This window comes from Kitasatospora sp. NPDC091276 (assembly GCF_040684355.1).
Lineage (GTDB): Bacteria > Actinomycetota > Actinomycetes > Streptomycetales > Streptomycetaceae > Kitasatospora.
Window position 1 is genome coordinate 281404 of sequence record NZ_JBFBFU010000006.1, and the last position, 54029, is coordinate 335432.

Annotated in this window: 54 protein-coding genes and 2 pseudogenes; 26 read left to right on the top strand and 30 right to left on the bottom strand. The window is 73.2% G+C overall.

The window, feature by feature from the left end:
• Positions 1 to 37: 37 nt before the first annotated feature.
• Entirely contained in the window at positions 38 to 2566 is a 2529-nt protein-coding gene (locus tag AB0O19_RS10520) for a glycosyltransferase family 39 protein (RefSeq protein WP_363619019.1), read from the bottom strand.
• A 134-nt stretch (positions 2567 to 2700) separates the two neighbouring features.
• On the bottom strand, positions 2701 to 3819 hold the full coding sequence (locus AB0O19_RS10525) for an alpha/beta hydrolase-fold protein (protein ID WP_363619020.1): 1119 nt from the start codon (positions 3817 to 3819) through the stop codon (positions 2701 to 2703).
• 156 nt (positions 3820 to 3975) lie between these two features.
• Between AB0O19_RS10525 and AB0O19_RS10530 the strand changes: the two genes are divergently transcribed.
• Positions 3976 to 4926 (top strand): hypothetical protein, encoded by a 951-nt coding sequence (locus tag AB0O19_RS10530; RefSeq protein ID WP_363619021.1) that lies wholly within the window; start codon positions 3976 to 3978, stop codon positions 4924 to 4926.
• A 256-nt stretch (positions 4927 to 5182) separates the two neighbouring features.
• Complete coding sequence (locus AB0O19_RS10535) at positions 5183 to 6733, top strand: putative Ig domain-containing protein (protein WP_363619022.1); 1551 nt, start codon at positions 5183 to 5185, stop codon at positions 6731 to 6733.
• Between the two features lie 78 nt (positions 6734 to 6811).
• On the opposite strand, the gene AB0O19_RS10540 is transcribed toward AB0O19_RS10535, so the two are convergent.
• Positions 6812 to 8068 carry an alpha/beta hydrolase gene (locus AB0O19_RS10540; protein WP_363619023.1) on the bottom strand — a complete coding sequence of 419 codons (1257 nt, stop codon included), beginning with the start codon at positions 8066 to 8068 and terminating at the stop codon, positions 6812 to 6814.
• Between the two features lie 130 nt (positions 8069 to 8198).
• Between AB0O19_RS10540 and AB0O19_RS10545 the strand changes: the two genes are divergently transcribed.
• On the top strand, positions 8199 to 8657 hold the full coding sequence (locus AB0O19_RS10545) for a MarR family transcriptional regulator (RefSeq protein ID WP_363619025.1): 459 nt from the start codon (positions 8199 to 8201) through the stop codon (positions 8655 to 8657).
• 67 nt (positions 8658 to 8724) lie between these two features.
• On the top strand, positions 8725 to 9123 hold the full coding sequence (locus tag AB0O19_RS10550; protein WP_363619026.1) for a type II toxin-antitoxin system VapC family toxin: 399 nt from the start codon (positions 8725 to 8727) through the stop codon (positions 9121 to 9123).
• A 49-nt stretch (positions 9124 to 9172) separates the two neighbouring features.
• Here the strand turns inward: AB0O19_RS10550 and AB0O19_RS10555 are convergent, their stop codons facing one another.
• Both AB0O19_RS10555 and AB0O19_RS10560 read right to left on the bottom strand, forming a co-directional pair.
• Positions 9173 to 9865 carry an aspartate/glutamate racemase family protein gene (locus tag AB0O19_RS10555; RefSeq protein ID WP_363619027.1) on the bottom strand — a complete coding sequence of 231 codons (693 nt, stop codon included), beginning with the start codon at positions 9863 to 9865 and terminating at the stop codon, positions 9173 to 9175.
• A 48-nt stretch (positions 9866 to 9913) separates the two neighbouring features.
• Complete coding sequence (locus AB0O19_RS10560; RefSeq protein ID WP_363619028.1) at positions 9914 to 11782, bottom strand: CocE/NonD family hydrolase; 1869 nt, start codon at positions 11780 to 11782, stop codon at positions 9914 to 9916.
• A gap of 325 nt (positions 11783 to 12107) precedes the next feature.
• On the opposite strand from AB0O19_RS10560, the gene AB0O19_RS10565 reads away from it, so the two are divergent.
• Complete coding sequence (locus tag AB0O19_RS10565) at positions 12108 to 13229, top strand: HoxN/HupN/NixA family nickel/cobalt transporter (RefSeq protein ID WP_350886390.1); 1122 nt, start codon at positions 12108 to 12110, stop codon at positions 13227 to 13229.
• 60 nt (positions 13230 to 13289) lie between these two features.
• On the opposite strand, the gene AB0O19_RS10570 is transcribed toward AB0O19_RS10565, so the two are convergent.
• Complete coding sequence (locus tag AB0O19_RS10570; RefSeq protein WP_363619029.1) at positions 13290 to 14228, bottom strand: SGNH/GDSL hydrolase family protein; 939 nt, start codon at positions 14226 to 14228, stop codon at positions 13290 to 13292.
• A gap of 311 nt (positions 14229 to 14539) precedes the next feature.
• Here AB0O19_RS10570 and AB0O19_RS10575 point away from each other — a divergent pair, with 311 nt between their 5' ends.
• Positions 14540 to 16195 (top strand): FAD-binding dehydrogenase, encoded by a 1656-nt coding sequence (locus AB0O19_RS10575; protein ID WP_363619030.1) that lies wholly within the window; start codon positions 14540 to 14542, stop codon positions 16193 to 16195.
• A gap of 21 nt (positions 16196 to 16216) precedes the next feature.
• Here AB0O19_RS10575 and AB0O19_RS10580 read toward each other — a convergent pair whose 3' ends face one another.
• Positions 16217 to 16567 carry a metalloregulator ArsR/SmtB family transcription factor gene (locus AB0O19_RS10580; protein ID WP_063347062.1) on the bottom strand — a complete coding sequence of 117 codons (351 nt, stop codon included), beginning with the start codon at positions 16565 to 16567 and terminating at the stop codon, positions 16217 to 16219.
• Positions 16568 to 16685: 118 nt separating this feature from the next.
• Here AB0O19_RS10580 and AB0O19_RS10585 point away from each other — a divergent pair, with 118 nt between their 5' ends.
• From AB0O19_RS10585 to AB0O19_RS10595, 3 genes are all read left to right on the top strand, one after another.
• Positions 16686 to 17090, top strand: a complete 405-nt coding sequence (locus AB0O19_RS10585; protein ID WP_350886398.1) for a (2Fe-2S) ferredoxin domain-containing protein — start codon at positions 16686 to 16688, stop codon at positions 17088 to 17090.
• 150 nt (positions 17091 to 17240) lie between these two features.
• Positions 17241 to 17495 carry a hypothetical protein gene (locus AB0O19_RS10590; protein ID WP_063347060.1) on the top strand — a complete coding sequence of 85 codons (255 nt, stop codon included), beginning with the start codon at positions 17241 to 17243 and terminating at the stop codon, positions 17493 to 17495.
• A gap of 195 nt (positions 17496 to 17690) precedes the next feature.
• Complete coding sequence (locus tag AB0O19_RS10595) at positions 17691 to 19358, top strand: metallophosphoesterase family protein (RefSeq protein WP_350886400.1); 1668 nt, start codon at positions 17691 to 17693, stop codon at positions 19356 to 19358.
• A gap of 99 nt (positions 19359 to 19457) precedes the next feature.
• Here AB0O19_RS10595 and AB0O19_RS10600 read toward each other — a convergent pair whose 3' ends face one another.
• Together AB0O19_RS10600 and AB0O19_RS10605 are read right to left on the bottom strand one after the other, a co-directional pair.
• On the bottom strand, positions 19458 to 19790 hold the full coding sequence (locus AB0O19_RS10600; RefSeq protein ID WP_063347058.1) for a YnfA family protein: 333 nt from the start codon (positions 19788 to 19790) through the stop codon (positions 19458 to 19460).
• A gap of 18 nt (positions 19791 to 19808) precedes the next feature.
• Positions 19809 to 21023 (bottom strand): pyridoxal phosphate-dependent aminotransferase, encoded by a 1215-nt coding sequence (locus AB0O19_RS10605; protein WP_363619031.1) that lies wholly within the window; start codon positions 21021 to 21023, stop codon positions 19809 to 19811.
• A 96-nt stretch (positions 21024 to 21119) separates the two neighbouring features.
• Here AB0O19_RS10605 and AB0O19_RS10610 point away from each other — a divergent pair.
• Both AB0O19_RS10610 and AB0O19_RS10615 read left to right on the top strand, forming a co-directional pair.
• A pseudogene (locus tag AB0O19_RS10610) lies at positions 21120 to 21473 on the top strand (helix-turn-helix domain-containing protein); the annotation flags it as partial.
• Positions 21474 to 21618: 145 nt separating this feature from the next.
• Complete coding sequence (locus AB0O19_RS10615) at positions 21619 to 22473, top strand: SGNH/GDSL hydrolase family protein (protein ID WP_363619032.1); 855 nt, start codon at positions 21619 to 21621, stop codon at positions 22471 to 22473.
• On the opposite strand, the gene AB0O19_RS10620 is transcribed toward AB0O19_RS10615, so the two are convergent.
• Positions 22398 to 23099, bottom strand: a complete 702-nt coding sequence (locus AB0O19_RS10620; RefSeq protein WP_363619033.1) for a GNAT family N-acetyltransferase — start codon at positions 23097 to 23099, stop codon at positions 22398 to 22400. The genes AB0O19_RS10615 and AB0O19_RS10620 overlap by 76 nt on opposite strands.
• Before the next feature lie 160 nt (positions 23100 to 23259).
• On the opposite strand from AB0O19_RS10620, the gene AB0O19_RS10625 reads away from it, so the two are divergent.
• On the top strand, positions 23260 to 24189 hold the full coding sequence (locus AB0O19_RS10625) for a pentapeptide repeat-containing protein (RefSeq protein WP_363619034.1): 930 nt from the start codon (positions 23260 to 23262) through the stop codon (positions 24187 to 24189).
• A 74-nt stretch (positions 24190 to 24263) separates the two neighbouring features.
• Here AB0O19_RS10625 and AB0O19_RS10630 read toward each other — a convergent pair whose 3' ends face one another.
• From AB0O19_RS10630 to AB0O19_RS10660, 7 genes are all read right to left on the bottom strand, one after another.
• Positions 24264 to 24524, bottom strand: coding sequence for a hypothetical protein (locus tag AB0O19_RS10630; RefSeq protein ID WP_363619035.1), 261 nt, complete (start codon positions 24522 to 24524; stop codon positions 24264 to 24266).
• 149 nt (positions 24525 to 24673) lie between these two features.
• A complete protein-coding gene (locus AB0O19_RS10635; RefSeq protein WP_363619036.1) occupies positions 24674 to 25408 on the bottom strand; it encodes a tyrosine-protein phosphatase in 735 nt (244 codons plus the stop codon).
• A gap of 61 nt (positions 25409 to 25469) precedes the next feature.
• The gene (locus AB0O19_RS10640) at positions 25470 to 26126 is read right to left on the bottom strand and encodes a TetR/AcrR family transcriptional regulator (RefSeq protein ID WP_363619037.1); all 657 of its coding nucleotides are present in this window, start codon (positions 26124 to 26126) and stop codon (positions 25470 to 25472) included.
• Positions 26127 to 26232: 106 nt separating this feature from the next.
• Complete coding sequence (locus tag AB0O19_RS10645) at positions 26233 to 26556, bottom strand: hypothetical protein (RefSeq protein WP_363619038.1); 324 nt, start codon at positions 26554 to 26556, stop codon at positions 26233 to 26235.
• Positions 26553 to 27053 carry a DUF6232 family protein gene (locus AB0O19_RS10650; protein WP_363619039.1) on the bottom strand — a complete coding sequence of 167 codons (501 nt, stop codon included), beginning with the start codon at positions 27051 to 27053 and terminating at the stop codon, positions 26553 to 26555. The genes AB0O19_RS10645 and AB0O19_RS10650 overlap by 4 nt, the downstream gene beginning before the upstream one ends.
• A gap of 148 nt (positions 27054 to 27201) precedes the next feature.
• Entirely contained in the window at positions 27202 to 28101 is a 900-nt protein-coding gene (locus AB0O19_RS10655; RefSeq protein ID WP_363619040.1) for an aminoglycoside phosphotransferase family protein, read from the bottom strand.
• A 64-nt stretch (positions 28102 to 28165) separates the two neighbouring features.
• On the bottom strand, positions 28166 to 28585 hold the full coding sequence (locus AB0O19_RS10660; RefSeq protein WP_363584025.1) for a PPOX class F420-dependent oxidoreductase: 420 nt from the start codon (positions 28583 to 28585) through the stop codon (positions 28166 to 28168).
• A gap of 167 nt (positions 28586 to 28752) precedes the next feature.
• Here AB0O19_RS10660 and AB0O19_RS10665 point away from each other — a divergent pair, with 167 nt between their 5' ends.
• Positions 28753 to 31251 (top strand): Tex family protein, encoded by a 2499-nt coding sequence (locus AB0O19_RS10665; protein ID WP_363619041.1) that lies wholly within the window; start codon positions 28753 to 28755, stop codon positions 31249 to 31251.
• A 122-nt stretch (positions 31252 to 31373) separates the two neighbouring features.
• Here AB0O19_RS10665 and AB0O19_RS10670 read toward each other — a convergent pair whose 3' ends face one another.
• From AB0O19_RS10670 to AB0O19_RS10695, 6 genes are all read right to left on the bottom strand, one after another.
• Positions 31374 to 31796, bottom strand: coding sequence for an SHOCT domain-containing protein (locus tag AB0O19_RS10670; RefSeq protein WP_079135502.1), 423 nt, complete (start codon positions 31794 to 31796; stop codon positions 31374 to 31376).
• Positions 31797 to 31907: 111 nt separating this feature from the next.
• The gene (locus tag AB0O19_RS10675; protein ID WP_363619042.1) at positions 31908 to 32492 is read right to left on the bottom strand and encodes an NUDIX hydrolase; all 585 of its coding nucleotides are present in this window, start codon (positions 32490 to 32492) and stop codon (positions 31908 to 31910) included.
• The gene (locus AB0O19_RS10680; protein ID WP_363619043.1) at positions 32489 to 33646 is read right to left on the bottom strand and encodes a type III polyketide synthase; all 1158 of its coding nucleotides are present in this window, start codon (positions 33644 to 33646) and stop codon (positions 32489 to 32491) included. Before AB0O19_RS10680 ends, AB0O19_RS10675 begins: the two co-directional genes overlap by 4 nt.
• A gap of 126 nt (positions 33647 to 33772) precedes the next feature.
• Positions 33773 to 34978: a cytochrome P450 gene (locus AB0O19_RS10685; RefSeq protein WP_363619044.1), complete on the bottom strand. Its 1206-nt coding sequence runs from the start codon at positions 34976 to 34978 to the stop codon at positions 33773 to 33775.
• 168 nt (positions 34979 to 35146) lie between these two features.
• The gene (locus AB0O19_RS10690) at positions 35147 to 35881 is read right to left on the bottom strand and encodes a response regulator transcription factor (RefSeq protein WP_363619045.1); all 735 of its coding nucleotides are present in this window, start codon (positions 35879 to 35881) and stop codon (positions 35147 to 35149) included.
• Positions 35878 to 36753, bottom strand: coding sequence for a histidine kinase (locus tag AB0O19_RS10695; protein WP_363619046.1), 876 nt, complete (start codon positions 36751 to 36753; stop codon positions 35878 to 35880). The genes AB0O19_RS10690 and AB0O19_RS10695 overlap by 4 nt, the downstream gene beginning before the upstream one ends.
• Before the next feature lie 138 nt (positions 36754 to 36891).
• On the opposite strand from AB0O19_RS10695, the gene AB0O19_RS10700 reads away from it, so the two are divergent.
• The 3 genes from AB0O19_RS10700 to hemC all read left to right on the top strand — a co-directional run bounded on the left by AB0O19_RS10700 (position 36892) and on the right by hemC (position 41006).
• Positions 36892 to 37617 carry an ABC transporter ATP-binding protein gene (locus AB0O19_RS10700; protein WP_363619047.1) on the top strand — a complete coding sequence of 242 codons (726 nt, stop codon included), beginning with the start codon at positions 36892 to 36894 and terminating at the stop codon, positions 37615 to 37617.
• Complete coding sequence (locus tag AB0O19_RS10705) at positions 37614 to 39923, top strand: FtsX-like permease family protein (protein ID WP_363619048.1); 2310 nt, start codon at positions 37614 to 37616, stop codon at positions 39921 to 39923. The genes AB0O19_RS10700 and AB0O19_RS10705 overlap by 4 nt, the downstream gene beginning before the upstream one ends.
• A 147-nt stretch (positions 39924 to 40070) precedes the next feature.
• Positions 40071 to 41006: a hydroxymethylbilane synthase gene (gene hemC, locus AB0O19_RS10710; RefSeq protein ID WP_363619049.1), complete on the top strand. Its 936-nt coding sequence runs from the start codon at positions 40071 to 40073 to the stop codon at positions 41004 to 41006.
• 58 nt (positions 41007 to 41064) lie between these two features.
• Here hemC and AB0O19_RS10715 read toward each other — a convergent pair whose 3' ends face one another.
• The gene (locus AB0O19_RS10715) at positions 41065 to 41976 is read right to left on the bottom strand and encodes an LLM class flavin-dependent oxidoreductase (RefSeq protein WP_363619050.1); all 912 of its coding nucleotides are present in this window, start codon (positions 41974 to 41976) and stop codon (positions 41065 to 41067) included.
• Between the two features lie 282 nt (positions 41977 to 42258).
• Between AB0O19_RS10715 and AB0O19_RS10720 the strand changes: the two genes are divergently transcribed.
• The gene (locus tag AB0O19_RS10720) at positions 42259 to 43065 is read left to right on the top strand and encodes a nucleotidyltransferase domain-containing protein (RefSeq protein ID WP_363619051.1); all 807 of its coding nucleotides are present in this window, start codon (positions 42259 to 42261) and stop codon (positions 43063 to 43065) included.
• An 18-nt stretch (positions 43066 to 43083) separates the two neighbouring features.
• Here the strand turns inward: AB0O19_RS10720 and AB0O19_RS10725 are convergent, their stop codons facing one another.
• Positions 43084 to 43875 (bottom strand): AAC(3) family N-acetyltransferase, encoded by a 792-nt coding sequence (locus AB0O19_RS10725; protein ID WP_363619052.1) that lies wholly within the window; start codon positions 43873 to 43875, stop codon positions 43084 to 43086.
• Positions 43876 to 44095: 220 nt separating this feature from the next.
• Between AB0O19_RS10725 and AB0O19_RS10730 the strand changes: the two genes are divergently transcribed.
• Positions 44096 to 44338: a hypothetical protein gene (locus tag AB0O19_RS10730; protein ID WP_363584000.1), complete on the top strand. Its 243-nt coding sequence runs from the start codon at positions 44096 to 44098 to the stop codon at positions 44336 to 44338.
• A gap of 174 nt (positions 44339 to 44512) precedes the next feature.
• Here the strand turns inward: AB0O19_RS10730 and AB0O19_RS10735 are convergent, their stop codons facing one another.
• Positions 44513 to 45073, bottom strand: coding sequence for a helix-turn-helix domain-containing protein (locus AB0O19_RS10735; protein WP_363619053.1), 561 nt, complete (start codon positions 45071 to 45073; stop codon positions 44513 to 44515).
• A gap of 83 nt (positions 45074 to 45156) precedes the next feature.
• Between AB0O19_RS10735 and def the strand changes: the two genes are divergently transcribed.
• The 4 genes from def to AB0O19_RS10755 all read left to right on the top strand — a co-directional run bounded on the left by def (position 45157) and on the right by AB0O19_RS10755 (position 50011).
• Entirely contained in the window at positions 45157 to 45762 is a 606-nt protein-coding gene (gene def / locus AB0O19_RS10740; protein WP_363619054.1) for a peptide deformylase, read from the top strand.
• Between the two features lie 151 nt (positions 45763 to 45913).
• A complete protein-coding gene (locus AB0O19_RS10745; protein WP_363619055.1) occupies positions 45914 to 46162 on the top strand; it encodes a hypothetical protein in 249 nt (82 codons plus the stop codon).
• 28 nt (positions 46163 to 46190) lie between these two features.
• Positions 46191 to 48617 carry an SAM-dependent methyltransferase gene (locus tag AB0O19_RS10750; protein ID WP_363619056.1) on the top strand — a complete coding sequence of 809 codons (2427 nt, stop codon included), beginning with the start codon at positions 46191 to 46193 and terminating at the stop codon, positions 48615 to 48617.
• Between the two features lie 257 nt (positions 48618 to 48874).
• Complete coding sequence (locus AB0O19_RS10755) at positions 48875 to 50011, top strand: alpha/beta hydrolase (protein WP_363619086.1); 1137 nt, start codon at positions 48875 to 48877, stop codon at positions 50009 to 50011.
• A 283-nt stretch (positions 50012 to 50294) separates the two neighbouring features.
• On the opposite strand, the gene AB0O19_RS10760 is transcribed toward AB0O19_RS10755, so the two are convergent.
• Both AB0O19_RS10760 and AB0O19_RS10765 read right to left on the bottom strand, forming a co-directional pair.
• Positions 50295 to 50483 (bottom strand): DUF397 domain-containing protein, encoded by a 189-nt coding sequence (locus tag AB0O19_RS10760; RefSeq protein WP_363583983.1) that lies wholly within the window; start codon positions 50481 to 50483, stop codon positions 50295 to 50297.
• Positions 50480 to 51370 carry a helix-turn-helix transcriptional regulator gene (locus tag AB0O19_RS10765; protein ID WP_363583981.1) on the bottom strand — a complete coding sequence of 297 codons (891 nt, stop codon included), beginning with the start codon at positions 51368 to 51370 and terminating at the stop codon, positions 50480 to 50482. Before AB0O19_RS10765 ends, AB0O19_RS10760 begins: the two co-directional genes overlap by 4 nt.
• A 110-nt stretch (positions 51371 to 51480) precedes the next feature.
• On the opposite strand from AB0O19_RS10765, the gene AB0O19_RS10770 reads away from it, so the two are divergent.
• Together AB0O19_RS10770 and AB0O19_RS10775 are read left to right on the top strand one after the other, a co-directional pair.
• Positions 51481 to 51942, top strand: coding sequence for an ATP-binding protein (locus AB0O19_RS10770; RefSeq protein WP_363619057.1), 462 nt, complete (start codon positions 51481 to 51483; stop codon positions 51940 to 51942).
• Positions 51932 to 52093 (top strand): hypothetical protein, encoded by a 162-nt coding sequence (locus AB0O19_RS10775; protein WP_363619058.1) that lies wholly within the window; start codon positions 51932 to 51934, stop codon positions 52091 to 52093. Before AB0O19_RS10770 ends, AB0O19_RS10775 begins: the two co-directional genes overlap by 11 nt.
• A gap of 54 nt (positions 52094 to 52147) precedes the next feature.
• Here the strand turns inward: AB0O19_RS10775 and AB0O19_RS10780 are convergent, their stop codons facing one another.
• Entirely contained in the window at positions 52148 to 52354 is a 207-nt protein-coding gene (locus AB0O19_RS10780; RefSeq protein WP_363619059.1) for a hypothetical protein, read from the bottom strand.
• A gap of 15 nt (positions 52355 to 52369) precedes the next feature.
• Here AB0O19_RS10780 and AB0O19_RS10785 point away from each other — a divergent pair.
• Positions 52370 to 52735 (top strand): annotated as a pseudogene (locus AB0O19_RS10785) (transposase); the annotation flags it as partial.
• A 45-nt stretch (positions 52736 to 52780) separates the two neighbouring features.
• On the top strand, positions 52781 to 53359 hold the full coding sequence (locus AB0O19_RS10790; RefSeq protein WP_363619060.1) for a maleylpyruvate isomerase N-terminal domain-containing protein: 579 nt from the start codon (positions 52781 to 52783) through the stop codon (positions 53357 to 53359).
• 63 nt (positions 53360 to 53422) lie between these two features.
• Here the strand turns inward: AB0O19_RS10790 and AB0O19_RS10795 are convergent, their stop codons facing one another.
• On the bottom strand, positions 53423 to 53917 hold the full coding sequence (locus AB0O19_RS10795) for a hypothetical protein (RefSeq protein WP_363619061.1): 495 nt from the start codon (positions 53915 to 53917) through the stop codon (positions 53423 to 53425).
• Positions 53918 to 54029: the final 112 nt, after the last annotated feature.

Sequence of the window (54029 nt, forward strand, 5' to 3'; positions counted from 1 at the left end):
GACGGTCAGGAGGTCGGACGGTCAGGAGGTCGGACGGTCAGGACGTCGGGGCCGTCAGGTCGTAGAAGGTGGTGGAGCCGACCGTCTTCGCGGTGAAGTGGCTCGTCACCCAGCTCTCGATCTGGGAGGTCTCCGACTCCTTCTCCCCGGTGTCGCCCCGTCCGCTCTCGGCCCCGCCGAAGCCGCGGTGGGAGCCGCCGGCGATGAACCAGTGCACCTTGCCCTCCTGGACGTACTTCTGGAAGCCGGCCAGGCTGAGTGAGGGGTCGGTGCCGTTGAAGCCGCCGAGGGCCATCACCGGCTTCCCGGTGGCGAGTTGGTAGCTGGCGGCGTTCTGCGAGCCGCTGGTGGCGGCCGCCCAGGTGTACTGGTCGGCGTTCTCCTTGAGCAGGGCGGAGGCCTCCTCGCTCACCTTGGTGCCGCCGAGCAGGCCGCCCATGCCGCCCGCGCCGCCCATGCCGCCCGCTCCGGGGCCGCCCGCGCCGCCCGGGCCGAAGGCGCCGGGATCCTCGCCGCTGCCGGGGTTGCCGGTGCCCGGGTTGCCGGTGTCGGGGTTGGCGGTGTCGGGGTTGGCGCCCGTGCCGCGCTCGCGGTGACCGTTGCCGCCGCCCGGGCCCTTGCCCGAACCGCCGCCCGGCCAGCCGCCGTTGCCGCCGTTGAAGCCGCCCTGGCCGCCGTTGCCCCCGCCGTTGAACCCGTTGCCCCCGCCCTGGGCGCCCGGCCGGCCGCCGTTCTGCCCGCCGCCCCCGCCGGGGAAGCCGGGTGCGCCGCCGTTCTGCCAGCCGCCGTTCTGCCCGCCGCCGTTCTGGCCGGGCTGGAACGCCCGCCCGTTGCCCGGGAAGCCCTGCCCGCCGTGCCGGCCGCCGCCCGGGCCGGAGGCGCCCTGGACGGCCGGCCCGGCCGTCACGATGGAGCCGCTGTGCGCCGTGCCGACGGTGTCCACCGCGTACGCGGCCGGCCCGCCGAGCGCCGCCGCCAGGCCGACCAGGCCGGCGACCGAGGCGATCCGGGCCCCGAGCCGCCCGTCGGCCCGCCCGGCCAGCTGTCCGGCGACCAGCGCGGCCGCCGCCACCAGCCCGCCGACCAGCACCGCCCAGCGCAGCCAGGGCAGGAACTCCGCGCTCCGCCCGAGCAGGACGAACGCCCACACCGCCGTCACCGCGAGGGTGCCGGCCAGCACCAGCGCCCACGGAAGCCGGTGCCGGGCCCGCCACAGGCCGTCCACGCCCATGCCGACCAGCGCCGCGACGGCCGGGGCGAGCGCCACCGTGTAGTACTGGTGGAAGATCCCGGACATGAAGCTGAACACCAGCGCGGTGGACAGCATCGCGCCGCCCCAGACCAGGAACGCCGCGCGGGCGGTGTCGGTGCGGGCGTAGCGGCGGGTCGCCCACAGGGCGGCGACCAGCAGGATCAGCGCGGCCGGCAGCAGCCAGGCGATCTGCCCGCCGATGTCGCTCCCGAACAGCCGGGTGAGGCCGCTCTGGCCCCAGCCGCGGCCGCCGCGCATCGCCCCGGCCGGCAGGTCGAGCCCGGCCGGGAGCCGCCCGCCGCCGCCGACGCTGCCGGTCTCGTCGCCGTTGATCCGGCCGAGGCCGTTGTAGCCGAAGGTGAGGGAGAGGAAGCTGTCGTCCTGCGAGCCGCCGACGTACGGGCGGGCCGAGGCCGGCAGCAGCTCGACCACCGCGACCCACCAGCCGCCCGCGACCACCATGGCCGCGCCCGCGAGCAGCAGCTGCCGCACCCGCCGCCACAGGCCGGTGGGCGCGACGACCAGGTAGACCAGCGCGAAGGCGGGCAGCACGAGGAAGGCTTGCAGGGTCTTGGTGAGGAAGGCCAGGCCGAACATCGCCCCGGTGAACACCAGCCACCGGGTGCCCGCCGCCTCGATGGCCCGTACCAGCCCGTACGCGGCCAGGGTGAGCAGCAGGGCCAGCAGCGCGTCGGGGTTGTTGAAGCGGAACATCAGCGCCGCGACCGGGGTGAGCGCCAGGGCGGCCCCGGCGAGCAGGCCGCCGAGCGGGGAGAAGCGCCGGCGCACCGTCGCGTACACGACGCCGACGGTGGCGGCGCCCATCAGGGCCTGCGGGGCGAGCACGGACCAGGAGGACAGGCCGAAGACCCGCACCGAGAGGGCCATCGGCCACAGCGACATCGGGGGCTTGTCGACGGTGATGAAGTTCCCGGCGTCGGAGGAGCCGAAGAAGAAGGCCTTCCAGCTCTGGCTGCCGGCCTGGACGGCGGCCGAGTAGAAGGCGTTGGCCCAGCCGGAGGCGCTCAGGCCCCAGAGGTAGAGGACGACGGTCGCGGCCAGCAGTGCCAGCAGGGCCGGGCGCACCCAGCGCGGGTCGTCCGCGCGGCCGCGCCAGGCGCGGGCGGGGAGGGTGCGCAGCCGGCCGGACCAGGAGGCGGGGCCCTTGGGGCCGGTGGGCGGCAGGGGCTGCTCGGGGAAGAGCGGCGCCGGGTCCGGCCGGTCGGGGTCCGGCCGCGGCACCTCCGGCGGCGGGAAGTCCGCGGCCTCGGGCCACGGTTCGCCGGCCGGAGTGGAGTAGCTGGTCGTGGTCATGCGCCATACCGTGCGTGGTGTGGCTGAGAGGAGCGTGAGACGACGCTGTGAGACGGGTGTGATCTGCGGGGCGTTCGGGTGATCGGGTGATCGGGCGGGCCGCCGGGGGATCGGTCAGGCGGCCTTCGGCGTGGTCAGGCGGCCTTCGGCATGGTGAGGTGCTGGCCGAGCCACTCCAGGGCCGGGGGGATCTCCCGGGTCCAGGTGTGGAAGTTGTGGCCGCCGGTGTCCAGGGTGATGGTGGACAGCTTGGTGGGGGCCTTGAAGGCGCCGACCATGGCCTGGGTGTCGGCGTAGTTGTTCTCGTCGTAGCTGGTGGTGAGCAGCAGGGAGACGGGGGCGGCCGGCTGGTTCTTCAGCCGCCACAGCAGGTCGTTCTGCTGCTTCAGCTGGTCGTTGCCGCCGAAGAGGTCGCCGGTGGTCTCGTCGTGCGCCGCGCTGTAGTAGCCGGAGAGCGCGACCGCCGCGCGGTAGGAGTCGGGCTTGCGCATCGCGAACTTGAGCGCGCAGTAGCCGCCGGTCGAGTTGCCGATCACGGCGCGGCTCGCCGGGTCGGTGCCGAGCCGGTAGGTGGTGGCGAGCGCCTTGGGCAGGTCGGTGGTGAAGAAGGTCTCCGCCTGGGGGCCGCCCGGCACGTCGACGCACTCGGTGTCCCGGTTTCCGACGACCGTGGGGCGCATCATCACCAGGACGGTCGGCGGCAGCTTCTTCTGCTCGATCGCGGTGAGGGTGGAGGCCGGGTACTGCATCAGCGAGATCAGCTTCTCCGGGGTGCCCGGGTAGCCGGTGAGCACCAGGGCCATCGGGAACCGCTGCTGCGCGTAGTCCGGCTGGAAGTACTGCGGGGGCAGGTAGACGAACGCCTCGGTGCTCAGGCCGGTCGAGGCTCCTTTGACGGCGACCTGCTGGATCAGCCCGGAGCGCTCCCGGTCGGAGCCCTGGGCCGAGTAGAACTTCTGCTCGCCGGTGACGGCCACGGAGGCGTTCGGCGTGTGGTCGACGACCGTGCCCGGCTTGCCGTCGGTGCCGAGCAGGTCGCTCCAGGAGCTGTAGAAGCCGAAGTAGCCGTTGGCGATCAGGCCCATGGCGACCAGCACGGCGATCTGGGTGGCGAGGAAGGCGCCGAGCCGGCCCGTCCAGGACTTCCAGCCCTTCCCGCCGAAGCGCGGCCAGAGCCACATGGTGGCGCCGAAGACGAGGATCGCGACGACCGAGGCGACGATCTGGAGGGGGAGTCCGGTGAGGCTGAGCACGCCCCGATCGTAGTTGACCTCGATCAGCGCCCCCGGGCGCCCCCTGCACGCCCTCCGCACGCCCTCGGAATCCGGTTGACCGCGCCGGGCGGGCCCGCCAGCATGGCGGCGGACACGTGCACGTTGTGTGCGCGGGGCGTCACGGGGGCGGGGTTCATGAAGTCCATCACCAAGGCCGGTCTGGCCGTCGGCACCGTACTGCTGCTCGCGGCCTGCTCCAGCGGCACCGGGGGCGGCGGGGGGAGCGCCGCGGGCGGGCCGTCCACCGGCGCGGCCCCGGCCCCGCCCGCTCCGACGCGGACCCCGACCCCCACCCCGACGCCGCCGCCGTACGGCCCGGTGCTCGGTACGAACATCGACCCGGTGAACGCCGCGCTCGGCCAGGTGGCCGGGGCCAAGACCCTGGGGGACCTCGACGGCGTGCTCGGCGGCATCGCCACCAGCGCGCGGACGGCCGGGCGGAGCCTGGGCCTGGCGGACGAACCGGCCGCGGTCACCACGGCGCGGACCGAGCTGGTGGCGGCGCTGACCTCGCTGGCCGCCGACGCGACGAAGGTCCGCGGCGACATCAAGAGCAGGGGCGTCTGCGCGGTGGGTTCCGCGCAGGCCGAGCTGGGCGCCTCGGAGGGCCTGGCGGCGGTGTCGGCGGCCCTGGCCAAGATGGCGGCGGCCGGCTACCCGACGACCTTCGCCGTCCCGCAGACCCCGAAGCAGCAGTCCCGTTCGCTGGACAACGGCACCCTGGTGCGCGAGGGGCGGCTGCGCGGCCAGGGCGTGTTCAAGGTCGACAACGGCGGCAGGGGGGACGCGGTCGTCTCGCTCGCGCTGAACGGCAAGTCGGTGCACTCGGTGTACGTGGCCAAGGGGCAGAAGGCCAGTATCGAGGGCGTCGAGGACGGCACGTACGAGGTGTACTTCGCGGGCGGGGTGGACTGGGACTCCGACGCGAAGGCGTTCACGCAGAGCTGCCGGTTCACCAAGTTCCAGGACACGCTGGCGTTCGAGACCGGGCGCACCGCGACGTCCTGGTCGATCACCCTCCAGCCGACGGTCGGCGGCAACGCCAAGACCGACGAGGTGGAAGCGGACTCCTTCCCGCAGCCCTAGCCGTAGCCGGAGCGGGCGGGCCGACGGGTGGACATGGCGCTCCGGCGGGCGGGCACGGCCGGTGCCGTGGGGTGCCATCGCGCCCGCCCTTAACGGGCATACCGGGGCGGATGGTTGCCGCCCCGGGCCGCAACGGCCGATTGCCGTCGGCGAGTTCGGCCAATACGGTTGACCACTTGAAGTGACCATGGCACTTTCGTGCGGCGCGGGCCTCGGCGACCAGTCGTACACCCCGCGATCCCCCACAAGGAGAGCCATGTTCAAGAGACTTGCCGCGATGGCCGGCGTCGGCGCCGTCGTCGCGGGCGGGCTGACCCTCGCCGCCGTCCCCGCGCACGCCGTCCAGGCCAGCGACCTGACCTCCACCATCGCGCTGAGCAACTGCTCGGCCTCGCTGGTGCGTTACCCCACCTCGGTGGCCGGCGACCGGGCCCTGATGCTCACCAACGGCCACTGCCTGCCGACCATGCCCACGGCCGGCCAGGTCATCCAGAACGCGAGCGCGAGCCGCAGCGGCACCCTGCTGGACGGCGCCGGCAACAGCCTCGGCACCGTCCAGGCCGACAAGGTCGTCTACGCGACCATGACCGGCACCGATGTCGCGCTCTACCAACTCACCGACACCTACGGCTCGATCAGTTCCAAGTACGGCGCCACCGCGCTGACCGTCAACGACACGCACCCGACCGACGGCGCCGCGATGTACATACCCTCCTCGTACTGGAAGCAGGTGTGGAACTGCTCCGTCAACGGGTTCGTGCCCACCCTGCGCGAGGACCAGTGGACCTGGCACGACTCGCTGCGCTACAGCTCCGGCTGCAACACCACGCACGGCACCTCCGGTTCGCCGATCATCGACTCCGCCAGCGGGCGGATCATCGGCATCAACAACACCGGCAACGACAACGGCGAGATGTGCACCCTGGACAACCCGTGCGAGGTCGCCGCGGACGGCACCACCACGGCCACCAAGGGCCAGAGCTACGGTGAGGAGACCTACTGGTTCACCACCTGCCTCGGCAACGGCCGGGTCATCGACCTCAACGTGGCGGGCTGCCTGCTCACCAAGCCGGCCGGCAGCGGCACGGTCTCCGTCAGCAGCCCCGGTGACCAGTCGACCGCGGTCGGCGGTGCGGTGAACCTCCAGATCAACGCTTCCGGTGGTGCCGCGCCGCTGTCGTACAGCGCCACGGGCCTGCCGGCCGGGCTGGCGATCAACGCCTCCACGGGTGCGATCACCGGTACCGCCACCACGGCGGGTTCGTCGAACGTGACGGTGACGGTGAAGGACTCGGCGGGCAAGTCGGGTACGGCGAGCTTCACGTGGACGGTGACCGGTGGCGGTGGCGGCACCTGCACGCCGGCGCAGCTGCTGGGCAACGCGGGCTTCGAGACGGGCTCGGCGGCGCCGTGGACGACCAGCTCCGGCGTGGTGGACAACAGTTCCTCGCAGGCGGCGCACGGTGGTTCGTGGAAGGCGTGGCTGAACGGCTACGGTTCCTCGCACACCGACACGCTGGCGCAGACGGTGACGATCCCGGCGGGCTGCAAGGCGACGCTGAGCTTCTGGCTGCACATCGACACGGCTGAGTCGGGCAGCACCGCGTACGACAAGTTGGCCGTGTCGGTGAACGGGACCACGCTGAAGACGTACTCCAACGCGGACGCCGCGGCGGGCTACCAGCAGCGGACCTTCGACCTCTCGTCCTACGCGGGCCAGAGCGTCACCCTGAAGTTCACCGGCACCGAGGACGCCTCGCTGCAGACGAGCTTCGTGATCGACGACACCTCCATCCAGACCGGCTGACGCACCACCAGCACACCGTCCGGCCCCGGGGCTCCCGCACCCCGGGGCCGGACCGTGCGCGCCGGAGGCCGCCCGGTGTCACGCCCGGCGGGCGTCGGCGATCACGGCCGGGGTGGTGCCGAGCCACCAGGTGGGGTTGGCGGTGCCGTCGGTGGTGCGGCCGTCGCTGTGGACGTAGTGCCGGACGTCGCGGCCGGGCTCGGCGAGCTCGCCGTTCAGGGCGCGTTCGACCCATTCGGCGCCGAAGCGGAAGACCTCGGCGGCGGTGCCGCCCAGCGGGTGGAACTCGTTCTCGTAGACGCGCATCTCCTTGGGCGCGCGGATGCGCTCGTAGTTGGCCAGGGCCTGCTCCAGCACGGTGAGTTCGTCGAACTCGCCGATGCCGTAGACGACCGGGCAGGCGATCTCCCGGACCAGGTCGCCCAGCGGCATCCGGGCGACCAGCTCGGTGTCGAAGGCGTCCTCGTCGGTGTAGCCGGCCATGTACATGTAGTTGTTCTTGAAGGTCGGCTGGGCGCGCTCGAAGATGGTGGTGAAGTCGCCGGTGACGGCCTCGAAGGCGGCCAGCGCGGCGAGGCGGCGGTCGGTGGCGGCGGCGCGCGAGCCCCAGTAGCCGCTCATCGAGATGCCGAACATGCCGATGCGGGCCGCGTCGACCTCGGGCAGCGAGGCCAGGTGGTCGATGTAGCGGCTGATCGCGCGCTCGTAGTTGGTGAGGTCGACGGTCAGCCCGTTGGCCCGGCTCTCGCCCTGGCCCGGACCCTCGATGGACAGGGCCACGATGCCGCGCGAGGTGTAGTACCGCTCCGCCGCGTGGATGTAGTCCTCCTTGATCATGTCCATTCCCGGGCCGAGGATCACCGCGGGGGCGTTGCGGACCTCGCCGGCCGGCAGGTGCAGCAGGGCGAAGATCTGCTTGCCCTCGAAGTCGAGGACGACGCGGCGCACCCGGTTGTCACGCAGCGCGCCCAGGCGCTCCACGCAGTGGTTGGCGTGCTCGCGGAAGGCGAGCTTGCGCGGGTCGGCGGCGTCGAAGATCGAGTACTGCGCGCGGCCCCACATCACCGAGGCGCGCACGTAGAGGTCGGCGGCGGTCTGGGCGAAGCCGCCGCGCTCGTGGTGGGCGGCGCGCTCCTCGGCCTGCCCGGCGATGGTGGCCCAGGCCTTGGGCAGCATCACGCCGCTCTGCACCAGCGCGAAGACCTTGTCGAAGTCGGTGTGGTCGTGGCCGAGCTGCTCCAGGGTGCCCTTGGCCTGGGGGTGCAGGGCGTCGAAGCCGCCCTGGGCGAGGGCGATGTCCAGGGCCCAGTTCTGTCCGGTCGAACGAACGGTCATGACGGGTGTCCTCCGTGTCGATAGGGGGCTCGGTGGCTGTGCCGCCGAGTCGCTAAGTACTTATCTATTAAGTACTTAGGATATTCTGTTGTCAACCCGACCGTCGATACGAGCCACGGAGGCCGCCCCCATGTCGCAGCCCCAACCCACCCCCGCCCGCGAGCAGGCCCTCGACCGGCTCGCCCGCGCCGCCTACAGCCTCAGCGCCGCCGACTCCCGACTGCGCGGACGCGCCACCCGCACCCCCGGCGCGCTCTCCCTCACCCACGCCCGGGCCCTGCGCGTCCTGGCCGAGACGGGCCCGCTGTCGATCGGCCAGCTCGCCGCCGCCACCGAGACCACCAGCGCCGCCACCACCCAGCTGGTCAACAACCTCGCCACGGCCGGCTACGTCACCCGGGAGCGCCCCCCGGGCGACAAGCGGTCCGTCCTGGTCGCCCTCACCGACGCGGGCCGGCGCCGCCACGACGAACGCCAGGCCACCCTGGCGCGGGCGCTCGACACCGCACTGGCGCACCACGACGCCCCCGCCCTGGACGCCGCGACCGACGTGCTCCGGCAGTTGGCCGCCATCTACGACCGGCTCTGACCGGGAGGGCCTACCCTGCGGAAGGCGCGGCAAGGTCGCGCGAGGCCCTTCCCGGAGGTGAGCGCCCGTGACCAAGTACGTGATCGCGCCGGCCGTGGCGCTGCGCCTGGCCGGCGAGCGGGCCGTCATCCCGCAGGAGCACCGGCTGCTGGCCCCGACGCTGCTCCGCTCGCAGGTGCTGTCGCTCCTCTACCAGGCCGTCCGCCAGGGCGGGCTGACCAGGGCGGAGGCCGACCGCCGGCTGGACTACCTGCGCGCGTTGAGGATCCGGCTCCTCGGGGACCGCGTCCTGCAGTCCACCGCCTGGGGGATCGCCGAGCGCCTCGGCTGGCCCGACACCCTCGACGCCGAGTACATCGCGCTGACCCGGCTTCAGGCCGACGCGTTCATCACGCTCGACCTGGAGGTCGCCCGCGCCGCCGAGGAGCTGGTGGCCGTCGCCCCCGTCGAGGCCCTGACCGCCTAGGGCGATGCCGCCGCCGACCCGGCGCGAGGGCCCCCGACCCGCCGGGCCGTCACGGGGCCAGGGCGGCGGTGACGGCGGCTTCGGCGTGCAGGCGGGTGGTGGGGAAGGTGGGGACGGCACTGTCCTCGGGGCGTACGAGCAGTTCGATCTCGGTGCAGCCGAGGATGATCCCCTGGGCGCCGGCGGCCACCAGTTCGTCGATCACCCGGCGGTACGCCGCGCGGGACTCCTCGCGGACCAGGCCGAGGCACAGCTCCTGGTAGATCACCCGGTGGACCAGGGCGCGGCTGCCGGGGCCGGGGACGAGGACGTCGAGGCCGTGGGCGGCCAACCGGCCGCGGTAGAAGTCCTGTTCCATGGTGAAGGCCGTGCCGAGCAGCCCGATCCGGTGCAGTCCGGCGGCCCGGACGGCGTCCGCGGTGGCGTCGGCGAGGTGCAGCAGCGGGACGGGGGTCGCGGCCGCGACCTGGTCGGCGACCTTGTGCATGGTGTTGGTGCAGATCAGCAGCAGTTCGGCGCCGGCCGCCTCCAGGGACCGTGCCGCGCCGGCCAGGACCTCGCCGGCCTCGGTCCAGCGGCCGTCGGCCTGGAGCCGTTCGATGGCGGCGAAGTCGACCGAGTACAGCACGAGCGGCGCGGAGTGCAGGCCGCCGAGGCGGTCGCGGGTGAGCTCGTTGAGGAGGCGGTAGTACTCGGCGGTGGATTCCCAGCTCATGCCGCCGATCAGGCCGAGGGTCTTCATGCCGCCATTTATAAAGCAATTCGGGAATTGAAAGCAAAGGTATAAGGATTACTTGGAATCGTCCTGCGGAATCCAGCGCGGCACGCGGTGCTGCCATTCCCGGGCGAACACCACCGAACCGGCCTCCAGCGCGCGCAGCTGCACGATGCTGAGGAAGTGCCCGGCGTCGCAGCGCAGTTGGGTGCGGGTCTGGACGGTGACGTCCCAGCCGATGTCGGGGCGTTCGAGGCGCACGGTGTGGTCGGTGCGGGCCTGGGCGCTGAGCGGGGCGCCGGTGAGCACCCGGTAGGCGGTGACGGTGTGCTCGTCGCGGACCAGGCCGTCGGGGTGGGTGCGGCTGCCGTCGGTGGCGGGGGAGAGTTCGGCGCGCCATTCCCGGCGGCCGATGTCGTGCACGGTGACGTGCTCGGGCCGGGCGGTCAGCGGCTCGGTGCGGTGGATGTCGAGCGGCTCGGGCAGGGCGGGGGCCTCGAAGACGACGGGGGCGGCGCCGACGTCGGCGGCGAGGTGCCGGGTGGGCAGGGTGAGGGCGGAGCGGGACGGGTCGAGCGCGTAGCCGGCGTCGTCCGGGGTGGGCCACACCCACGGCCAGTAGACCGAGGAGAGGGCGAGCCGCAGCCGGTGCCCGGCCGGGAGGGTGCCGGCGCAGGCGGCGAGCTCGACGTCCGCGTCGGGGCCGGTGGCGACCAGGACGCCCCGGGTGAGCAGCGTGGAGGTGCCGTCCGGGCCGACGGCGCAGAGCCGGGCGGTGATCTGGGCGGGCGGGCCGCCCTCGCGCAGGCGCAGCCGTACGGTCGGGGTGCCGAGCACTTCGACCGGTTCGGGCAGCGGGTGGGAGTCGAAGCAGACCGAGCGGCCGTCCTCCTCGCGCTGGTCGGGCGGCTGGTCGGCGGGGCGGCCGCGCGGGACGTAGGCGCCGGCGTTGAGGCCGGTGTGCTGCGGGGAGCGGACGCGGACGTGGCGGTCGTCGGAGGCGGTGCCGGCGGTGCGCAGCGGGCCGTCGAGGCCGTAGTGGATCTCCCGGACGTCGGGGGAGGGCCAGGTCTCCTCGCCGGTCCAGCGGGTGCCGATCCAGCTGCGCAGGGTGGGCTCCGCCAGGGCGCCGGTGTCGAGGTCGCGCAGCCAGTGGTCCCACCAGCGCAGGGTCTCGGGGAGGGTGTCCTCGGGCAGGCCGTGCGGCCAGGGGCCGAGCAGGGCGCGGGCGGTGGGGGAGGTGGCGAGCAGGCGCAGGACGAAGGAGCAGGACGGGTCGCCCCAGCCGGCGACGGCGAAGGTGGGGGCGGGGACGGGGACGGTGGTCCCGCCGGCGGCGAGCCAGGCGTCGACGGGCGGGTCCAGGGATTCGAGGCGGGCCAGCCAGCTGGTGCGCCAGGCGTCGCCGACGTGCCGGGGGTCGGGCGGGAGGGCGGCGTCGGCGACCAGGGCGGTGAGCCGGGTGTGCAGGTCGGCGGCGAGCAGGGCGCCGCCGAGGCGGTGGCCGCCTTCGGGGCAGGCGGTGACCACGGCGCCGACGGTGTCGGGGGCGCGGGCCGCGAGCAGCAGGGCGGTGGTGCCGGCGGCGCCGACGCCGAGCAGGCCGACCCGGCCGCTGCACCAGGGGCGGCGGGCGAGCCAGTCGAGGACGGCGGCGCCGTCGTCGAGCTCCTGGCCGCCGCCGGGTTCGCCGGGCAGGCCGTCGGAGTTGCCGTGGCCGCGGGTGTCGACGCGGACGGCGCCGTAGCCGTGGCCGGCGTACCAGGGGTGGCGGCGGGCGTCCTCGGCGGCGGTGCGGTCGGTGAGCCGGCCGGCGGAGTACTCCAGCACGGCGGGGACGGGTTCGTCGCTGACCGGGCGCCACAGCCGGGCGGCCAGCCGGGTGCCGTCGGGCAGCGGGATGCGGACGTCCTCGCGGGTGGTGCGGAAGGGGTAGGACGGCATGGCCGCTCCCATCGGATCCCGGGCCGGTGAGCGCCGGAGGGTCCGCGGCGCGTACGGGGAGCGCGCCGCGGGTGTCGGCATCTCGACCCTAGGGGAGGAATCGTCCGATTTCCTGACGAAGGCTGCGCGGTGGTCGCGGCCCGCCGGTCGGCGCGGCCGGGTGGGGCCCGGCGCGAGCGGGCGTGTGCCCGCCGTCGCACGCCCCCCGTCCGCGCCCGCGTGCCCCTGTTCGCCGCCGTCCGGCATTTGCACATGACTTGCAACTGCTTCCCCGAGGGGGGAAAGATGGCCCAGCTTCGCCCGGACCACCCGAAAGGACCACAGGATGTCCAGCCCCGCCGCAGGTGCCTCGCCCGTCAGATGGCGTGACCGGCTCACCCGGGAGGAGTGGATGCGCCTGGCCGGGATGGGCGGTTTCATCCTCGTGCTGCACGTCGTCGGCTGGTTCACCCTGCTCGCGCTGGTCGCGCCCGAGCACTACGACGTCGGCGGCCAGGTGTTCGGCGCGGGCATGGGCCTGACCGCCTACACCCTCGGGATGCGGCACGCCTTCGACGCGGACCACATCGCGGCGATCGACAACACCACCCGCAAGCTGATGGGCCAGGGCAAGCGGCCCCTGTCGGTCGGCTTCTGGTTCTCGCTCGGGCACTCCTCGATCGTCTTCGGCCTCTGCGCGCTGCTCGCCTTCGGCATCCGCTCGCTCGCCGACCAGGTGGAGGCGGACGACTCGACCCTGCACACGATGACCGGCCTGATCGGCACCACCGTCTCCGGGACGTTCCTGCTGCTCCTCGGCCTGATCAACCTGGGCGCCTTCAACGGCATCCTCAAGGTGTTCCGCCGGATGCGCGTGGGCGAGTACGACGAGGCCGAGCTGGAGCGCCAGTTGGAGCGGCGCGGGCTGATGAACCGCATCCTCGGCCGGGTGACCAGGGCCGTCACCAAGCCCTGGCACATGTACCCGGTGGGCCTGCTGTTCGGCCTCGGCTTCGACACCGCGACCGAGGTGTCGCTGCTGGTGCTGGCCGGCGGCGCGGCCGCGTTCTCGCTGCCCTGGTACGCGCTGCTCACGCTGCCGATCCTGTTCGCGGCCGGGATGAGCCTGCTGGACACCATCGACGGCTCGTTCATGAACTTCGCCTACGAGTGGGCCTTCTCCAAGCCGGTCCGCAAGATCTACTACAACCTGACCGTCACCGGCCTGTCGGTGCTGGTCGCGCTGGTGATCGGCCTGGTCGAGCTGATCGGCCTGCTCGGCGAGAAGCTGGACATCACCAGCGGCCCGATCGCCTGGATCGGCGGGCTGGACCTCAACTTCGTCGGCTACGCGATCGTCGGCCTGTTCGTGCTGACCTGGGTCGCGGCGATCGCCTACTGGAAGTTCGGCAAGGTCGAGGAGAAGTGGTCGGCCGGCCTGGCCGCCGCGGCCGCCAAGTCGGAGTAGCGACGGGGCGGAGGGGGCGGTGACCGGAGTCCGGTCGCCGCCCCCTCGGCGTTCCGGGGCCTACCGCAGCGCGGCGAGCACCGCGTCCGCCATCACCTTCTCGCCGGTGGCGTTCGGGTGGAACGGCACGGCGGGCGAGCCGGGCAGCGCGCCCTCGATCCAGCGGTCGTCCGAGCACACGTCGTGCCCGGCGGTGGGCGTGGCGGTGTCGACGTACGTCGCGCCGCCGGCCGCCGCGGTGCTCCTGAGCGCGGCGTTCAGCTTGTCGAGCACGCCGTGCATGTACTCGACGTCGCCCGGGGTCACGGGCTGGCGCAGGATGCACGAGCGGCCGTCGGCGGGCAGCACGGACGGGTAGCCGACCAGCAGCACCCGGGCCCGCGGCGCCTTGGCGTGGATGCGCCGCAGCGTGTCGGCGACCTGCGGCGCGATGCTGCCGGTGATCCGCTCGGCCAGGTCGTCGTTGCCGTACTGCCAGGACCAGCTGCTCCAGTCCCAGTAGCCGTGGTGGTAGACGTCCTTGCAGGGCGTGCCGAGCGGGTTGACGACCGCGCCGGCGATGCAGGTGGCGACGAGTTCGCCGAGGCCGAGGTCGCTGGCCGCGAGGTCGTTGCCGCCGATGCCGAGGGTGACCAGGTCGGTGTCGGGGGTCACCGCGTCCAGCTGCGGGTCGTTGACCCGGATGAAGGCGTCGTACTGCGGCTGCGTCATGGCCTTGACCTTGGCGGCGGCGCAGGTGACGTCGGTGTACGCGCCGGCCTTGAGGGCGGCGGCGACCAGGTGGCCGTAGTTGCGGTCGGAGCGCAGGCACAGGCCGGCCGACTGGCCGGGCACGCCCGCGCCGGCGGCGTAGGAGTCGCCGAGCGCCACGAGGTGCTTGGGCGCCGGGGTGGCGGCCTGGGCGCTGGTGGAGGTGAGCGCGAGGGCGGCGCCCAGTGCGACGGAGGCGAGCGCGGTGGAGCTGCGCAGGTATCGGGGTTTCCGGGCAGGGGGGAGCACGGTTCCTCCTGGGGGGAGAGAAACGACGGGTGGGGGTCGTGCCGGGCCGCGGCTACTCGCAGGTAAGTTACTTGTTGGTTTCGTGGACGTCCATGCCGTGCGCGGAAATTTCCGAAATTCCGTCAGATCGCATTTCGCATTTCGCTCCACCGTGTATCGAGGGCATTTCCGAAACGGTGTGGAGCGGAATTGCCGCAGTCGGTTGTTACCGGCCGGTTGACCGGACGTCACCGCAGGCCGCAGTATCGGGCGCACAGCGACGGCGCCCACCCCGCGCGCGCCGTCCCGCTCGCCGCGACGGAGGACTGCGCATGGCCCTGGACGCCGACGTCATCGTCATCGGAGCAGGACTCGCCGGACTCGCCGCCACCGCCGAACTCGCCGACGCCGGACGGAAGGTGATCCTGCTCGACCAGGAGCCCGCGGCCTCGCTCGGCGGCCAGGCGCACTGGTCCTTCGGCGGCCTCTTCCTGGTCGACTCGCCCGAGCAGCGCCGGATGCGGATCCGCGACTCGCACGCCCTGGCCCGCCAGGACTGGTTCGGCACCGCCGGCTTCGACCGGCCCGAGGACGCCTGGCCGCGCCGCTGGGCCGAGGCCTACGTCGACTTCGCGGCCGGCGAGAAGCGCTCCTGGCTGCACGGCCTGGGCGTCCGGTTCTTCCCCGTCGTCGGCTGGGCCGAGCGCGGCGGCCTCCTCGCGGACGGCCCGGGCAACTCGGTGCCCCGCTTCCACATCACCTGGGGCACCGGGCCCGGACTGCTGGAGCCCTTCGTCCGCCGGGTCCGCGCCGCCGCCGCCCGCGGGCTGGTCGACCTGCGCTTCCGGCACCGGGTCACCGGCCTGGCCGCCACCGCGGGCGTCACCGACACCGTCACCGGCGAGGTGCTGGTGCCCAGTCCGGCGGCCCGCGGCGAGGCCAGCTCGCGCGAGGCCGCCGGACGGTTCGAACTGCGCGCCCAGGCCGTGATCGTGACCTCCGGCGGCATCGGCGGCAACCACGACCTCGTCCGCAAGGCCTGGCCCGCCCGGCTCGGCACCCCGCCCGCCAAGCTGCTCTCCGGCGTCCCCGCCCACGTCGACGGGCTGATGCTCGGCATCGCCGGCGACGCCGGCGCCAGCCTCATCAACGGCGACCGGATGTGGCACTACACCGAGGGCATCGAGAACTGGGACCCGATCTGGGCCCGGCACGGCATCCGCATCCTGCCCGGCCCGTCCTCGCTCTGGCTGGACGCGCGCGGCAACCGGCTGCCCGTCCCGCTCTTCCCCGGCTTCGACACCCTCGGCACGCTCGACCACATCATGTCCACCGGCTACGGGCACACCTGGTTCGTGCTCAACCAGCGCATCATCGAGAAGGAGTTCACCCTCTCCGGCTCCGAGCAGAACCCGGACCTGACCGGGAAGTCCGTGCGCGGCGTCCTCGGCCGCGCCCTGCCCGGCGCCCCCGGTCCGGTCCGGAGCCACCTGCGGCACGGGCCCGACTTCGTCGTCGCGAGTAACCTCGCCGACCTCGCCCGCGGCATGAACGCCAGGACCCGCGAATCGCTGATCGACCCCGCCGAACTGCGCCGTACCGTCGAGGCCCGCGACCGGCAGTTCGCCAACCCCTTCGCCAAGGACCTCCAGGTCACCGCCGTCCACGGCGCCCGCCGCTACCTCGGCGACAAGCTGATCCGGGTGGCCCCGCCGCACCGCATCCTCGACCCCGGCGCCGCCCCGCTGATCGCCGTCCGGCTCAACATCCTCACCCGCAAGTCCCTCGGCGGGCTGGAGACCGACCTCTCCGCGCGCGTCCTGCGCCCCGACGGCGAACCCCTCCCGGGCGTCTACGCCGCCGGCGAGGCCGCCGGCTTCGGCGGCGGCGGCGTCCACGGCTACCGCTCCCTGGAGGGCACCTTCCTCGGCGGCTGCCTCTTCTCCGGCCGCACCGCCGGCCGCGCGGCGGCGGAGGCGACGGCGTAGGGGACCGGGGCGGGTGCGGCCTCAGCGCTCGTCGGTGAGGCCCAGCCGCAGGTGCTCGACGTGGTACACGGCCTGGTCGAGGAGGGCGGCGACGTGGTCGTCGTGCAGGGAGTAGACCACCGAGCGGCCCCGGCGCTCGCCGACGACCAGGCCGAGGTTGCGCAGCAGCCGCAGCTGGTGGGAGCAGGCGGACTGCTCCATGCCCACGGCGTCGGCGAGTTCGGTCGCCGCGCGCGGGCCCTCGCGCAGTTCGGCGAGGATCAGCAGCCGGGACGGGGTGGCCAGCGCCTGGAGGGTGGTCGCGACCTTGGCCGCGTTGGAGGCGTCCAGGCGCATCCGCGGTACGGCTTTCTCGGTGGTCGCGTGTCCCATGGGGGCATCCTACGGACCGCCGCCGAACCCCGGCACCCGGTACCCGGCAGTGGTTCTCGGCATGACGGGTAGGCTGCGCGTGCAGCGTGCCCCGTGACCAGGAGGAGTTCCAGAGCCGATGAGCCGCCGAGACCGGGACCGCAAGCAGGCGGCCGCCTCCCCGGTGACCGTCACCGTCTGCCGGGGCTGCTGCTGCGGCACCGAGGCCAAGCACCCGGGGGTGGACCACGCCGGGCAGTACGAGCGGCTGCGGGCCGCGGTGGGTACGGCGGGCCGGGTCCGCGCGGTCAAGTGCCTGGACGTGTGCACCCAGTCCAACGTGGTGGTGGTCGGCCCCTCCGGGGAGGGGCGGGCGGCGGGCGGGCGCCCGGTCTGGCTGGGCTTCGTGCTGGCGGACGACATGATCGACGAGATAGCCGCCTGGGTGCACGCGGGCGGCCCCGGGCTGGCCGACCCGCCCGGACTGCTCGACCTCCAGCTCATCTCGGTGTCCCGCCGGGTCCGCGAAGGCCTGGCGGAGTAGCGGACGGTGGAGCCGAACCGTCCTCATCACGGTTGGGACGCAGCGGGGTTGGCCGATCCGGCGGCCGAGCAGGATCCGCTGGACGCCGCCCTCGGCGGTCCCACTAGCATGACCGGTGGCTGCCAGCGGTTCCGCCCAGGGAGGACGACGATGACGACGGTCTGCCGCATCTGCGCGGGCACCGGCCGGACCGCCGGTCTCAGCTGCCGGACCTGTCAGGGCACCGGGACCACCGAGGTGGGCGGCGGGGGCGGCAACTGCTTCCTCTGCGACGGCACCGGGGTGTACGTCCGCTACCGGGTGGACGCGACCGGCGCCAAGCACGCCTACCGGGACGAGATCTGCCGCACCTGCGACGGCACCGGCAACCGGTCCCCCTCCACCTGGGACGAGCCCTCCGGCTGAGCGCCCCCGGCCGCGGCGGCGCCGACGGGGGCTCAGGCCGCGCCGCCGGCGGCGGCCATGATCCGGGGTCGGCCCGGTGCGGGCGCGTCCTTTACCTGATCATGGTCGAACATTGGTGTTCGAATGGGCGGCGCGCTGCGGCCCGTTCACCCCGCGTCCGTGTGCGGTCAACGCGCCGCTGGAAGAGTCCCGCGCATGGATATCCCTCACATGGGCGTACCGGCCAAGCTCGCCGACCGCATGAGCACGGCCGAGCAGCACGAGTACCTGCGGGCCCGCTTCTCCCGCCGCCGGATGCTGCGCGCCGGCGCCGTGACCGTCGGCGCCGTCGCCGTCGGCGGCGCGCTGGGCAGCGGAACGGCCTTCGCCGCGCCGGCGAGCCCGCAGCTGCTGACCGGTGCCACGACGGCCGGCGTCGACGGTTCGCTGGTCGCGCCGATCGGGCGCCACCTCCAGTTCGGCCCCGAGCCCGACACCCAGTTCCGCATCTCCTGGCAGGTCCCGGCGCCGGTCAAGAAGCCGTTCCTGCGCTACGGCAAGACCCCGTGGGAGCTCAGCCACAAGCTCCAGGCCGAGGTCCGCACCCTGCACACCCCGGCGCTGAGCCCGAACAGCCAGCCGGTGGACCAGTACTACCTGCACGTGGCGCTGGAGGACCTGCACCCCGACACCACCTACTACTACGGTGTCGGCCACGAGGGCTTCGACCCGGCCTCGCAGCAGCAGATCTCCACCCTGCACACCTTCCGCACCGCGCCCTCCCGCGACCACCGCTGGGGCAAGGTCTACGAGCCGTTCACCTTCACCGCCTTCGGCGACCAGGGCGTCAGCTCGCACGCGGCCGGCAACGACCACGTCATCCTGGCCCAGAAGCCGTCCTTCCACCTGCACGCCGGCGACATCTGCTACGCCGACCCGGCGGGCTCCGGCACGGACCCCGACAAGTCCGTGTACAACGCCAGGACCTGGGACGACTTCCTCGTCCAGACCGAGACGGTCGCGGCGACCGTGCCGTGGATGGTCGCCTACGGCAACCACGACATCGAGGCCTGGTACTCGCCCAACGGGTACGGCGGCGAGAACACCCGCTTCTTCCTCCCGGACAACGGCCCGGACCCGCGCAAGGTCCCCGGCGTCTACACCTTCCGCTACAAGAACGTCGGCGTCATCTCGCTCGACGCCAACGACGTCTCCTACGAGATCCCGGCCAACCTGGGGATCTCGGCGAACAAGCAGACCAAGTGGCTGGAGCGCACCCTCAAGGACCTGCGCAACGACGAGACGATCGACTTCGTCGTGGTCTTCTTCCACCACTGCGCCTTCTCCACCACCGTCGCGCACGCCTCCGAGGGCGGCGTCCGCGAGGCCTGGGTGCCGCTGTTCGAGAAGTTCCGGGTGGACCTGGTCATCAACGGCCACAACCACATCTACGAGCGCACCGACGCGATCCTCGGCAACAAGGTCTCGAAGCAGGTGCCGAGCGGCGCCACCATCGAGCCGGCGAAGGACGGCGTCGTCTACGTGACCGCGGGCGCGGCCGGCCGCAGCCTGTACAAGTTCGACGTGCCGGACACCTACGAGGGGCACGAGAACCACCAGGACGAGGTGAAGACCTACTACTGGGGGAAGGGCAAGGTGAAGGTCCCCGAGACCATCCAGTGGTCGCGGGTGCGCTACACCGGCTACTCCTTCATCAAGGTCGACGTCACCCCGGCCCACCTGGGCCAGAAGTCGTCCATGAAGGTGACCGCGCTGGCCGAGGACGGCACGCAGATCGACAACTACACGATCCTGCGCAAGGTCGGCGAGGGCTGGGACTCGGACCACGACGACGACGGTCAGGGCGGCGGCTGGGGCTGGTAGTCCCCGAACCGGCTCGCCGGGCCCCGGCGTCGAGGAGTCCGCACCTCGACGCCGGGGCCCCGTGCGTGGAGAACCCCGTGCGTGGAGGGCCCAGTGCGCTCAGCGCCGGGGCCCGTACATGATCACCGCGACCCCGGCCAGGCAGACCAGCGCGCCCACCACGTCGTAGCGGGTCGGCCGGAAGCCGTCCACGACCACGCCCCAGAGCAGCGACCCGGCGACGAACACCCCGCCGTACGCGGCCAGCACCCGGCCGAAGTGGCTGTCCGGCTGGAGCGCCGCGACGAAGCCGTACCCGCCGAGCACCACCACCCCCAGCCCGGCCAGCCACCACGGCCGCTGCTCGCGCACGCTCTGCCAGATCAGCCAGCAGCCGCCGATCTCGGCGAGGGCGGCGACGACGAACAGGGCGACGGAACGCAGGACGGTCATGACCGGCAAGCCTAGGCGTCAGGACTGGCGGTACGTCGCGAGGAAGCGCCCGATGCGGTTGATGGCCGTCTCCAGGTCGTCGGCGCGGGGCAGGGTGACGAAGCGGAAGTGGTCCGGGCGGGGCCAGTTGAAGCCGGTGCCCTGGACGACGTGGATCTTCTCGCGGAGCAGCAGGTCCAGCACGAACTGCTCGTCGTCGACGATCCGGTGCACCGCCGGGTCGAGCCGGGCGAAGGCGTACAGGGCGCCCTTGGGCTTGACGCAGCTGACGCCGGGGATCTCGTTGAGGGCCTTGAAGGCGACGTCGCGCTGTTCGGTGAGCCGACCGCCGGGCAGCACCAGGTCGTTGATGGACTGGTGGCCGCCGAGCGCGGCCTGGACGGCGAACTGGGCGGGCACGTTGGGGCACAGCCGCATGCCGGAGAGCATGGTCAGGCCCTCCAGGTAGTCGGCGGCGTGCTGCTTGGGCCCGGAGACGACCAGCCAGCCGCTGCGGAAGCCGGCCACCCGGTAGGCCTTGGAGAGGCCGTTGAAGGTGAGGGTGAGGACGTCGTCGGCGAGGGCGGCGAGGCAGTGGTGCTCGGTGTCGTCGTAGAGGATCTTGTCGTAGATCTCGTCGGCCAGGACCATCAGCTGGTGGCGGCGGGCCAGGTCGAGGATGCCCTCCAGCAGTTCCTTCGGGTAGACCGCGCCGGTGGGGTTGTTGGGGTTGATGACGACGATGGCCTTGGTGCGGGCGGTGATCTTGGCGGCGATGTCGTCGAGGTCCGGGTACCAGTCGGCCTGCTCGTCGCACAGGTAGTGCACGGCCTTGCCGCCGGCCAGCCGGACCACGGCCGTCCACAGCGGGTAGTCCGGCATCGGGACGAGCACCTCGTCGCCGTCGTCGACGAGCGCGGTGACGGCCATCTGGATCAGCTCGGAGGCGCCGTTGCCGAGGTAGACGTCGTTGACGCCGACTCCGGCCACGCCGCGCTGCTGGTAGTACTGCACCACCGCGCGGCGGGCGGGCAGGATGCCGCGCGAGTCGCTGTAGCCGTGCGCCTTGGGCAGGTTGCGGATGATGTCCTGGATGATCTCCTCGGGCGCCTCGAAGCCGAACGGGGCCGGGTTGCCGGTGTTCAGCCGCAGCACGCTGTGCCCGGCTTCCTCCAGGGCGTTGGCCTGGTCGACCACCGGGCCGCGGATCTCGTAGCACACGTTGTTCAGCTTGCTGGACTGCCGAAACTCCACTGTGGCCTCCCGACCGTCACCACCGCATCGTTGCTGATGCTTTGTTCTACCAAGTTGGCACTTGGAAAGTCCAACCTTTTGGCTATGCTGATCCGCATGTCACGCCGAAGCTACGACCAGTACTGCGCCGTCGCCCGCGCCCTGGACGCGGTGGGGGAGCGCTGGAGCCTCCTGATCGTCCGTGAACTCCTCGGCGGCCCGCGCCGCTACACCGACCTGCACGCCGACCTGCCCGGCGTCTCCACCGACATCCTCGCCGCCCGGCTCAAGCAGCTGGAGGCCGACGGCCTGGCCCTGCGCCGCCGGCTCGAACGGCCCGCCAACGCCACGGTCTACGAGCTCACCGAACGCGGCCGCGAACTGCGCCCGGTGATCGAGGCGCTGGGGGAGTGGGGCCTGCCCGCCCTCGGCGAGCAGCGGCCCACCGACGCCGTCCGCGAGCACTGGTTCACCCCCAGCGCGGCGGACGACGGGGCGCCCGTCGCGGGTTAGGCGCAGATGCCGGTGTCGGTGCCGGGTCCGCTGCCGACGCCCGGACCGGCCGCGCGTAGCATCGTCGGGCCACGGAGCCATCGGAGGAGAGCGGAGACCGCCCGTGCCCACCACCTACCGCAGTTACGTCGCCGTCGGGGACTCCTTCACCGAGGGCATGTGCGACGACCTGCTGCCCGACGGCCACTACCGGGGCTGGGCCGACCGGGTCGCCGACGCGCTCGCCGCCGAGGCCGGCGCTGACGGCGGTGACGGCGGGTTCCGCTACGCGAACCTCGCCGTCCGCGGCAAGCTCATCGGCCAGATCCACGACGAGCAGCTCCCCGCCGCCACCGCGATGGCCGCCGACCTGGTGACCCTCGTCGGCGGCCTCAACGACGCGCTGCGCCCCGGCTGCGACATCGCCCGGGTCGAGCGGCTGCTCGGCCGCTGCGCCGAGGAACTGCGCGCCACCGGCGCCACCGTGGTGCTGTTCACCAGCACCGACCCGACCCGCAGGATGGCGGGCAGCGCCCGGCTGCTCCTGGCCATCCTGCGGATGAAGGCCTTCGTGCACGAGCTCGGCCAGGACGAGGGCGTCGCCGTCGTCGACCTGTTCGCCGCCCCCTGCTTCGACGACCGCCGGCTCTGGGGCGAGGACCGCCTGCACCTGTCGCCCGAGGGCCACCGCCGGGTCGCCGAAGGGGTGTTGGAGGCGCTCGGCCGCCCCGCCGCCTTCGACTGGCGCGCCCCGCTGCCGCCCGCCGCCCCGCCCGGCCGGGCCGAGCGGCTGCGCGCCGACGCCCGTTGGCTGGGCGGTCACCTGGGGCCGTGGATCGGCCGCCGGCTCACCGGGCGCTCCTCCGGCGACGGCCGGCCGCCGAAGCGGGCCGAGCTGCTGCCCTACTCGGCTCCGGACCCGGCTCCGGCGGCGGGCGCGGCTGCGGATCCGGCGGCGGGCACGGCCGCGGGCTCGTAGACCAGGCTCGCCATCGGGGAGCGGGTGGTCCAGCCGAGCGAGGTGTAGAGCGCCCGGCCGTCCGGGGTGCCGACCAGGACGGCGGTGTCGGCGCCCGCCTCGTGCCCGGCGCTCTGGAGGGTCCGCATCACCAGGGCGCCCAGGCCCCGGCGCCGGTGCTCGGGCGCGGTCAGGATCTGGTCCGGGACGGCCACGGGGCCGGCCAGTCCCGCCTGGCCGCGTGCGGCGAGGTGTCCGGCCTCGGTGCGGACCAGGGTCCGGACGGTCCCGCCCCGGGTCCAGGTGGTCGCCGTGTAGCCGGCCGGCACCTCCGGCCGTTCGGCGCTCAGCGGGACGGTCATCAGGTACCCCGGCTGGTCGAGCCGCCACTGCGGGCCCAGCCAGGGCCGGGCGACGGTGTCCTCGGTGAACAGCTTCAGCCAGGTGCCCGGTGCGGTGGTGGCCTCGGCGATCTTGCGGACGTCGGGCTCGGCCGGCTCGGGCAGCACGTGCCGGGCGACGTGGCCGACCACGCCGACGTCGATCGTCCAGCCCCAGGGCTCGTCCACCGCTTCGGCCGCGCCGCGCGAGACGCTCCAGCCGGCGATCCACATCCGGACGAGTTCGTTGATGCTCGGGTCCTGCACTCCTACCCCCGTATGCCATATGCGATGGGCGCGCACGTCGTAATAGGTGCACTGCCAGTTGACACCTTACCGATGGTGGGGCGGGTGTGGCCAGTGCCCAGTAGGCTTGGCAGCTCGACGCACCGGACGGCCGGTGCCCACGCTGGAAGGACCACGCGACGTGCGCGAGACCGAGCCGCCGCAGCACCCCACGGCGGCTCAGCCGACCGAGCTGCGCTCCGACTGCACCAGCTGCTTCGGCCTCTGCTGCGTCGCCCTGCCCTTCGGCGCCGGCACGGACTTCGCCGTCGACAAGGCCGCCGGCAGCGCGTGCCGCAACCTGCAGACCGACTTCACCTGCGGCATCCACGAACGCCTCCGCGACCGGGGCTTCCAGGGCTGCACCGTCTACGACTGCTTCGGCGCCGGGCAGCGCGTCTCCCAGGTCACCTTCGGCGGCCGCAGCTGGCGCGAGGCACCGGCCGACGCCAAGCCCATGTACGACGTCTTCCCGGTGGTGCGCCAGCTCCACGAACTGCTCTGGTACCTCACCGAGGCGCTCGGCTACGCCCCCGCCCGCCCGGTCCACGCCGACCTGCGGCAGGCCCTGGAGGAGACCGACCGGCTCGCCGGCGGCACCCCCGAAGAGATCCTCGCCGTCGACGTCCCCGCCCACCGGCAGCGGGTCAGCGACCTGCTGCTGCGCGCCAGCGAACTCGTCCGCGCCGCCGTCCCCCGCCGCCGTGAACACCGCGGCGCCGACCTCTTCGGCGCCCGTCTGCGCGGCGCCGACCTGCGCGGGGCCAACCTGCGCGGCGCCCTGCTCGTCGCCGCCGACCTCAGCGGCGCCGACCTGCGCCTCGCCGACCTCGTCGGCGCCGACCTGCGCGACGCCGACCTCTCCGGCGCCGACCTCACCGAGGCCCTCTTCCTCACCCAGGCCCAGCTGAACGCGGCCCGCGGCGACGCCACCACCCGCCTGCCGGGCACCCTCACCCGGCCCGCCCACTGGCCCGCCACGGCCTCCGCCCCGGTGGCCGCCGCCACCGGCGCGCGCGGCCCCCGCAAGCCGCGCAGCGGCGGCCGTCCGGGCGGCCCGCGTCGCCGCTGAGGCCTGCCGCGCCAACGGTCGAGCCCGCCCGGCAGGTGTCTGCCGGGCGGGCCCGGTGTTCCTGGTGCCTGGTGCTAACAGCTGTGCGCGGCGGAGGGGCGCTTCGCCGCGATGTACGGCTTGCCCATGTGCGCCACGACGTCGGCCGGGCAGGTCTTGATCCAGTTGGTACCCGCGGCGTGGTTCTTGACCTTGGCGTCGCTGCAGTACTCGACGCGGTCGGCGGTCTTGAAGCACTGGTAGCCGGGGTACCCCGCCGCCGAGGCGGTGTTGACGCCGGCGAACAGGCCGGCCGCGGCCAGCAGGGCGACGGGCAGAACGGAACGCATCCTCATGGTTTTTCTCCCGTTGGTTCGTCTGGGCAGTGGCCCGATCGTGGCAGCGCGGCGGAGGCGGGGGCAACGCGACATGACATGTTTAGGTCAAACTGTGTTCGAGTGAACTCCCTTCACCGTCTTGGCCGTTGACGGTCCGTCGGACGAGGTCAGGTCGTGAGCAGGCGGGAGCGGAGGGCGGCTGTCCGGGCGGGGGAGAAGCCGAGGGTGCCGGTGGCGTAGTCCTCGACCGAGCCGTGGCGGGCGGTGAGGTCGGCGAGGGCGAGGCGGATGACCGTCTCGGGGGCGCGTCCGTAGCCGGGCCAGCGGAGGGTGCGGCCGGGGTGGGCGGCGTGCCATTCGGCGACGAGGTGCGGTGTGGCCAGCTCGGTGAGGGCGAAGTCGGCGGCGATGTCGTCCTCGGAGACGCCGAGCAGGGTGAGGACGAGGGCGGCGATGAGCCCGGTGCGGTCCTTGCCGGAGGCGCAGTGGAAGACCACGGGCTCCTCGGCGGCGGCGATCACCTCCAGGGCCTCGCGGATCTCCTCCACCCCGTCCTCGGTGACCTCGGCGAAGCGATCGGCGAGGTAGCGCCAGGGGTCGACGTCCGGGTCGATCTCGGCCTGGTCGTAGGTGCGGTGCTCGATCGAGAGGTTGTGGTAGACGAGCCCTTCGTAGTCGGGCACCCGGCCCTTGGCGGCGATCTCCCAGGGGTAGCGGAGGTCGATCACGGTGCGCACGCCGAGGGCCTGGAGCCGGTCGAGGTCGGCGGGCGAGGTGAGCTTGCCGAGCGAGTCGGAGCGGTAGAGCAGGCCCCGGCGGACGGACCGGCCGTCGGCGGCGGGGTGGCCGCCCAGGTCGCGGAAGTTGTGCAGCCGTTCGAAGGTGAGCTGACGCGTTGTCATGCGCGGCACTCTAACCAGTGGTGCCCGGGTGCCCGGTGGGGCCTCCGTGCTGGGTGGGGCCTCAGCGCCCGGTGGGGCCCGGGTGCCCGGCGCCTTCGTAGCCGGTGGTGAGGAGTTCGAAGGCGCGGTCGGCGTTGGTGGTGGCCTCGAAGTGGAGTTCGTCGGCGGTCCGGCCGTCGTCCCGGATCCGGTGCCAGTTGTGTTCGGCGAGGACCCGCTGGGTGGCGGTGACCTGGGCGGCGAGGAGGGGGGCGGTGAGGCACCGGGGCGGGGCCAGGTCGGGGGCCTCGTGCAACGCCCGGGCGAGGGACTGTTCGGCGCGGGCGAGGTATTCGGCGCCCCGGGCCTTCAGGCTCGGCGTGGAGTACACCAGATCGCTGAACGCCAGGACCCGGGGGTCGTCGTTGAGCCCGGTGACGGGGTCGCGCCGGGCGAGTCCGTCCAGGAAGTCCCGGTGCAGGGCGGCCAGCACCGTTTCGCCGGCCGCCCGGCCGCGGACCACGCCGGCGGCCTGGTCCTGGTGGTCGGCGAAGCGGTGGACGACCAGGTCCTCCTTGGTGGAGAAGTAGCTGAACAGCGTCGGCTTTGACACCTCGGCGGCGGCCGCGACGTCCGCCACCGGGACCGGGTCGAAGCCGCGCTCCAGGAAGAGCGCGATCGCGGCCTCGGAGATCGCCCGCCGCGTCCGTTCCTTCTTCCGTTCCCGCAGTCCGCTCATGGCGTCAGGCTAGCAGCAGGTCTTGACCCGGGAAGATTTCTGACCCGGTATGATATTTACCCCCGGTAGGGTGCCGCCTGCTGCCCGCCATCTGCTGCTCGGGTGCTCAGGAGCTCAGCGAGTCCAGGATGCGGCGGATCGACTCCACCACCGGGGCGCCGGCGGCGGCGAGGGCGGCGACTCCGGAGATGTTGCGCAGGGCGCGGCGCAGGGTGGCGGGCGGGGTGGCCTGCCCGCCGCCGAGGTCCGCCAGCGACTCGTCCAGCACCTCGCGGTCCTCGGCCGGCACCTGCTCGCGCAACTGGCGTACGGCGGCGATGAGTTCACGCATCGCGGCCTGCGGGTCGGCCGGGCCCTGGTGCTTGATGATGCCGATGTTGTGGTCGCCGTGCTGGGTGACCGAGTCCCCGAAGTGGATGCCGCCGCTCACAGACTGACCTTCTTCCCGGTGTTGTGGTCGCCGTACTGGTTGATCTGGTCGCCGATGTGGACGTTCTCCACCTGGAGCGCGAACTCGGCCAGCGGGTTGTCGATCGCTTCCATGATCAGCTGGATCAGGTTGCCGACCTGCTGGGCGTCGTGGCTGACCACCGCCGTGTTCGAGGAGCTGGAGGTCTCGATGATCAGCTGGTAGACCGTGCGCATCTGCAGCCGCTTGACCAGCCGGTAGAGGCTGGCCGCGAAGAGCGCGAGCGCCACCAGGCCGATCACGTTCTTGGTCGTCTCCTGGTTCGCGCCGCGCCCGAGCAGCGAACCGAGGAGGGCGGTGGCCACCAGCAGGCCGATCACCTGCCGGGCGAACCGGATGATCACCCGCGCGCGCTTGGGCGGCAGCAGCTGGAACCGCCGGGCCCGGGCGATGTTGTGGAGCGGATAGGCGTCGCCGCCCACCCACAGCACCCGCCGGCTGACTCTGACGTCGATCACACTGCTTCTGCGTGCCAAGTCGTCCCCCTACCCGTAGTGGCGGGGAGAACCATAGCAACGGCCGCCGACGGCGCCGACGGGAGTGCCGCCCCGCTGGTCAGGCGGCGGTGCGCGGTCAGCATCAGGGCCCGGTCGGCAGCGGGGCCGGTCAGGTGCTGCGGTCGGCGAGCACCTCGCGGACGACGTGACGGGCGTTGGCGGTGAGGCCCGGATTGGTGTGACGGTAGTAGGGGATCGTCACCAGCGCGATGGAGAAGGCCCAGGCGCGGCCGCGGGCCCACGTGGCGTCATCGGCGTGGAGTGCGGCGCGGAAGGCGGGGCGGGCCGAGGAGGGCAGCAGGTTCCAGGCGACGATCAGGTCGGCGGTGGGGTCGCCGACGCCCATCAGGCCGAAGTCGAGGACGGCGCCGAGCCGGCCGGACCGGTCGAGCAGGAGGTTCCCGGGGGTGAGGTCGCCGTGCATCCAGGAGGGCGGGCCGGCGTACTCGGAGAGGCGAAGCGCCTTGTCCCACAGGGCGGTTGCGGCGTGGGTGTCGACCGCTCCGGCGAGTTGGGCGATGGCCGCGCGGGTGGCGCCGTCGCGGGAGGCGAGCGGGACGCTGCGGTGGCCCGCCGGGCCGCCGGCCGGGTTGACGGCGCGCAGGGCGTTGACGAAGGCGGCGAGGTCACGGGCGAGCGCGCCGGGAGCGGCGAGGGCGCCGACGACCGGGTTGGCGCCCTCGAACCAGCGGAGCACCGACCACTCCCAGGGGTAGCCGGCGGCGGGCCGGCCGACCGCGAGCGGAGCGGGTATCGGCCGCGGCAGTCGGGGGGCCAGCGCGGGCAGCCACTGCTTCTCGCGGCGGACGTCCCCGGCCGCCCATTCCACCCGGGGTAGCCGGACGGCGAGTTCGGGCCCGAGGCGGAACATCGCGTTGTCCGTCCCGGTGGAGGGGACCGGCGTGACCGGCAGCCCGACCCAGTCCGGGAACTGGGCGGAGATCAACCGCCGTACCAGGGCCGCGTCGATGACCAGTCCGTCGGGGTGCATCCGGGTGGCAGCGCACATGCCCGGCAGCGTACAGCGCGGATCGGTGCCCTTCAGCGGATTCCCGGAATGCGTACGGCCGGCCTCAGCTCAGCGTGACCCGCACGCCGATCGTCCCGCCCCTGCCGAAGCGCAGCACGTTCGCGGTCAGCGCGATCGCGCACAGCAGCCCGTACTTGCGGCGCAGCAGCTTCCGGTAGGCGGGCGCGCGGCCGGGGTCGAGGACGGCGGTGGCCGGGACCTGCTCGCCGAGCAGGGTGCCGCGGATGTCGCTCGGCCCGACCAGCACGTCGGAGCGGTTGCGCAGCCGCTTGACCTTGCCGGTGCGGGTGACGGTGGTGAAGACCAGCGCGTCGCCGTCGCGCGCCACCCAGACCGGGGTGGGCACGGGGGTGCCGTTCTTGCGGTGGGTGGTGAACAGCAGGTACTTGGCGGCGGCGAGTTCGCTCAGCCGGGCGGCGGCGTCCGGCGCGCGGGAGGCGTCCAGTGCGGGGGAGGTGTCCATGCGCGTCAGCGTAGGAAGGCGCAACGGGGCACTGCTTGAGTCTGGTTGGGGCCGCGGGCGGAGGGCGCCACGCCCGGGCGCCCCGGGTGCGGCCGGGAGCTGTCCCCGGTACCTGCCAGAATGCAGGGCGTACGGCGAAAGCACTGAAGGAGAAGGTGACCGGCTTCGTGACCACGCCAGTCGAACAGGTGGCCCGGCAGGCCCAGCAGGCGATCGAGCGCAAGATCGCCGAGGAACTGGGCGTTCGCGACGGGCAGGTGAAGTCCGCCGTCGAGCTGCTCGACGGCGGCGCGACCGTGCCCTTCGTGGCCCGCTACCGCAAGGAGGTCACCGGCTCCCTGGACGACGCCCAGCTGCGCACCCTGGAGGAGCGGCTGCGCTACCTGCGGGAGCTGGAGGAGCGCCGGGCGGCCGTCCTGGAGTCGATCGAGGCCCAGGGCAAGCTGGACGACGCGCTGCGCGCGCAGGTGCTGGCCGCCGATTCCAAGGCCCGGCTGGAGGACATCTACCTGCCGTTCAAGCCGAAGCGGCGCACCAAGGCGCAGATCGCCCGCGAGGCGGGCCTGGAGCCGCTCGCCGAGACGCTGCTCGCCGATCCCTCGCAGGATCCGGCGGCGCTGGCCGCCCGGTTCCTGAACGAGTCCGTCGCCGAGCCGGCCGCCGCGCTGGAGGGCGCCCGGGCGATCCTGGTGGAGCGCTTCGGCGAGGACGCCGACCTGGTCGGTTCGCTGCGCGAGCGGATGTGGACCAGGGGCCGCCTGGTGGCCACCGTGCGTGACGGCAAGGAGCAGGACGGCGCCAAGTTCGCCGACTACTTCGACTTCGCCGAGCCGTACACCAAGCTCCCCTCGCACCGCATCCTGGCGATGCTGCGCGGCGAGAAGGAGGAGGTGCTGGACCTCGACCTCTCGCCGTACGACGGCGAGGAGGGCGACCTGCCCGGCGAGAACGACTACGAGCGGCGGATCGCCGCCCGCTTCGGCATCGCCGACCACGGCCGCCCGGCCGACAAGTGGCTGGGCGACACCGTCCGTTGGGCCTGGCGCACCCGCGTCCTGGTCCGGCTCGGCATCGACCTGCGGTCGCGGCTGCGGGCCGAGGCGGAGGAGGAGGCGGTGCGCGTCTTCGCCGCCAACCTGCGCGATCTGCTGCTGGCCGCGCCGGCCGGCACCCGCGCCACCATGGGCCTGGACCCGGGCTTCCGGACGGGGGTGAAGGTCGCGGTGGTGGACGCCACCGGCAAGGTCCTCGCGTACGACACGATCTACCCGCACCAGCCCGCCAACAAGTGGGACGCCGCGCTCGCCACCCTGGCCGCGCTGGCGAAGAAGCACGACGTCGACCTGGTGGCGATCGGCAACGGCACCGCCTCCCGGGAGACGGACAAGCTCGCCGAGGACCTGCTCAAGCGCCACCCCGAGCTGAAGCTCACCAAGGCGATGGTCAGCGAGGCGGGCGCCTCGGTCTACTCGGCCTCCGCCTTCGCCTCGCAGGAGCTGCCGGAGCTGGACGTGTCGATCCGCGGCGCGGTCTCGATCGCCCGCCGCCTCCAGGACCCGCTGGCCGAACTGGTCAAGATCGACCCGAAGTCGATCGGGGTCGGCCAGTACCAGCACGACCTGAGCGAGGTGAAGCTCTCCCGTTCGCTGGACGCGGTGGTCGAGGACTGCGTCAACGCCGTGGGCGTGGACGTCAACACCGCCTCGGCGCCGCTGCTCACCCGGGTCTCCGGCATCACCGGCACGCTCGCCGACAACATCGTGGCCCACCGCGACGCCAACGGCCCGTTCCGCACCCGCCGGCAGCTCAAGGACGTCTCCCGGCTGGGCCCGAAGGCCTTCGAGCAGTGCGCGGGCTTCCTGCGCATCCCCGACGGCGACGACCCGCTGGACGCCTCCAGCGTGCACCCCGAGGCGTACCCGGTGGTGCGCCGGATCCTGGCGTCCACCGGCGGGGAGCTGAGCGGGCTGATCGGCAACGGCGAACGGCTGCGGGCCCTGCGACCGGGCGACTTCGCCGACGAGGTCTTCGGCATCCCGACCGTCACCGACATCCTCGGCGAGCTGGACAAGCCCGGCCGCGACCCGCGCCCGGCGTTCCGCACCGCGACCTTCAAGGAGGGCGTCGACAAGATCGGCGACCTGGAGGTCGGGATGGTGCTGGAGGGCGTGGTCACCAATGTGGCCGCGTTCGGCGCCTTCGTCGACGTGGGCGTCCACCAGGACGGGCTGGTGCACGTCTCGGCGCTGTCGAGGACCTTCGTCAAGGATCCGCGCGAGGTGGTCAAGCCGGGTGACATCGTGAAGGTCCGGGTCGTCTCGGTGGACGTGCCGCGCAAGCGCATCGGGCTGACCCTGCGGCTGGACGACGAGGTCGGTCGCGACCGGGGCGGCGACCGCGGTGACCGGGGCGAGCGCGGCGAGCGTGGTGGCGACCGTGGCCGGGGCGGCGAGCGCGGCGACCGGCAGGCCCGCCCGCCGCGCCAGGAGCGCCGGGGCGGCGGCCAGGACCGGCGCGGCCAGGGCGGCGGCTCCGGCGGTTCGGGCGGTTCGGGCGGTTCGGGCGGCGGCGCGCCGCTGGCGAACAGCGCGATGGCGGACGCGCTGCGCCGGGCGGGCCTGACCGGCGGCGACGCCTCGGGTGACCGCCGCTCCGGGCGGCGCTGAGCGGTTGAGGCGCTGAGCGGTTGAGGTGCTGAGGTGCTGAGCGGCTTATCGCCGCGGCCGGGGCCGGGGGACGTCTGCGCGTCCGCCGGCCCCGGCCGCCGTGCGGGTCGGGTCGGGCCGGGTCAGGCCAGGAGCTTGTCCTTGGCCTTCTGGTACTCCTCCTCGGAGATGGCGCCCTTCTCCTTCAGGTCCGCCAGTCTCGCCAGGTCGTCGACGTGGCTGCCGCCGCCCCCGGGTGTGCCGGTTCCGGCCGCCTCCCGGATGTAGGCCTTGACGGCGGCCTCGCTCTGCCGGACCTGGGCGGCGTCCCGCTCGCTCATCGACTTCCCGCGGGCGATCACGTAGGCCAGCACACCGATCAGCGGCAGCACGATCACCAGGAGCAGCCAGCCGGCCTTGGCCCAGCCGCCCAGGTCGTGGCTGCGGAAGATGTCCGTGATGATCTTGAACAGCAGGAAGAACCAGAGGATCCAGAGGAACAGCTCCAGCATCGTCCAGAAGATGTTGAGCACCGGGTAGTCCACGGCCAGCATGTTGGTGTCCATGGCCGAGTCATATCATCGCAAAACGGACAATGCTCTCTGTTGTTCGGCCGTTCCAGTGGTCTTCCGGCCCGGCGGGAATATCTCGGAGCGGGGGCTCGGAGGGGCGGGGGATCAGCCCCGCCCGGCCCGCCGCCGCAGCTCCACGGCCAGCCCGATCAGCTCGCCCCACCAGGCGTCGTGCCCGGCCAGCAGCAGCCGCTGCGCCTCGTCCGCCGGCACCGCCCGCACCTCGACCACCTGCTCGCCGTCCGCCGGGTTGGTCGGCGTCGAGTCCACCGTGACCTCCGCCCAGCCCCACAGCCACGCCTTCTCCGGGTGCGGCTGCCACGGCCGGTACGGCGTCGGGTCCTCGGTGCGGCAGCGGTGCGCGCCGAGCCAGTCCGGCTCGCCGAGCAGCCGGGCGCCGGCCTCCTCGCGCAGCTCGCGCGCCAGGCAGGTGGCGATGCTCTCGTCCTGCTCCCGGGTGCCGCCGGGCAGGAACCAGTGGTCCCGGTCGTCCCGGCAGAGGACCACCTTGTCGTCCGCGAAGCCCACCAGGTGGATGTTGGTCACCAGCTCGTCCGGCGGCAGCACGGTGGAGAACAGCGCGTCGTACCGGCCCCAGGTCCAGTACTGCGGGGCGTGCAACGCGGGGAAGAGGGTGGCGAGTTCGGCGGATCTGTCGTCGGTGTCCGCCTGGTGCGTGGTGTCAGTCATTCGGTGATCGTAGTGCCGGCCGGGAAACGCCGGGGGGCGCTCGGATGGACGAGTGTGATGTCCGAGGTGGAGATGGCCCGCGGCCGGCGGCGGGCGGCCTCGACCGGCTCGCCGACCCAACTCCCCAGCGAGATCTCGGCGGTGATGCCCGGCCCGAAACCGGCGATCAGGCCGGTGGTGCCGTCGGCCACGCCGCCGTCGGCGAACAGCCGGGCGAGCGCGTCGAAGACGACGGCGCTGGCGATGTTGCCGCGCTCGGTCAGCGTCGCGCGGCTGTACCGGAAGGTGGCCGGCTCCAGGTTGAGGAAGTGGCAGAGGTCGTCGAGGATGCGCGGGCCGCCGGCGTGCACGATGTAGAAGCCCAACCCGGAGACGTCCCAGCCGTGTTCGACGGCCAGGCCGCGCAGCGCCGGGGCGAGCATCTCCATGGTGCCGGGCACCCGCTTGTCCAGCTGGAAGTGGAACCCGGTGTCCTTGACCCCGTAGGAGATCCAGTTCTCGGTGTCCGGGACGAGGTGCGAGCCGTTGCGCTCGACGTGCACGCCGGTGCCGCCGTGTCCGCGCATCACCACGGCGGCGACGGCGTCCCCGAACAGGCCGTTGGAGAGCAGCGAGCCGACACCGAGGTCGGTCGGCTGGTAGCAGAGCGAGCAGAACTCGCAGGAGACGATCAGCACGTTGGCGCCCGGGTAGGCGCGGCAGAAGTCGTGCGCGCGGTTGACGGCGGCGCCGCCGGCCGCGCAGCCGAGCTGGGCGATCGGCATCTGGCGGGTGTCGGAGCGGAAGCCCAGGGCGTTGATCAGCCAGGCGGTCAGCGACGGCATCATGAAGCCGGTGCAGGACACGTAGATGATCAGGTCGATGTCCCGGGCGCCCAACTCGGCGTACCCCAGCGCCCGTTCGACCACCTCGGGGACGCGGAGCTTGGCCTCCCGCTCGTAGACCGCGTTGCGGGCGGTGAAGCCCGGGTGGGTGAGGGTCTGCTCGATCGGCTGGACCAGGTGCCTGGTCCGCACCCCGGTGTTCTCGATCAGCCGCAGGGCGAGGCCGAGTTGCGGGTGGCCGGCGTGCAGGCTGCGGGCCAGGTCGAGGGTCTGGTCGAGGGTGATGACGTTCTCGGGTACGGCGACGGCAGGGCGGCAGAGTGTTGCCATGGTGCGGGTCTCCCCTGGGTGGCCTGGCCGGGCGGGCTGGCGAGCGGCCCGGGCAGGCGGCCTACGGATGCGTCGGACGGGCGCCGTGCGGTGCTCCGTGGCGGAGGCGGCGGCGCGGGGAGGAGGTCACCAGGCGAGCGGCAGGGTGCGGGGGTAGCGCCAGATCGACCCGGTGTGCCAGTCGAGTTCGGACGGCGGGACGGCGAGCCGCAGGCCGGGGAATCGCCGCAGCAGGGTGCCGATGGCGACCTGGAGCTCCATCCGGGCCAGGTGCGCGCCGAGGCAGTGGTGCTGGCCGTGGCCGAAGGCCATGTGGGTGGGGGCGCCGCGGTCGAGGTCGAGTTCGTCGGGGCGCTCGTACATCGCCGGGTCGCGGTTGGCGGTGAGGTAGGAGACGTGGACGGCCTCGCCGGCCCGGATCAGCACGCCGCCCAGCTCGACGTCCTCGGTGGCGACCCGGGCGATGCCGACGCCCTGGCGGAACGGGATGAAGCGCAGCAGCTCCTCCAGCCCGCGCGGCAGCAGTTCGGGCTGGGCGCGCAGCTTGGCGAGCTGTTCGGGGTGGGTGAGCAGGGTGTAGGTGATGTTGCTGAGCTGGTAGGTGCTGGTGTCGTGGCCGGTGACCAGCAGGACCATCGCCATGACGGCCAGCTCCTGGTCGTCCAGCAGTTCGTCGCCGTCGCGGGCGGTGGCGAGGGAGCTGATCAGGTCCTCGCCGGGGTGGGCGCGGCGGGCGGCGGTCAGCTCGGTGAAGTAGCCGCGCAGCGCGGCCTTGGCGGCTTCCTGGCCGGCCCGGCTGCCGGGGCCCATCGTCATCATGGCGACGGCGTGGCCGCGCAGTTCGGCGCGGTCCTGCTCGGGGATGTCCAGCAGCTCGCAGATGGTGGTGAGCGGGAGCCGGCTGGAGAGGAAGTGCACCAGGTCGGCGGGGGAGCCGTGTTCGGCCATCTCGTCGAGGTAGCCGTCGACGATCCGCTGGGTGGCCGGGCGCATCCGCTCGACCTGGCGGTTGGTGAAGCCCTGGGCGACGAGGCGGCGCAGCCGGTTGTGGGCCGGCGGGTCCATCAGGTTGATCGCCTCGGCCTGGGCGATCGGGGCGGGCGTCATCCGGGGCAGGTCGCGCCCGATGCCGGCGGCGCGGCTGAACCGCCGGTCGGTGGTGACGATCCGGACGTCCTCGTAGCGGGTGGCCAGCCAGGCCTCGCCCTCGCCGTGCGGCAGTCGGATCCTGGCGATCGGGGCCTCGGTGAGCAGCCGCTTGAGGAGCGGGTCGAACTCCAGGCCGTCGGTGTGGTTGAAGGGGCAGTCCCACACGGGGGCGGAGGTAGTCACGGGCCTGTCCAAATGTCTTGGAAATGCCGCCCGAACGGTCATTTCTCGTTCGGGCGCGGACAGAGAGATGTTCCCCCATGAACTGGCAAAAATGTGAATCAGACCGGGAGTTAGCTCTAACGAGTTAGATAGCTGATTGTCATGCGAATCAAGGGAATTGACTGGACGTCAATCGGAACCGCCTCCCGGCGAGACCAACCCGGTCTCGTACGCGAGGACGACCGCCTGGGCCCGGTCGCGCAGGTCGAGCTTGGCGAAGATCCGGGCGACGTGCGTCTTCACCGTCGACTCGCTGAGCGTCAGTTCGGCCGCCAACTCGGTGTTGGACAGCCCGCGTCCGAGCAGCGCCAGCACCTCCGCCTCGCGCGGGGTGAGCGGGGCGAGGTTGCGGTGCAGCGGCGGGCCGTCGGCGCCGGGGGCGGGACGCGGGGCGCCGGCCGCGAAGCGTTCGACCAGCCGCCGGGTGATCGAGGGGGCGAGCAGGGCGTCCCCGGTGTCCACCAGGCGCACGGCGGCGGCGAGATGGGCGGAGGTGACGTCCTTGAGCAGGAAGCCGCTGGCCCCGGCGGCGAGGGCGGCGTAGACGTAGTGGTCGAGGTCGAAGGTGGTCAGCATGATCACCCGGCAGCGGGGCGCCCGCGCGAGGATCCGGCGGGCGGCCTCCAGGCCGTCCATGCCGGGCATCCGGATGTCCAGCAGCGCGACGTCCGGCCGGTGCGCGACGGCGGCCGCCACCGCCTCGGCGCCGTCGGCGGCCTCGGCGACCACGTCGATGCCGCGCGCGGTGAGGATCATCCGGAAGCCGGTGCGGACGAGCTCCTGGTCGTCGGCGATCACCACCCGGGGGCGGCGCTCCCGCTCCGGCTGCTGCTCCGGCCCCCGCTCCGCCTCGGCCCCGGTCACGGCCGGTCCAGCGGGATGCGGGCGCGGACCCGGTAGCCGCCGCCGAGCCGGCGCCGGGCGTCGAGGTCGCCGCCGTACACGGCGACGCGCTCGCGCAGGCCGAGCAGCCCGCGCCCGGCGCCGTCGGCCGGCCGGGCGGGCTGCGCGGGCGCGGCATCGGCGGGCCGCGCGGGCGCGGCGTGGGCGCCCGCCAGCACGCTCGGCCCGCTGTTGAGCACTTCCACCCGCAGGTAGTGGTCCGCGTAGCGCACCGTCACCTCGGCCGTCACCCCGTCCCCGTGTTTGAGCGCGTTGGTCAGCGCCTCCTGGATGATCCGGTACGCCGTCACGTCGACGCCGCCGGGCAGCGGTCTCGGCTCGCCCGAGATCCGCACCTCCACCGGCAGCCCGGCGAAGGCGAACCGGTCGATCAGCGGCCCGAGGCGGCTCAGGCTGGGCTGCGGCGCGAAACCGTCCGCCTCCTCCCCGGTGCCGTCGGCGGCCGGGGCGAGCAGTCCGAGCAGGTGCCGCAGCTCGGTCATCGCGTCGCGCCCGGCGGCCTCGACGGCGCCCATCGCCGCCGCCGCCTCCCCGGGCATGGTGGCGATCACCTCCCGCGCGGCCCCGGCCTGGACCACCATCAGACTCACGTTGTGGCTGACGATGTCGTGCAACTCGGCCGCGATGCGCGCCCGTTCGGCTTCCACGGCGGTACGGGCGGCGCTCTCCCGCTCCCGTTCCAGCAGCCAGCCGCGCTCGCCGATGGCCGCCCGGTGCAGCCGCCGCGCCCGGGCGAGCGCGACGCCCAGCCAGCCGGCCGCCGCGACCGCCGTACCCGCCACCGCCGCACTCGCCACCGCTACGGCGGCCCAGTTCGTCCCCGTTCCCCACACGCCGCCAGTTTCCCAGTCCAGGCCATGATCGACATCATCCGGGGGTGCCGCCCGCGTACATCCCGGGTACTACGGCCGCCCCGGCTACACCCCGGGTGGGACGCCGGGCCCGGGGGCCCGCGCCTACCGTCGTCCACCATGAGCAACGACCACGACGGGACCACCCCGCCGGACGACGCGCAGACCGTCGTCGAGCTGACCGGGGTCCACAAGGAGTTCGGCGACGCCAAGGCGCTCGACGGCGTCGACCTGCGGATCCGGGCGGGCGAGGCGGTCGCCGTGATGGGCCCCTCCGGGTGCGGCAAGTCCACCCTGCTGAACATGGTCGCCGGGCTGGACCGGCCGACCTCCGGCACCGTCCGGGTGCACGGCCAGGACCTCGGGCGGCTGAACGAGACCGGCCTGGCCCTGTTCCGCCGCCGCCACATCGGCATGATCTTCCAGTTCTTCAACCTGATCGACGACCTGCCCGCCCTCGACAACGTCGCCCTGGCCGCCCAGCTGACCGGCACCACGGCCCGCCAGGCGCGCCGCCGCGCCCTGGAACTGCTGGACGAACTCGGCGTCGCGCACCGCAAGGACACCTACCCGGCCGCACTCAGCGGCGGCGAGCGCCAGCGGGTCGCGGTGGCCCGGGCCCTGATGAACCGCCCGGCGCTGCTGCTCGCGGACGAGCCGACCGGCGCACTGGACAGCCGCTCCGGCGAGCAGGTGATGGACCTGCTGATCGACCTCAACCAGATCGGCCAGACCCTGCTGATCGTCACCCACGACCCCGACCTGGCCACCCGCTGCGCCAGCCGCCTGGTCGAGGTCGCGGACGGGAAGGTGGCGCGCGAGCGGGCCCTGGAGGCGTCCGCATGACCGGCGCCGTGTGGCGGGCGTCCCGGGCGGCCGTGAAGCGCCGCCGGGTGCAGACCTTCGTGATCGGCCTGGTCGTCTTCTGCTCCACCACGACCGTGCTGCTCGCCCTCGCGGTGATCAGCGCCGCCCGGGCCCCCTTCGACGACGCCTTCGCCGCCGAGCGCGGCGCCCACGTCGTCGCGGCCTTCGACCCGGCCAGGGCCTCGGCGGAGCAGCTGGCCGCCACCGCCCACCGGCCGGGCGTCGAGGCCGCCGCCGGGCCGTTCGACCAGGCCGTGGTGGAGATCCCCACCGACTGGGTCGGTCGCCCGCCGGGCCCGCTGACCCTGGTCGGCCGGGCCGATCCGGCCGGGCCGGTGGACCGGGTGCGGCTGCTCGGCGGCCGCTGGGCCACGGCGCCCGGCGAGGTGGTCATCCAGCAACCGGGCGGCGGCGCCGCGACGAGGTTCCTCGGCACCTCGCTCACCACCGCCACCGGGCTGAAGCTCACCATCGTCGGCTTCGCCGGCAGCATGAGCCAGTCCGCCGGCGGCTGGGTCGTCCCCGAGCAGGCGGCGGCCCTGCACCCCACCGGCCGCCAGATGCTCTACCGCTTCGCCGACGCGGACACCGAGCAGCAGGTGACGGCCTCCCTCGGCGCGGCCACCGAGGGCCTGCCCGAGGACGCGCTCGCCAGCACGCAGTCGTACCTGGCGCTCAAGCAGGCCTTCTCCGCCGGCGCCGACGCCTACCTCCCGCTGATGACGGTCTTCGGCGTGCTCGGCCTGGTCGTCGCCGCGCTGATCGTCGGCAACGTGGTGAGCGGCGCGGTGGTCTCCGGCTACCGGCACATCGGCGTGCTGAAGTCGATCGGCTTCACCCCGCGCCAGGTGGTCACGGTCTACCTGACCATGGTCTCGGTGCCCGCGGTCGCCGGCACGGTCCTCGGGACGGCGGCCGGCTGGGCGGGGGCGTACCCGATCCTGGAGACCGCCTTCAGCGGCATCTCGACCGGCACCGCCGTGATCGAGCCGGCCGGCTGGCTGCCCGCCGCCACCCTGGTCGGCGTCCCGCTGCTGGTCGTCGCCGCCGCGTTCGTCCCGGCCTCGCGCGCCCACCGGCTCTCCGCCGCCCAGGCGATCTCGGCCGGCAGCGCGCCGCGCACCGGGCGCGGGCTGAAGGTCCAGCGCCGGCTGAGCGGCACCCGGCTGCCGCGCGCCGTCAGCCTCGGCCTCGGCCAGCCCTTCGCCCGCCCGGGCCGGACGGCGCTGACCATGGCGGCGATCGTGCTCGGCGTGGTCACCGTGACGGTCACCACCGGCCTGAGCAGCACCCTGGCCAGGAGCATGGCCCCGGCCGACGACAAGACCCACGTCAACGTGCAGACCGGCCACTTCCAGAGCAACCCGGCCGAGCCGCGGCTGACCCCGGCCCAGACCGAGGCGATGCTGCGCGCCACCCCCGGAGCCGCGCAGGTCGTCACCCGGGGACTGGTCCGGGTGGGCGTGGTCGGCCACACCCAGCCCGTCTTCATGGACTTCTACGGCGGCGACGACATCGCCGCCACCAGGTGGCTGCGGGTGGTCAAGGGCCGCCCGGCGACCGGGCCGGACGAGGTCCAGGCCGGGCCGGCCTTCCTCGACCAGCGCGGGCTCAAGCTCGGCGACCGGATCACCCTGAGCCTGGAGGGCCGGCAGCGGGCCGTCACCATCGTCGGCGAGGAGATCCAGGGCAACGCGAACGCGATCACCTCCAACGACGCCACCCGGGCCGAACTCACCCCCGACCCGCACACGGTCGAGTACGACGTGCGGCTCGCCGACGGCGCCGACACCGCGGCCTACCGGAAGGCGGTCACGGACGCCGACCCGAGCCTGGCGCCCTCGGTGGTCACCGCGAGTTCGGTGGGGCCCGTCGTCGCGATCCAGACCTTCAGCACGGTCTTCACCGTCCTGCTGTCGGTGGTCGCCTCGCTCGGCGTCTTCAACACCCTGCTGCTCACCATCCGCGAGCGCCGCCGGGACATCGGCATGCTGAAGTCCATCGGCATGACGCCCCGCCAGGTCGTCGCGATGACGGTCACCTCGGTGGCCTGGCAGGGCGCGCTCAGCGGTGTCATCGGCATCCCGGTCGGGATCGTGGTGCACCGGCTGATCGCCGAGAACGTCCGGATCCTGGCCTTCCCGGAGCACATGATCGACGTCTGGGGCGCCCCGTTGCTCGCCGGGCTCGCACTGGCGGGCGTCGTGATCGCCGTCCTCGGCGCCCTCGTCCCGGCCCGCTCGGCGGCCCGGCTGCCGATCGCCGAGGTGCTGCACAACGAGTGAGCGGGGGCGTCGCGCGGCCGGCCCGCGGGCAGCGCACGGCCGGCCGGGCGGTTCGTCGCCCGGCCGTCCGGGTGCCGTCCGGCGGGCCTTCGGCCGCATGGCTGACGCCGGGTCAAGGCCCGGCGGTCGAGCGCCTATCATCGCGCCATGGCCACCGCTGAGCTGATCCGCATCGTCTCCCGCTCCTCGCCCATGGCGCTCGCCCAGGTCGAGCGGGTCCGCGCCGAACTCGCCGCCCTGCACCCGGGCCTGCGCACCGAGGTGGTGCCGGTCACCACCTCCGGCGACCGCTGGATGGGCGACCTCGCCCGGCTCGGCGGCAAGGGCGCGTTCACCAAGGAGGTCGACGCCGCGCTGCTCGCCGGGGAGGCCGACGTCGCCGTGCACTGCCTCAAGGACGTGCCCGCCGACCGCCCGCTGCCCGCCGGCACGGTCTTCGCCGCCTACCTGCGCCGCGACGACATCCGCGACGCCCTCGTCCACCCCGGCGGCCTGACCCTCGCCGAACTGCCGCCCGGCACCCGGATCGGCACCTCCTCCGTTCGCCGGGTCGCCCAACTCGCCGCCTCCCACCCGCACCTGGTGTGCGTGCCGATCCGCGGCAACGCCAACAGCCGGCTGGCCAAGCTGGCCGCCGGGGAGGCCGACGCGCTGCTGCTCGCCGTCTCCGGGCTGGAGCGGATCGGCGAGCAGGCGCGGATCACCGAGATCCTGGACCTCGACGCGATGTGCCCGCCGGTCGGCGCCGGCATCCTCGTCCTGCAGTGCCGCGAGGACGACGTCGTCACCGTCGACGCGGTCGCCGCGCTCGGCCACCGCGACACCTGGCGCGAGGCGGCGGCCGAGCGGATGTTCCTGCACGTCCTCCAGGGCCACTGCAACAGCCCGATCGCCGGCTACGCCAAGGCCGAACCGGACGGCCGGCTGTCGATGCGCGGCCGGGTCTTCAGCCCGGACGGCAAGCAGGTGCTGGACGCCCACGAGTGGGCCGGCGCGCTCAGCCCCGAGGACCTCGGCACCTCCACGGCGCTGGCACTCAAGCGGCAGGGCGCACAGGAGCTGATCGCGGGCATCCCGCACTGATCTCCGGCATCTCGCACTGATCTCCGGCATCCCGCACTGATCTCCGGCTCTGCGACCGCTACCGGAACAGCAGTTCGGCGAAGCGGTCCACCTGGTCCACCTCGGGGGACCAGCAGTACAGCATCACCTCGTCCGCGCCGATGGCCGTGAAGCCGGCCACGGCGGCCCGGATCGCCTCCGGCGTGGTGAGCAGGCCCTCCTCCATCCGGTCGGCACGGCCGCTGGACTCGTAGTACGCACGGATGTTGCGCCGGGCCTGCTCGACCGTCTCCGCCGAGCCGAGGACGGCGTTCGCCTGGGCGACCAGCCGGGGCCGGCCGTCGCGGCCGTGCCGCTGCCAGGACTTCTCGACGTCCTGGAACAGCCCGGCCATCGCCTCCGGCGGCACCCCCGCGCCGAGGAAGCCGTCCCCGAACCGGCCGACCCGGTCCAGCGCGGCCGGGGCGAAGCCGCCGAACAGCACCTCGGGGCCGCCCGGTGTCACCGGCGCGGGCCCGACCGGGCCGACCCCGTCGCCGAACGGCTCACCGGCCCAGAGGCGGCGCAGCACCGCCATCCGCTCGTCCAGGAGCCGGCCCCGGCGGCGCGGGTCGATGCCGGCGGCCAGGAAGTCGTCCTCCCGGCCGCCGACGCCGAGGCCGAGCGTGAACCGCCCGCCGGAGAGCAGGTCCAGGGTGGCGGTCTGCTTGGCGAGCAGCGCGGGGACGTGGTGCGGCGCGAGCAGCACCTCGGTCTGCAGGCGGACGCGGGACGTGGCGCCGGCCAGGGCGGCCAGCGTCACCAGCGGCTCGGGGTTGTCGAACACCACCCGGTCCGCCAGGCCCAGCGTGCTGAACGGGCCGGCGTCGGCCCGCCGGGCCCACTCGAACAGCAGGACGGGGTCCTGGAGGGGCAGACCGAGGCCGATCTTGACGGCCTGCGGGGCGGCTTGCGGGGCGGGCTGAGAAGCGGGCTGAGGGTCGGGCTGCATGGGGATCATCCTCCGGAGGGCAGGCCGCATACGGGCGCCGCCCCTCCGCGGGCCCGCGCGCGGTGCGCGGCCCTGCTCCCCGTCCTGCGGCTCGTCGTTCCGGGGAGCGTGCTCGTCGGAGTGCGGCGACGGTGGCGCGAGGTGTTCCCTGGGTCCAACGCCGTTCCCCTCGCGTCCGTGCCTGGAATGATGCCCGGTAATCGCCGGAGAGTTGACGATTGGCCGTGCCCGGCGTCCGAAATCGGCTCGCCCGGGGGGCGCGGGAACCGGCAGAGTACCCCCATGACGAGCGCGGGACTGGACGACGACGGCTTCATCGCACGGGAGGGCTCGTTGGGCCGGGTGCCCCAGGCGTTCGCACCCGTGGTCGTCGCCGCCCGCACGCTGATCGCCGAGGTCTTCGACCGACCCCGGCTGCACAGTGCCTACCTCTACGGCAGCATCCCGCGCGGCACCGCGATCCCCGAGGTCTCCGATCTCGATCTCCTGCTCGCCCTGAGGCAGGAGCCCTCCGCCGCCGACCGGGCTGATGCCGGTGCGCTCGAATCCCGGCTCGACGCATCCTTCCCGCAGGTCAACGGTGTCGGAATCCTCCTGTTCAGCGCCGACACGCTGCTGAGCGAGCTCGAACGTCACGATCTGGGCTGGTTCGTGGCCTGCCTGTGCACCCCTTTGCTCGGTGACGACCTCGCCGCCGGACTGCCCCGCTACCGCCCCACCTCCACGCTCGCCCGCGAGACCAACGGTGATCTCGCCCTTGCCCTCCCGCGCTGGCGCGAGCGGGCGGGCTCGGCCGGTACGCCCGCCGAGCGCCGGGCGCTCAGCCGCGCAGTCGCCCGCCGGATCGTGCGGACGGGCTTCACCCTGGTGATGCCGCGGTGGGGTGGTTGGACCAGCGATCTCACCGAGTCCGCCGGGGCGTTCGCCCGTTACTACCCGGAACGCGCCGAGCAGATGCGTCTGGCGGCGACCGTGGCCCGTACGCCGACGGCGGACCCGACCGTCCTCAAGGTGCTCACCGAGGACCTCGGGCCGTGGCTGGCGGCCGAGTACACCGCCGTCCACGGGGAGAAGACGCCCCGGACCTGAAATCGGACACGTCCTGTTCTACGCCCGGTGCTCGGGCAGCCAGTGCTGCGCGTAGGCGACGGCGTCGCGGAGGCGGAAGAGGCGGGTGGTGGCGGCGCCGACCGTGGCGTGGCGGACGGCCTTCGGGCGGTCGGCCTCGAAGGCGGTGCCGAGTTCGGCGAAGTCGTCGGCGCAGATGGCCCGGTCGCGGACGGTGAGCCGTTGGCGGCCCTCGGGGGTGAGGGCGGCGAAGGAGATGTCCTCGCTCGGGCCCGGGACGCGGTATTCGGCGAGGTGGAAGCAGGTGCAGGAGCCGAAGTCGACGCCCAGCAGCAGGACCTGGGCGTCGCGGTCCTCCAGTCGGGCGAGCGGGCTGGACTCGCCGAGCAGGCAGTCGAGGGCGTGTCCGTCGGTGGTCTCGGCCGCGCCCGGGCCGAGGGCGGAGAAGGAGGTCTGCGGGTGGGCGCTGCGCCGGGCGCCGGGCCAGGTCCGGACGGTCTCGGGGATGGCGCCCATTCCCAGGGTGGGGCTCATCTGCGGGTCGTACGCGGGCCAGGACGCCCGGATGTCGGGCCACCAGGCCTCCGGCACCGGCGGGTTGGACCAGCCGGCGGGGTCGGAGTTGTCCCCGGTGTGGGTGGGGACGACGAGGGTGCCGGTCGGTCCGAGGGCGTCGAGCAGGGCCTGGACGACGGTGACCGGCCCGCCGGAGACCCAGCCGAGGGAGCGCAGCGAGGAGTGCACGAGCAGCGTGCCGCCGGGTTCGACCCCGGCGGCGCGCAACTCGGCGGCGAGGGACTGGCGGGTGCAGAGGGGGCCGTTGACGCGCATCGGGCCAGCTTGCAGGCCGGTGGGGCCGGTGCGCCAGCGGGTTTTTCCCTCGCCCGGACGCCGCCCGGGTGCCGCCCGGACGCCGCCGCTGACGCACTGCCAAATTGGTCTCGACCATTTGGTCTTGACCATTGCTTTGGGTTCGGGAGTGGAGGAGGATCACCGCGAAGCGCCGGGGGGCGGACTCCGGCGCTCCTCTTGGAGGGAAGAAGGCACCGGCATGGCAATGCGCAAAGCGGTTTCCACCATGGCCCTTGCTGGACTGCTGGCTGCGGGCGGGCTGATGGCCGCCCCGGCTGCTCAGGCATCCACGAGCGTGACGACCGGATACGTCTATGTCGGCATGTACCCGAGCGGCGCCGCGTGCGACGCCGCGGGCCGGGCCTACGTGGCCCGGGGCGAGGCGGTCAGCTACTTCTGTGATGTCGCCCCGAACACGGCCCGCCTCTCCATCTGGGCCTGAGCCGGGTAGGCGCGCGGGAGCGGCAGGCCGCCGGCCGGGCGGCCTGGCCTTGAACTCCCCGTGATAGTCGACGGTCGCGGAGCAGGAAGTCGGTCCGGCCGACTTCCTGCTCCGTCTGTAGGTGGCCCTGCTCGTCGGTGCTCGTCAGTGCTTGTGAGCGCTCGTCAGTGCTCGTCAGTGCTCGTCCGGGAGGAGCGGGAAGAGGCGGGCCACGGCGGCGACCGGGCGGGCACCGTCAGGGCGGCCGGCCGGGTCGGCCTCGCGGTCGCGGTAGCGGGCCAGCACCTGGCGGACGGCTTCGCCGACGACGGCCAGTTCGGCGGGGGTCAGGTAGAGGACGGTGCTGAACGCCTCGTCCTGCCGCCAGTCGGCCGGGGCCGTGTCGCGGCGGGCGAGCCAACGCTGGTAGCTCTCGTCCTCCAGGCCGCGCGCGAGGTCCCCGAACTCTTCGGCCGCGGAGGGCTGGTGGGGCTGCTGCGGGAGCCGCCAGGGGCGGGCGCGGCCGTCGGTGGCGGGGGCCTCCTCGATGAGGCCGTGGCGGGCCAGCTGCCGGAGGTGGAAGGAGCACAGGCCGGAGCTGTACCCGGTGGCGGCGGCGGCCTCGGTGGAGGTGAGGGCGGCCTTCTCGGCGAGGAGGCCGAGGAGCGCGGTGCGTACGGGGTGCTGGGGGAGGGCGCCGGTGGCGGGCGCGGCGAGGTCTTCGGTGTCTTCGGCGCCTCTGGCATCTTCGGTCACTTTGCAAAGTCTGCTACTTTGCAAAGTCGATGACAAGCCGTCATCCTCGCCGTCGTGTCGACGGTGTCGACGAGGGAGCGCCGATGTCCGAACCGCGTGAACGCCCGACCGTCCTGCGGATCACCGAGGTGGGGGAGGACATCCTCCGCCGCACCTGCCGCCCGGCGACCGGGGAGGACTACGGCAGCGAACGGCTGGCCCGCCTCATCGAGGACATGTTCGCCACCATGCAGGTCGCCGACGGCTGCGGGCTCGCGGCCAACCAGGTGGACGTGGACCTCAGCCTCTTCGTCTACGACTGCCGCGACGACCAGGGCGTCCGGCACGTCGGCCACGTGCTCAACCCGGTCATCGAGCCCCGCGAGCCCGGCCGCCGGCTGATCGAGGACACCGAAGGCTGCCTCTCCGTCCCCGGCGCCGGCGCCGAACTCGCCCGCCCGGCCGAGGTGGTGGTGCACGGCTTCGACCAGTACGGCGCCGCCGTCACCATCGAGGGGACCGGCTACTTCGCCCGCTGCCTCCAGCACGAGACCGATCACCTGAACGGGCAGCTGTACATCGACCGGCTGTCCGGCCGGGACCGTAAGCGCGTCCTGCGCCAGACCGCCGACCGACGGGAGGACGTCTTCGCTCAGCGGGCTCAGCGGGCCCAGCGCGCGGCCGGGGCGGCGCGGTCGTCGGCCCGCTGACCGCTGACCGCTGACCGCGCCCGACCAGGGCCTCGGCCGGCTGGCGCACCGGAGGCGCCCGTGAGGGCTGTCGGCGCGAACTGGTGTTCAGTAGCATGAAGTCGCCAACGCCCGTGGCTCCGAGGGGACGAGTGACTGTCGAGTGCCTACCGTGACCGCAAGCAGCCCGGCCTTCGACGTCGTCGACATCGACGTGGACGCCGATCTCACGCTGGACCCCGACACGGCCGCGGACCGGCCCTTCCGCCAGGTCGGCCGGACGGACTTCGACCTGGACAGCCCGATCCTGACGGAGCCCGCGCCGCAGATCACCCAGATGGACTTCGAGGTGGACGCCCCGGGCCTGATGGATCCCCCGCCGCAGGTCGTCCAGATGGACTTCGCCGTCGACATCGTCTGACGCCGCCGACACCGACTGACGCCGCCCGATGGACCCGAACCGCCCGTACGGCCGCCCCTTCGACCGCTTCCCGACCCGCCGCGAGCACGAGGACCGCTGGGCGGAGCTGGCCCGGGCCATCGCCGCCGCCCCCGGGCCGGACCGCCCCGGGCTGGACGGTGGGCACGCCGAACCAGCCACGCCCAAGGGCGAGTTGACCGTCCTCGGCTCCGGCATCGAGGCGGCCGGGTTCACCCGCGCCGACGAGCGGCTGCTGCGCGAGGCGGACCACGTCTTCCACTGCGTCGCCGACCCGGTGACGGTGGTGCGGATCAAGGCCTGGCGGCCCGACTCCTACGACCTCGGCGTCCTCTACGACGACGCCAAGGACCGCTATCTGACGTACGTGCAGATGTCCGAGGCGATCCTGCACTTCGTCCGGGCCGGACGGCGGGTGGCGGCGGTCTTCTACGGCCACCCGGGCGTGTTCGTCCTCTCCAGCCACCGCGCCGTCCGGATCGCCCGCCGCGAGGGCCACGCGGCCGTGATGCGTCCGGGGATCAGCGCGCTGGACGTCCTGTGCGCCGACCTCGGCGTGGACCCGAGCAGCCCCGGCATGCAGACCTTCGAGGCCTCGGACCTGCTGATCCGCGGCCGGCGGATCGACCCGGGCCTGCACCTGGTGCTCTGGCAGGTCGGGCTGGTCGGCGAACTCGGCTACCAGCGCACCGGGTTCTTCAACCACCGGCTGCCCGTCCTGGTCGACCGGCTGGAGGAGGTCTACGGCCCGGACCACGCCGTGGTCAACTACATCGGCGCCCGCTACCGGGGCACCGCCCCCGTCACCGACCGGCACACCGTCGCCGGGCTCCGGGACCGGGCCGTGCAGCGGACCGTCACCAGCGCCTCCACCTGGTACCTCCCGCCGGCCGTCGCCGCCCCGGCCGATCCGCGGATGCTCGAACGGCTGGGCCTGATCCGGCCCGGCCAGACCGTGCGGCCGCCCACCGGTCCGGTCCGGACGGTCGACGACTACGGGCCGCGCGAACTCGCCGCCCTCGACGGCTTCACGGACTTCCACGTCCCCGGCGGCTACCACTGGCAGGAGGACACGCCCGCCGCCCGCTTCGTCCTCGCCCTGGGGGAGGACGGCGCCCTGCGCGAACGCTTCGTCCGGGAGCCCGAGGCGGCGGTGGCGTCCTGGGCGCCGCCGGAGCTCGCCGACGCCGAACGCGCCCTGCTGGCCCGCCGCGAGGACGCGGCCATGCAGGCTGCCGCCAAGGGCCGCTACCGGCGGCCGACCCCGGAGGCGGCGCGGCGGCTGCGCGCCCTGCTCACCCGCAAGTCGGAGGCGCGCGCGCTGCTCCGGTCGGTGCGCGACGGCGGGCTCGGGGGCGGCGTCGACGGGACGACCGTCCGTCGGGACCTGGACACCGTCCTCGCCGAGGCCCTGTACCCGTGGACGGGCCTCTACGGCACGCCGGACGGCGACCTCGACGTCTACGTCCTGGGCCGCGCCACCGACCCGCCCCGGCACCGGGTCCACGTCAACGGGCAGCGGATCACCGGCCCGCGCCACGCCCACGGCGTGCTGCGCTGGCAGGCCGAGGACGGCAACGACTGCGGCGGCGAACTGCGCACCGAGGTCGGCCGGGACGGGCGGCGCCGGCTGGTCGGCGCGGTGTGGCCCGCCGGGCGGGTCGCGGCGGCGGAGTTCTCGGTGCAACTCGCCGAGTACGCCCTGCCGGACGTGCCTCCGCTCGCCGACCTGGTCGGCGACTACCGGGCGGCGGACGAGGCCGGGCGCGAACTGGTGGTCTCCGTCGGGCCGGGCGAGGACGGCCCGGCGCTGCGGGTCCGCGTCGCGGTCGACGGCGTGCCCACGGCGGCCGCCGTCGTGGTCGGCCCGGCGGGCTTCGAGGTGGACGGCGTCGCCGTCCCCTACGCCCAGGCCGTGGCGGCACCGGCCGTGCCGCCGTATCTGTACGGCTGCTACCGGGTGCGGCTGCCGGGCGGCCGCGGCGCGGAGCTACGGGTGGCCGCGGACGGCGTCGCCCTCGACGAACAGCCGATCCGCCACGCGGAGTTCACCGGCAAGCGCCTCACCTGGCGCGACGGCCCCGCACCGCTGCCGTCCGCCGAACTGACCCTGCTGCTCGACCCGATCACCCTGCACCCGATGCTCACCGGCACCGGCCGCGCTCCTGGCGGCCCGACCCTCACCGGCACCGGCACCGGCCACGCGCCCGGCGGCCCACCGCTGCCGGTGGTCGGCATGGTGCCGGTCGCCGCCGAAGAGGCCGAACGCCTGGCCGCCCGCCCGCAGTTCGGCCTCCCGGCCGGGCCGTGGGCGCACCTGACGGCGCTCGCCGCCGAGGCGAGCCACGGCGGCGGCCTGTTCTGGTGGCACGGCTGGGAACAGTCCGCCACCGCCCTGCACACGGTGCGGCGCGCGCTCTGGGAGGCGGGTCTCTGAGCTCGCGGATCCGGGGCGGGGGTCAGCCGCCGGACGCGCGGCACGGCGGTCAGCATCGGGAGCGTGAACTCGCCGTTCGATTTCGACAATTCGAGCCAGCCGACGCCGTCATGATGGCCCGTAGGGAATGTCGACGCCGAACTCGGGGACTTGTCGGGGGGTCACCCGGATGCCGCACCCCCGCGCCAGTGGAAAGAATCGCCGCCATGAAGACAATCCGGCGGGCAACCAGATACGCGGTCAGCTGTGCCACCGCCATGGCGATCATCCCCCTGAGCGTGTCGGCCCCAGCTGTCGCGGCACCCGCCGCGACACCGCCTTCGGCGTCCAATGCGCCGAAGGCCCGGGCGGCGAGTGCGTTGTCGTTGCCGAGGCCGACCGGACCGTACGCGGTCGGTCGTGACACCCTGCACCTCGTCGACGATCGGCGCGCCGATCCGTGGGCACCGCAGTCGGGACCGCGGCAGTTGATGGTCGACCTCTACTACCCTGCCCGCACCAACAGCGGCACGTCTGCCGCGTACATGAGCACCGCCGAAGCGTCGGCGCTGATCACCTATGCCGGTCTGTCGGGGGCCCTCGAACCGGCCCGCCTCGCCGACACCCGTACCTGGGCCCGGGCCGACGCGGCACCGGCGCGGGGCCGCTACCCGCTCGTCGTGCTGTCCCCCGGTTTCACGGTGCCCCGCTACACCCTCACCGCGCTGGCCGAGGAACTGAGCAGCCGGGGATTCGTGGTGGCGACCGTCGACCACGCCCACGAATCGGCGGCCACCCGGTTTCCGGACGGCATCCTGCCCTGTACGGCGTGCGACGAGTACAACTCCGGCGCCGCCACCCAGGAACAGATCGCCGCAGGCCGCGCCCGGGACGTGTCCTTCCTGCTCACCGAGCTCACCGGTCCGCGCCCGGTGTGGCGGTACTCCACGCTCATCGATCCGGCGAGGATCGGCATGGCCGGACACTCCGTCGGCGGCGACGCGACCCTGGCCGCCATGGGCGCGGACCGACGCGTGCTGGCCGGTGTCGACCTCGACGGCGCCATCACCCCACCGGTTCCCGCGACCGGCATCGACGGCCGCCCGGTCCTGCTGATCGCGGCCGCGGACCCGAGTGGCCCGGACATCGTGCCGTCCTGGAAGAGCAGTTGGCCGAACCTGGACGGATGGAAGCGGTGGCTCACCGTCGCCGGCACCGACCACTACGCCTTCACCGACCTGGACTACCTGGTCAACGAGAGCGGCGTGCTGCCCATCCCGAACGCTCCCCGGTCGATCGCGATCACCACCAGCTATGTCGGCGCCTTCTTCGAACGCCAACTCAAGGGAACCTGCGAGCCGTTGCTCAACGGTCCCAGCCGGGACTTCCCCGAGGTGACCTTCACCAGCCCCTGACCGGCACGGACGGCAGACAGGGTCCCGGCGCCACGGAGGCGGCCCGCCCGCATCGAGGCGACGGTCATGCCGGATGCCCGCCGCTCGTCACCGTCCGCTGCGTGAAGGACTTCGGCCTCCAGACCCGGATGGAGACGGCAGCCTCGGGCCTTCAGGCGGCGGCGGTCGGGGCGAAGTCGACGAAGGCTTGCCAGGCGGCGGGGGAGACCCAGACGAGTTCCATGCCTTCTGACGGCACGCCGACGGCCCACCGCTGCCTAGCGGTGGGCCGTCGGGACAGTGCTCAGACCTCGGCGGTCGCGGCGAACGCCACGAACGCCTGCCACGTGGCCGGCTCGAACGCCAGCTGGGGGCCGCTCTTGTCCTTCGAGTCACGCACGTGGACGACACCGGGGGTCTCTGCCACCTCGACGCAAGCGCCACCCTCGTTGCCGCTGTAGCTGCTCTTGAACCATGCCAGCTCGGTGCTCATCGTTCTCCCAGGATCTTCTCGATCAAGGCCAGGGACTCCTCGGGACCAAGGGCCTGCGCCCTGAGGATGTTGTAGCGCGCGTTCATGATCCGGACTTCCTCCGGGTCGGCGATCAGCCTACTGCTCGTCTGTACCTCGATGTAGGCGTGCTGAGGCCGACCCTTTGGTGCGATCAGGATGAACGGCCCGCCCATTCCGGCGTGCTCAGCTCTGTCCAGGGGCAGCACCTGGATGACCATGCCGCGGGTCCGCCCGACCTCCAGGAGCCGGCGGAGCTGGGCTGCATGCACGTCCCACCCTCCCAGGGGTCTGCGTAGTACGCTCTCGTCGATCACCCAGCTGAACATCCCCCGGGGCCACCGGGTCAGTACCTCCTGGCGCGCCATTCGCGCGGCGACCCGCATCTCGATCACCTCCTCTGACAAGGGGGGCTGCCTCATCGCGTAGACAGCTCGGGCGTGCTCCTCGGTCTGGAGCAGCCCAGGGATGTCGAGCGTGGCGAAGTCATGGGACTCGATTGAGTCGACCTCCAGGGTTGCGTACCCACGGAACCAGGCCGGGTGTCGCAGTCGCGCCTTGGCCCGCGCCCGCATCACGTCGTCCTTCGTGATGGCCAACAGGCCGCCGGCGTTGAGGACTTTGTCCGCCGCCACCAGGAACTCCGGCTGCGGGGTGCGCTTTCCGCGCTCCACCGCGCCGATCAGGTGCTCCCCGTAGCCGACGCGTTCGCCGAGTTCCTTCTGCGTCATCCCGGCCCGCTCCCGGAGCAGCTTGATCTGCTTTCCGATGGCGCGGAAGAAGTCCGACACCTCTCCCAGGTCCTCCGGCAGTTCCGTGCGAACGTCGTCGCTTGACTCGATGTTCCGCGCTGCACCCACCGCGATCACCCCGCTTGTGATTCGGTCACACGAACAAAAACTGTCCGCAGCTGGACAAGCACTCTCCGTACCCCCCAGATGCATGGTCAGCGTACGTCCGCGCCGTCACGATTTTTTCCATGACGACCGACATCCCCCTCGACAGCCCCCGCCGCCACACCATCACCCTCGCCGCCACCCCCAAGGGCGCCGCGATCTGCCGGCGCATCGCCAGACGTCAACTCACCACCTGGGGGCTGAACTTGTCCCACACCGAGCCGTACTACTCGGCTCTCCTGATCGTCGCGGAGCTCGCCGCCAACGCGACGACCCACGGCCGCGTTCCGGGGCGCGGCTTCGAGCTTCACCTCTGCCTCACCACCACCGTGCGCCGGGGCACCACCCTGCGCATCGAGATCTCGGACTGCCGGGGCGACCGTTTCCCCGCCCTGCCCGCCGTCCTCGCCCCCAACTCCCAGTCCGGGCGCGGCCTCACCCTCATCGACGCCCTCGCCGACCGCTGGGGCATCATCCCCCGCCACCCCAACGCCAAGACCGTCTGGGCCGAACTCGACCTCCCCGTCGCCCTCGATGCGTCCTGACGTGACCCGGGGCGCCGCGACCGCCTACACCCTCCTCCCGTTCGCCCTCCTGCTCGCCCTCCTCGCCTGGATCTACCCCCTCACCGCCGGTCACCCGACCGTCCACCACCCCCACCCGATTCCGACCCCAATCCCAGCCCCCGTCCGCTGAATACGGCATGGGGAGTCGGCCTCACCGATTTCCCGCGCCGAACCGGCCCCGGACTCACTTCCCCGGCAGCCGCACCTGCCGTGAGTACACCGGCGGAGTGCCGTCCGTGACGGCGGGCTCCGCGTAGCACTCAAGGAGAAGATCGCCGCGCAGGTCTTCGAGTTCGTACGGCGCCTCCTCCAGCAAGGCATCGGCCCACACCTCAAGGGGCGCCCTCGCCGGTGCGGCGTTCGGGACGGGGACGAGCGGTCCCCGGTCCATCGCCTCCCCCGCCGCCGTGCCGCCCGCCCCGACGGCGCCCCGATCTACGTGATCATGGACAACCTCTCCGCCCACAAGGGCGCCAAGATCCGCCAATGGGCCCGGAAGAACAAGGTGGAGCTGTGCTTCACCCCGACCAGCGCCTCCTGGGCCAACCCCATCGAGGCGCACTTCGGACCGCTGGGGCAGTTCACCCTCGCCAACTCCAACCACCCCAACCACACCGCCCAGACCCGTGAACTGCACCGATACCTCCGTTGGCGCAACGCCAACGCCCGCCACCCCGACGTCCTGGCCGCCCAACGCCGTGAACGCGCCCGCATCCGCAGCGAGAAGGGACTCCGCTGGGGCGGACGCCCCCTCGCAAGCGCGGCAGCATGACCCTGGACGGATGAACCCTCCTGACCGCAGCCATAGCATCGCCTGATGCGCTACATCGACAACCGAGACGTCAACGAGGCCGTGACCGAGATGGTGCGGGTACTCGGCCCGCACGACGCGGAGGACTGGTCGGTACCAGCAGGTCCGCTGGAATGGAGCTGCTGGACGACGGCCGCCCACATCGCCCATGACCTGCTGGCCTACGCCGGGCAGATCGCCGCACGCCCTACGGACGCCTACCTGCCCTTCGATCTCTCCGTCCGCTCGGACAGCTCCCCGCGTGAGGTGCTCCAGGTGGTCACCGCCTGCGCAGGGCTACTCGGCAGTGCACTGGCCACCGCCAGCCCGGAGGTCCGGGCCTGGCACTGGGGTCCCTGCGACCCGTCAGGTTTCGCGGCAATGGGTGTCGCCGAGGTTCTCCTGCACACCCACGACATCGCGCAGGGGCTGGGCGTGCCGTGGCTGCCCCCGGCGCCGCTCTGTGCGGCAGTGCTCCACCGGCTCTTCCCTGATGCCCCACCCGGTGACCCGGCTCATGTCCTCCTCTGGTGCACCGGCCGGGGCGACCTGGACGGCCATCCCCGCCGCAACTCATGGACATGGCAGGCGGCGGTGGCCGAGTGATCAGACCTACCGCGGGCAGACGGAGGGACGCCCCAAACGCGGCGAACCATCCCGGTCGCAGCGCTAGAGGACTTCGGTCTGCTGTGGGGCCACGCAGTGGGATTCCTCGCCGACCTGCACGACGTAGCCCTTCGGCGGCTCCAGGGACGTCGTCCACCAGATCCCGGTGACCTCCCCGACAGCGTCCGCCGTCGCGCCCGGCGTGTCCGACTCCGTGCGGATCCGGACGCGGGTTCCTTCGGGCAGGTCGCTGCGGTAGCGCGGAGGCATGCCGGGGTGGAGTCCTCCTCGGGAGGCCAGGAACTCCGGCCGTAGCCGCCAGGGGCTGCCGTCCTCGGTCTCCACCGTGTAGAGAGGTCCGACGTGGTCATCGCGCTCGTCCTGCTCGACGACGCACGCGACGATCACCCCGCGGGTGCCCGCGATCTCCGGCCCGAGCCGGCCCAGTTCCGGAAGGGGCGGGTGCGGCGTCGCCAGTTCCACCAGCTCGCCGTAGGCCAGCGTGGCCTGCTCGGGCCAGGGAGTCTCGTCCACCGGCCACCGATGCCCGACCGTCATGAGGCCCTCCTGTCCATGGCCTCCGTGGACCCACCACACCATAACCGCGAGGCGGTCGGCCGACCCCGCCCGGCCGGCCCCGACCTGACCACGTACGACCTGGAACTGTCCG

What these genes read in the sequence shown, in the direction of transcription:
- AB0O19_RS10535 (WP_363619022.1), top strand. Translation starts at nt 5,183, where the DNA reads ATGTTCAAGAGACTTGCCGCGATGGCCGGCGTCGGCGCCGTCGTCGCG.
- AB0O19_RS10655 (WP_363619040.1), bottom strand. Translation starts at nt 28,101, where the DNA reads ATGTGCGCTGCCACCCGGATGCACCCCGACGGACTGGTCATCGACGCG.
- AB0O19_RS10520 (WP_363619019.1), bottom strand. Translation starts at nt 2,566, where the DNA reads ATGACCACGACCAGCTACTCCACTCCGGCCGGCGAACCGTGGCCCGAG.
- AB0O19_RS10575 (WP_363619030.1), top strand. Translation starts at nt 14,540, where the DNA reads ATGGCCCTGGACGCCGACGTCATCGTCATCGGAGCAGGACTCGCCGGA.
- AB0O19_RS10580 (WP_063347062.1), bottom strand. Translation starts at nt 16,567, where the DNA reads ATGGGACACGCGACCACCGAGAAAGCCGTACCGCGGATGCGCCTGGAC.
- AB0O19_RS10730 (WP_363584000.1), top strand. Translation starts at nt 44,096, where the DNA reads ATGGCAATGCGCAAAGCGGTTTCCACCATGGCCCTTGCTGGACTGCTG.
- AB0O19_RS10600 (WP_063347058.1), bottom strand. Translation starts at nt 19,790, where the DNA reads ATGACCGTCCTGCGTTCCGTCGCCCTGTTCGTCGTCGCCGCCCTCGCC.
- AB0O19_RS10775 (WP_363619058.1), top strand. Translation starts at nt 51,932, where the DNA reads ATGCGTCCTGACGTGACCCGGGGCGCCGCGACCGCCTACACCCTCCTC.
- AB0O19_RS10590 (WP_063347060.1), top strand. Translation starts at nt 17,241, where the DNA reads ATGACGACGGTCTGCCGCATCTGCGCGGGCACCGGCCGGACCGCCGGT.
- AB0O19_RS10635 (WP_363619036.1), bottom strand. Translation starts at nt 25,408, where the DNA reads ATGACAACGCGTCAGCTCACCTTCGAACGGCTGCACAACTTCCGCGAC.
- AB0O19_RS10705 (WP_363619048.1), top strand. Translation starts at nt 37,614, where the DNA reads ATGACCGGCGCCGTGTGGCGGGCGTCCCGGGCGGCCGTGAAGCGCCGC.
- AB0O19_RS10530 (WP_363619021.1), top strand. Translation starts at nt 3,976, where the DNA reads ATGAAGTCCATCACCAAGGCCGGTCTGGCCGTCGGCACCGTACTGCTG.
- AB0O19_RS10755 (WP_363619086.1), top strand. Translation starts at nt 48,875, where the DNA reads ATGGCGATCATCCCCCTGAGCGTGTCGGCCCCAGCTGTCGCGGCACCC.
- hemC (WP_363619049.1), top strand. Translation starts at nt 40,071, where the DNA reads ATGGCCACCGCTGAGCTGATCCGCATCGTCTCCCGCTCCTCGCCCATG.
- AB0O19_RS10795 (WP_363619061.1), bottom strand. Translation starts at nt 53,917, where the DNA reads ATGACGGTCGGGCATCGGTGGCCGGTGGACGAGACTCCCTGGCCCGAG.
- AB0O19_RS10630 (WP_363619035.1), bottom strand. Translation starts at nt 24,524, where the DNA reads ATGAGGATGCGTTCCGTTCTGCCCGTCGCCCTGCTGGCCGCGGCCGGC.
- AB0O19_RS10675 (WP_363619042.1), bottom strand. Translation starts at nt 32,492, where the DNA reads ATGACTGACACCACGCACCAGGCGGACACCGACGACAGATCCGCCGAA.
- AB0O19_RS10680 (WP_363619043.1), bottom strand. Translation starts at nt 33,646, where the DNA reads ATGGCAACACTCTGCCGCCCTGCCGTCGCCGTACCCGAGAACGTCATC.
- AB0O19_RS10565 (WP_350886390.1), top strand. Translation starts at nt 12,108, where the DNA reads ATGTCCAGCCCCGCCGCAGGTGCCTCGCCCGTCAGATGGCGTGACCGG.
- def (WP_363619054.1), top strand. Translation starts at nt 45,157, where the DNA reads ATGTCCGAACCGCGTGAACGCCCGACCGTCCTGCGGATCACCGAGGTG.
- AB0O19_RS10560 (WP_363619028.1), bottom strand. Translation starts at nt 11,782, where the DNA reads ATGCCGTCCTACCCCTTCCGCACCACCCGCGAGGACGTCCGCATCCCG.
- AB0O19_RS10595 (WP_350886400.1), top strand. Translation starts at nt 17,691, where the DNA reads ATGGATATCCCTCACATGGGCGTACCGGCCAAGCTCGCCGACCGCATG.
- AB0O19_RS10660 (WP_363584025.1), bottom strand. Translation starts at nt 28,585, where the DNA reads ATGGACACCTCCCCCGCACTGGACGCCTCCCGCGCGCCGGACGCCGCC.
- AB0O19_RS10760 (WP_363583983.1), bottom strand. Translation starts at nt 50,483, where the DNA reads ATGAGCACCGAGCTGGCATGGTTCAAGAGCAGCTACAGCGGCAACGAG.
- AB0O19_RS10670 (WP_079135502.1), bottom strand. Translation starts at nt 31,796, where the DNA reads ATGGACACCAACATGCTGGCCGTGGACTACCCGGTGCTCAACATCTTC.
- AB0O19_RS10720 (WP_363619051.1), top strand. Translation starts at nt 42,259, where the DNA reads ATGACGAGCGCGGGACTGGACGACGACGGCTTCATCGCACGGGAGGGC.
- AB0O19_RS10640 (WP_363619037.1), bottom strand. Translation starts at nt 26,126, where the DNA reads ATGAGCGGACTGCGGGAACGGAAGAAGGAACGGACGCGGCGGGCGATC.
- AB0O19_RS10700 (WP_363619047.1), top strand. Translation starts at nt 36,892, where the DNA reads ATGAGCAACGACCACGACGGGACCACCCCGCCGGACGACGCGCAGACC.
- AB0O19_RS10790 (WP_363619060.1), top strand. Translation starts at nt 52,781, where the DNA reads ATGCGCTACATCGACAACCGAGACGTCAACGAGGCCGTGACCGAGATG.
- AB0O19_RS10780 (WP_363619059.1), bottom strand. Translation starts at nt 52,354, where the DNA reads ATGGACCGGGGACCGCTCGTCCCCGTCCCGAACGCCGCACCGGCGAGG.
- AB0O19_RS10545 (WP_363619025.1), top strand. Translation starts at nt 8,199, where the DNA reads ATGTCGCAGCCCCAACCCACCCCCGCCCGCGAGCAGGCCCTCGACCGG.
- AB0O19_RS10750 (WP_363619056.1), top strand. Translation starts at nt 46,191, where the DNA reads ATGGACCCGAACCGCCCGTACGGCCGCCCCTTCGACCGCTTCCCGACC.
- AB0O19_RS10540 (WP_363619023.1), bottom strand. Translation starts at nt 8,068, where the DNA reads ATGACCGTTCGTTCGACCGGACAGAACTGGGCCCTGGACATCGCCCTC.
- AB0O19_RS10555 (WP_363619027.1), bottom strand. Translation starts at nt 9,865, where the DNA reads ATGAAGACCCTCGGCCTGATCGGCGGCATGAGCTGGGAATCCACCGCC.
- AB0O19_RS10770 (WP_363619057.1), top strand. Translation starts at nt 51,481, where the DNA reads ATGACGACCGACATCCCCCTCGACAGCCCCCGCCGCCACACCATCACC.
- AB0O19_RS10715 (WP_363619050.1), bottom strand. Translation starts at nt 41,976, where the DNA reads ATGCAGCCCGACCCTCAGCCCGCTTCTCAGCCCGCCCCGCAAGCCGCC.
- AB0O19_RS10725 (WP_363619052.1), bottom strand. Translation starts at nt 43,875, where the DNA reads ATGCGCGTCAACGGCCCCCTCTGCACCCGCCAGTCCCTCGCCGCCGAG.
- AB0O19_RS10585 (WP_350886398.1), top strand. Translation starts at nt 16,686, where the DNA reads ATGAGCCGCCGAGACCGGGACCGCAAGCAGGCGGCCGCCTCCCCGGTG.